Consider the following 55,485-nt stretch of genomic DNA (forward strand, 5'->3'; position numbering starts at 1 on the left):
ACGGCTCCGGCGCAGACCCCGCTCGTTCCCGCCGTCCCGGGCGCCGCGCCGGCCGCCCAGCCGGTGGCACCGTCGTGCACCGGCACCTCGCCGATCGTGGCGGGCGTTCCCATGCTGCAGGGCGGCGCCCCCGCGGCGCAGGCCCCGGCTCCGGCCGCCGCCGCACCCGCGGCTCCCGCGGCCCAGCCGGCACCGTCGGTCCAGATCCCGGGCGTGGGGCAGATGAGCCTGCCGCAGCTCCCGTCGATCCAGCTCCCGGGCCAGACCCAGCCGCTGGGGCTGAACACCCTGGTCGAGATGGGGCCCAAGGCCACCGAGTTCCTGTCCAGCTCGCAGGGGCAGCAGCTCGTGTCCACGCTTCTCTCCAGCCCGCAGGCCTTCAACTCCCTGAAGGACGCGCAGGGCCCCGCCGCCGCACAGGAGATCGTCAAGGCGATCCTCGGCGCCGGCGCGCTCCTGCCGAAGTGACGCGCTGATCCGCCTCACCTGCTTCCGTCGGGGACGTCACGCCCCGGCGGGAAGCGGTAGCGCGGCCGGTTCTGGCAAGCTGGCGATATGGCACTTCGCGATATCGCTCGGCTCGTCCACATGGCTCCGCCGATCGAGGACCTGCAGGGGAAGAAGGTCCTCGTCACCGGTGCGGCCAGCGGAATCGGCCGCGCTACCGCCCTACTTCTCGCGGCGCACGGTGCCGAGCTCGCACTGACCGACATCAATGCGGAGCAGCTCGACGCAGTAGCCGACCACGTCACCGCCCTGGGCGCGAAAGTCATCGCGGCCAGGGCTTTCGACGTTTCCGACTACGATGCCGTGACCGCCTTCGCGGAGGAGGTGCACGCCGCCGCGGGGTCGCTGGACATCGTGATGAACGTCGCCGGCATCGCGGTCTGGGGCACCGTGGAGAACCTCACCCACGAGCAGTGGCGCAAGACCGTCGACGTCAACCTGATGGGACCGATCAACGTCATCGAGGCGTTCGTTCCGCCGATGATCGCGGCGCGGCGCGGCGGGCAGCTGGTCAACGTGTCGTCCGCGGCGGGCCTGCTCGCCCTCCCGTGGCACGCCGCCTATTCGGCCGCGAAATTCGGTCTCGTCGGGGTCTCCGAGGTGCTCCGCTACGACCTCCGCCGGCACGGCATCGGGGTCTCGGTGGTGGTGCCGGGCGCGGTGGAGACGGGCCTCGTCAAGACCGTGGAGATCAACGGCGTCGATCGCGACAACCCCAAGGTCAACAAGGGGATCGACGCGTTCCCCAAGGTGACTCCGGACAAGGCGGCGCGCGCGATCGTCGACGGCGTGCTGAAGAACCGGTTCCTCGTGTACACGTCCTTCGACACCCGGTTCGGCTACTTCTGGAAGCGGAAGTTCGCGCTGCCCTACGAGATCGCCATGCGGATCGCCAACGACCGCTTCAGCTACCTGGCGAAGATCTCAGAGCGCGGTCAGTAGCCGCACGTGCTGGGCCCAGACGTCCTCGAGGGTGTCCTGTGACACTCCCGAGGAGAGCTGGTGCAGGACCCATGCGGGGCTGAGCGTGGCCATGAGGGCGCCCGCCCACACGTCGGCGTGCTCGATGCACCCCGCCTCGGAGAGGATCGAGCGGACCGTCATCGCCGACACCCGCCACGGCGGCTCGTCGTACGGATCACGGGCCGCCTGCTCGGCTCCCAGCAGAAGGTCGCCGTGGCGTTCGATCAGCCGCATGCGCGCCTTGCCGTACTCGATGAGGCGCTCGGTGGGGTCGCCGCCCGGACCGCACGGCGGCGGTCCGAACATGAACCGCTGCTGCAACTCGGTCTCGTCCCGGTCCAGCAGGGCCTGCAGCAGGCCCGCCCGGGACCCGAACCGGCGGAACACCGTTCCCTTGCCGACGCCGGCCGCCTGTGCCACGGCGTCCATGCTCACCGCCTCCACGCCGCGCTCGGCGAACAGGCGCTGGGCGGCCTCGATCAGCAGCTCGCGGTTGCGCGCGGCGTCGCGCCGCGGCTCCAGCTGGGGCTGCGCGAGGGGCAGGAGTGGACCGGTCATCGGACCGAGCCTACCCGGCGCGGATTCGGCTCACCATGATCCGGGGGAAGAAATACGGACCGAAGTCCGTTATCTTGTGCGGATGCGGCCCGGACGGGTCCGCGGGAAGGAATCAGAGCTCATGTCCGAGATCACCGTGCTCGCCGTCGTGGGGTCGCTGCGCTCCGCCTCGCTCAACCGGGAGCTGGCCGAGGTGGCCGTCGCGAATGCGCCCGACGGGGTGCGGGTCGAGATCGCCGAGGGGATCGCCGACGTGCCCTTCTACAACGAGGACATCGACGGCGACCAGGCGCCCGCGACGGCCGCGGCGCTGCGCGAGAAGATCGCCGGAGCCGATGCGCTGCTGCTCCTCGCGCCGCCCAACAACGGCACCGTGAGCGCCGTCCTCAAGAACGTCATCGACTGGGGGTCGCGCCCCTACGGCGCCAGCGCGCTCTCCGGTAAGCGGGTGGCCCTGGCATCCGTCGGGCACCGTCTGGACACCACCCTCGCGGACACCGAGCGCGCCGTCACGATCGCCGGCGGCGAGGTGCCCGAGGGGCTCGTGGAGGAGTTCCCCATCTCCGGCCTCGACGGGCGCTCGCCGCGTGAGCACGAGGCCGTCGCGACGCGCGCGGGCGACCTCCTCGAGAGGCTCGTGGCGCCCGTCCGCTGACCCGTCTCCGGGCGCCGTCCGGGGCGCTCCCGACACGCCGGTGGCGCCCACGGATTCCGTCCGACCGGCGTGTCGTGGACCCTCGGCGTGTCCTGGGGATTCACGATGAAAAACGCCCGAAAGTGCGTCTTGCGACCTGGTAATTTCACGAATGTTGTTCGCAAGTGGTTGTGTCGCTTCCCGGGAGGCACCACTAGGTGTAGTGTTCAGTCCACTGCGCGATCGGACGCCCTCAGGGGGAGTCCGGGAGGCTCACGGACGACCAGGTACGTCTCACGGGCTACCCGAGTTCACGCAGGCAAACGTGGCGAAGAACTTGTCAGTCGTCAGGTCCATACTGGGGTTCCGGGCAGTCGTACGGGCTGCCGCACCCCGAGTCGAGCGAAGGGGAAACGTCCATGAGCCAGGTCGAGATCACCGTCTACACCAAGCCGGCGTGCGTGCAGTGCAACGCCACCTACAAGGCGCTCGACAAGGCCGGGCTGGAGTACCGCGTCGTGGACATCACGGAGGACGCCGACGCGCGTGACTACGTGATGGCCCTCGGCTACTTGCAGGCGCCGGTCGTCGTCGCCGGCGATGCGCACTGGTCCGGCTTCCGCCCGGACCGCGTGAAGGCCCTCGTGGACGTCGCAGCCACGGCGTAGTCATGGCATCTCCGCTCGTCGTCTACTTCTCGTCGGTGTCCGAGAACACGCACCGATTCGTGAAGAAGCTGGGCCTGCGCGCCGTGCGCATCCCGGTGACGCGGGCCGAGGAGCCGATCACGGTGGACGAGCCGTTCGTCCTCATCACCCCCACCTACGGTGGCGGGAAGCAGGCGACGGCCGTCTCCGGTGGGGGCTACGTCCCCAAGCAGGTGATCCGTTTCCTCAACGACCAGCACAACCGCTCGCTGATCCGCGCCGTGATCGCCGGCGGCAACACCAACTTCGGCGAGGAGTTCTGCTTCGCGGGGGACGTGATCGCCCGGAAGTGCCGGATTCCCTACCTGTACCGATTCGAGTTGATGGGCACCGCGGACGACGTAGCCCGCGTCCGCAGCGGCCTCACCGACTTCTTCGCCCGCAACGACAAGGAAAGTGCGCGCTCATGACCGCAACCCAAGAGGACCTCGCACCGTCGGCCAGCCAGTCGGGGGTGCACGCGGGGCCCGGCCACACCGACCTGGACTTCCACGCGCTCAACGCGATGCTGAACCTGTACGACCGGGACGGCAACATCCAGTTCGACAGGGACCGTGAGGCGGCGCGGCAGTACTTCCTGCAGCACGTCAACCAGAACACGGTCTTCTTCCACAACCTGGACGAGAAGCTCGATTACCTGCTCGAGGAGAACTACTACGAGCCGGAGGTGCTGGAGAAGTACAGCCGCGCCTTCGTCAAGGACCTGTTCGACTCCGCCTACGCCAAGAAGTTCCGGTTCCCCACCTTCCTCGGCGCGTTCAAGTACTACACCTCGTACACCCTCAAGACGTTCGACGGTAAGCGGTACCTCGAGCGGTTCGAGGATCGCGTGTGCATGGTGGCGCTGACGCTCGCCGACGGCGACGAGACGCTGGCGGTCCGCCTCATGGAGGAGATCATCGCGGGCCGGTTCCAGCCGGCCACCCCCACGTTCCTCAACTCGGGTAAGAAGCAGCGCGGCGAACCGGTGTCCTGCTTCCTGCTGCGCATCGAGGACAACATGGAGTCCATCGGCCGGTCGATCAACTCGGCGCTGCAGCTCTCCAAGCGCGGCGGCGGAGTGGCGCTGCTGCTCAGCAACATTCGCGAGCACGGCGCCCCGATCAAGAAGATCGAGAACCAGAGCTCGGGCGTCATCCCGATCATGAAGCTGCTCGAGGACTCCTTCAGCTACGCCAATCAGCTGGGCGCGCGGCAGGGCGCGGGCGCGGTCTACCTGCACGCGCACCACCCGGACATCTACCGCTTCCTCGACACCAAGCGCGAGAACGCGGACGAGAAGATCCGCATCAAGACGCTCTCGCTGGGCGTGGTCATCCCGGACATCACGTTCGAGCTGGCCAAGAACAACGACGACATGTACCTGTTCTCCCCGTACGACGTGGAGCGCGTGTACGGGGTGCCGTTCGCCGACGTGAACGTGTCGGAGAAGTACCACGAGATGGTGGACGATTCGCGGATCCGCAAGACCAAGATCAACGCGCGCGAGTTCTTCCAGACCCTCGCCGAGCTGCAGTTCGAGTCCGGTTACCCGTACATCATGTACGAGGACACGGTGAACCGCGCGAACCCGATCGCCGGCAAGATCACGCACTCCAACCTGTGCAGCGAGATCCTCCAGGTGTCCACCCCGTCGACCTACAACGACGACCTCTCCTACGCCGAGATCGGCAAGGACATCTCCTGCAACCTGGGCTCGCTGAACATCGCGAAGACCATGGACAGCCCGGACTTCGGCGCCACCATCGAGGCCGCGATCCGCGGCCTGACCGCGGTGTCCGACCAGACCGACATCTCCTCGGTCCCGTCGATCGAGAAGGGCAACAACCTCTCCCACGCCATCGGCCTCGGCCAGATGAACCTGCACGGGTACCTCGCGCGGGAGCGGGTGTTCTACGGCTCCGACGAGGGCGTCGACTTCACGAACATCTACTTCTACACGGTGCTGTTCCACGCGATCCGCGCCTCGAACGCCATCGCCCGCGAGCGCGGACAGTCGTTCGGCGGTTTCGAGAACAGCAAGTACGCGTCGGGCGAATTCTTCGACAAGTACACCGATCAGGAGTGGAAGCCGGTAACGGAGAAGGTCGCGACGCTGTTCGCCGACTCGGGGATCCACATTCCCACGCAGGACGACTGGCGCGCCCTCAAGGCGGACGTGCAGCAGTACGGGCTGTACAACCAGAACCTGCAGGCGGTGCCGCCCACCGGCTCGATCAGCTACATCAACCACTCCACGAGCTCGATCCACCCCGTCGCGGCGAAGATCGAGATCCGCAAGGAGGGCAAGATCGGCCGCGTGTACTACCCGGCGCCGTACATGGACAACGACAACCTGGAGTACTACCAGGACGCGTACGAGATCGGCTACGAGAAGATCATCGACACGTACGCCGCCGCCACCCAGCACGTGGACCAGGGCCTGTCGCTGACGCTGTTCTTCAAGGACACCGCCACCACCCGCGACGTGAACCGCGCGCAGATCTACGCGTGGCGCAAGGGCATCAAGACCCTCTACTACATCCGCCTGCGCCAGATGGCGCTCGAGGGCACCGAGGTCGAGGGCTGCGTCAGCTGCATGCTGTAGCTCCCTCACGCGCACGGGGCGCTGCGACGGCGAGGCGCCGCGTACCGGTGCCGATCATCGCGGATCGCATTCGGTCGGCCGGTGCATCGGGAGTGACGGTGCGGTCCTCGAGTGCGGCCAGGGGGCGCGCAGGGGCGGCGTCATCGGCCCCGGACGCCGCCACTGCTGGTGTCACGTCGAGACCGGCTCGATGCGCGCGGGGACGTACTTGTGCCAGGGGGTTCCGGCGAACCGGTCGCGGTGTTTCGCGCTGGTCAGCTCGTTCGGTGCGACGCCGGGGCGGATGAGGCCGTCCTCGCCGGGGTAGTCGATCCCGAGTCCGTTGGGGAGGGAGACGTGGCCGGAGCGCATCATGTCGCTGATCTCGATCGTGGACTCCAGGGACCCTGCCTCCGTGGTGATCAGGACTCGGGAATCGGGATCCAGGCCGAGGCTCTCCGCGTCCTCGGCGCTGATGCGCAGCGCGCCGCCCGCGTCCCGGCGCCGCCACGCGGGATCCCGGATGATGGTGTTGGCGGTGAACGACCGCCGCTCGCCCGCCATCAGGACGAACGGGAAATCCGGCGTGGTCCACGACGACGGAGCGTCGCGGAGGGCGTCGATCTCGGGGAGCAGCTCCGGGATCGCCACCGTGAAGCGGTTGTCCTTGCGTAGCACGTAGTCCCAGGCGTTCTCCCACTCGTCGACGGAGAAGGTGACGCCGGACCGCTCGCGGAGGATCGCGTCGAAGAGCTTCTGGCCCGGCTGCATGCCGGTGCCGGTGAATCCCGCACGCGCCACCGCACCGCGGTGCGAGAGTGCGCACAGATGTGCTGCGCCCCAGAGGATCGCGGCGCCGCGCGCGCCGTGCGGCAGTGTCGGACCGAGCGTCTCGTACAGCACGTAGCCGATGAGCCTCAGGAGCGACGGGTCCGCCGCCGCGGCGGAGAACAACGCGAGCGCGAAGGCGTCGTCGCCGGCGGTGAGGGCGGTCCGCAAACGCGCGAGCAGCGCCTCGTCGACCGCGCCCAGTTCGCGCAGGAGGCGGGCGTAGATCTCGGGCTCCGGAAGCGTCCCCGGGCGCGGTTCGAGGAGCGGCGCGCGGAGCTGGAAGGCGTTGTGCGGGAATTCCATCGTGAAGAACGTGCACTCCCACTTCTCGTACTGGCTGGACGCGGGGAGCACGTAGTCCGCCTCGCGGGCCGTCTCCGTCATCGCGACGTCGACCACGACGGTCAGCTCACACGCGCGCATCGCCTCGATGAAGCGGCGGGACTCGGGTAGCGAGTGGGCAGGGTTCGAGCTGTCGATCCACAGGGCGCGCAGGCGTTCCGGATGATCGGTGAGGATCTCGTCGGCGATCGAATTGCATGGGATCAGGCCCGCGATGACCCGGGCGCCGGTGACCGGCGTCCGGCGATCGGACTTGGGCTGCTGCTCCGCAGCGAGGCCCGAACTGAGCATCGGCGCCATCCGGGCCAGGAGCGCGTGCGCGGACGCGTCGACGACGCCGTTCGGCACCGGCGTGGCGACTGCGGCGGGGACCGCCCGGGAGATTCCACCGGCGCCGAGCGCCACCGTGCGTGCGATCGCCGCGCGCGCTGTCTTCTTCAGGTGGCTCGACGGTGCGCGGCCCGCGCGCCGGGGATCACCACCCGGCGCGGCGACGGGGGAGGAGAACCACGAGTGCAGGTACATCGTGCCCGGGCGGCCGAAGTTGCCGGTCAGGATCCACAGCAGCTTGTTGAGGTACGAGACGAGCGTGCTGTTCGGTGCTTGCTGAACTCCCAGGTCTTCGTACGTGGTCGCGGTGGACGCCGTCGCGAACCGGCGGGTCGCCGCACGGATGAGCTGCTCGTCGACGCCGCACGTCGCGGCGTACGCGGTGATCGGCACCCGCCGGAGGGCGTCGAGGACCTCGTCGGCGCCGTCGGTGTGCTCGGCGACGAAGTCGTGATCGAGGAGGTCCTCCTCGATGAGGACACCGAGCATCGCGGCGAGGCACCACGCATCCGTGCCGGGGAGCACCTGCAGGTGGAAGTCGGCCATCGCCGCAGTCTCGCTCCGGCGCGGGTCGAGCACGATCATCGACCGTTCGGGATCCTTGGCGATCTCCTTGAGCACCGGCCGGGCGCGGGGGAAGGAGTGCGTCTGCCACGGGTTCTTGCCGAGGAACATCACGACCTCGGCGTGCTCGAAATCGCCCTTGGTGTGGGTGCCGTACAGCTGGGCGTCCACCCAGGCCTCGCCGGTCTTCTCCTGAGCGAGCGCGTTGGAGTAGAACCGAGTGCCGAGTGCGGCGCGCAGCGACTGCCCGTAGGCGGCGGGCAGGTGATTGCCCTGGCCCGCCCCCGAGTAGTACAGGATCCGTTCACCACCGTGCGCCTGCTTGACCGCGGTGAGTCGCGCCGCGATCTCCCGGATCGCTGTGTCCCAATCGATCTCCTCGTAGGTCCCGTCGGGTCGTCGGCGCAGTGGTGAGGTCAGCCGGTCGCGACCGTTCTGGTACAGGTCGAGGCGGAGCGGCTTCTCGCATGTGTAGCCGTGCGAGGTCGCGTGCTCCTTGTCGCCGCGGATCTTGGCGAGCCGTCCGTCGGCCACCTGGATCTCCAGGCCGCAGTTGCACTCGCAGAGGATGCACGCGGATTTCTGCCAGTCGGTGCTGGGCGGTGTGCCGTTCATCGACCTATTATGGACTAGGCCATAATTCATAGCAAGGACGAGAGGGGGGCGAAACGTGGCACCACGCCGGGACACCCGGCGGCGCATGCTGCTCAGCGCCGTCGACCTGATGCGCGAGCGGGGGGCCGCCGGTGTGACGATCGATGCCGTTCTGGAACGGAGTGCGGCACCGCGCGGATCCGTCTACCACCATTTCCCCGGAGGCCGGGCCGAGCTCGTGGCCGACGCCCTCGACCTGGCGGGAGACTCCATCACCGCGCTCATCGAGGGGGCGTCGGGCGAGGGCGCGGTCGAGGCGCTGCGCCGGTTCTCCGCCTTCTGGGCTGGCGTCCTGCTCGAGTCGGACTTCGCTGCGGGATGCCCCGTCGTCTCCGTCGCCGTGGGGGGCTCGTTCGAAGAGGAGCATCTCCGGCCGGCGGTCGCCGACACGATGGGGCGCTGGCGCGACGTCTTCGCCGCCGCGATGGTCACGGACGGGCTCGATCCGCGTGCGGCGGCGAGCCTCGCGACGGTGGCGATCGCGTCGATCGAGGGGGCGATCATCCTGTGCCGGGTTCAGCGGTCCGTCGATCCGCTGAACGACGTGATCGCGCATCTGGTGACGCTGGTGTCCTCTGCCGGTCCGGCCTGATCGAGCCGCTGGTTTCGGCCACGATCACTGTGCCGCCAGTCCGGCGTCAACCGGACGGCCCCTCGGCGACAGGTGAGTTTCGGGTGCGAATCATCCTGCGCGCCAGTGGCAATCACGTACTTTGCGAACGCGAAGCTGACGGAAACCGGGTGTCCCGGACGATGGTCGGTGCTTGAATCCGGTGATCACTCGCCCACCGGTCCGGCCGCAGCCGCGACGGGTGCCCGCCCCTGGGAGGCGCCATGTCCGATGTCGACAAGATCCCCGAACCGGGTGCGGCCCGCCCGCTGCAGGCGTCGAACGCCTGGGGCGTCCTGGTACTCCTCTTCGCAGCCAACGCCTTCAACTTCTACGACCGGTCGATCCCGGCGATCCTCAACGAGTCGATCAAGGAGGAGTTCCAGGTCTCCGACACCGCGATCGGCCTGCTCAGCGCGTCCTTCACGGTGATCTACGCCCTGTGCGGGATCCCGCTGGGCATCGCCGCGGACCGCATGTCGCGCGGCAGGATCATGGGTGCCGGCCTCGCAGTGTGGAGCCTGCTCACCGCCGCCACGGGCGCCGCGTGGAGCTTCACCTCGCTGATCCTCATCAGGCTCGGAGTCGGCGTGGGCGAGGCCAGCTACGCGCCGGCGGCCAATTCGATGATCGCCGACCTGTTCCCGGCCAACAAGCGCGCCCGTGCGTTCGGGGTGTTCCAGATGGGCCTGCCCGTGGGCCTGATCACCGCGTACTTCTCGGTGGGCGCCATCGCCACCGCCTTCGACAGCTGGCGGGCGCCCTTCTTCCTTGCCGCGGTCCCCGGGATCGTGCTGGCGATAGCCTTCTTCCTGGTCAAAGAACCTCTCCGCGGCGCCTCCGAGGTGACACAGGTCAAAGCCGAGCGGGTGCGGAACCCGATGCGCAGGATCCTCTCCGTCCGCACGATGTGGTGGCTCATCGTCGCCGGCATCGGCGCGAACGTCGCCGCCTACTCGGTCAACACCTTCATGGTCCCGATGTTCATGCGCTACTTCGGGCTCAAGCTCACCGGGGCCTCCGTCCTCGTCGGCATCGTGGTCGGCGTCGGAGGCCTGATCGGCCTGCTCCTCGGGGGATGGCTGGCGGACCGCGCGGACGCCAAGTCGGCGAGCGCGCGGGTGACGGTCGGCGCGATCGCCGTCCTCATCGCCGCTCCGCTCACGCTCTGGGCGCTCACCCTGGGGACGTCGGACGTGGCGCTGTTCGTGGTCGTCTTCTCGGTGGCCTGGACCCTCCAGTACCTGTACTACACCTCCGCCTATCCCACGATCGCGGACGTCGTGGAGCCGCGGCTGCGGAGCACCGCGGTGGCGGTCTTCTTCGCCGCCTTCTACCTGCTGGGCGGTGGTCTCGGCCCCGTCATCGTGGGCATGATCTCCGATCACTTCGCCGCATCGGCGCAGGCGGACGGACTCTCGGAGAAGGCGGCCCTGGCGCTCGGCCTGCGTGACAGCCTGCTGTGGGTGGTGCCCACGTCGCTGGTGATCAGCGCGATCGGGCTGTTCGGGGCGTCCCGCACCGTCACGCGGGACAACGCCGCCATGCGCGCACAGCTGACCGCCGCCGCGGCCTGAGCGGGTGCGTCAACGCTCTCTGCCGAGGTCAGGGCGCGGGTTCCGCCGGCGGCCCGTCGAGTACGGTCGGTGCGAACTCGAGGAGTTGCAGCCGCCCGTCGAAGGTCCGGTGGTCGACGGTCTCGAGGGCGACGTCCGGCCAGCCGTCGTAGATCCGGTCCCTGCCGCTGGCGCCGTTCACCACCGGGAAGACAACGACCCGGTATCTGTCCACGAGGCCGGCCTCGAGCAGTGCGCGGCAGAGGCTGAGGCTGCCGATCGTACGCAGCGGAGTCTCGCTTCGCTGCTTGAGTTCTCGCACCGCCTCCACGGCGTCGCGATCGATCAGCGTCGAGTTCTCCCACGCGAGCGGTGCGCGCAGCGTCCGGGAGAACACGAACTTCGGCCGGGCGGTGAGGTCGTCGAGGAAGTCGGCGCCGGACTCCGCGAACCCGACGAACATCCTGTACGTGGTGGCGCCCATGAGAGTGGTGTAGGCGATCCGGCTCTCCTCGTCGAGCCACGCCAAATACTCCGGGCCTCCCATGCCCCACAGCCCGGGCCAGCCCTCGGCCGCACCGAATCCGTCGAGTGAGGTGATGAAGTCGACCATCAGTTCCGCCATGTCCGTCTCCTTGTGTCCGGCCGATACGACACGACCGATCCTGCTCCTGTCGAGCGGGGCGCGGAAGGGCGTTGCGCCGATGGGGCCGGAGGAGTGGGCGGCGTGTCCGCAGGGGTGGGATGCCGTCCCGGTCCGCGGGAGCGGCCCTGTGCCGCACCGATCCCGTGCTACACAGGGGACATGTCACGCTCCGGTGCTCGAGCCCTCCGATCGTTCCGGCGATCCTGTCTCGGGTGCGCGGTCGTGGTCGCCCTCGTGGCGTGTTCGACGGAGGACGGCGGCGCACCGCCGGGCTCCGCGGCACCGACGGTGCGCGGCGACGTGCGGGAGGTCGCCGTCGTCGCGTCCGGCCTCGACGCCCCGTGGTCGATCGCGTTCCACGGCGGCGCCCCGCTGGTCAGCGAGCGGGACGCCGGCCGGATCGTCGAAATCGGCCCCGGCGGGAGGGCGCGGGAGGTGGCCGTCGTGGACGGTGTCGCCCCTCGTGGCGAGGGCGGGCTGCTCGGCCTCGCGGCCCGCGACGGATTCCTCTACGCCTACTACACCGCCGCGAACGAGAACCGTGTCGACCGTTTCCCGATCACCGGGGTCCCGGGCTCGCTGGGGCTCGGCCCGGCGGAGCGGATCCTCGACGGGTTGCCCGCCGCGAACTACCACAACGGCGGCCGCATCGCGTTCGGGCCCGACGGGATGCTGTACATCGCGAGCGGGGACGCCGGGAACCGTGGCGACGCACAGGATCTCGGGTCGTCGGCGGGAAAGATCCTGCGGCTCACCGCGGCCGGGGACGTGCCGACGGACAACCCGTTTCCCGGATCGCCGGTGTACAGCCTCGGGCACCGCAACGTGCAGGGGCTCGCCTGGGACGCCGCAGGGCGGCTGTTCGCGAGCGAGTTCGGGCAGAACACCTGGGACGAGCTGAACATCGTGCGGGCGGGCGCCAACTACGGCTGGCCGGAGGTGGAGGGCATCGCGCGCCGCGACGGCTTCGTCGATCCCGTGCAGCAGTGGGGGACCGATGTCGCGAGCCCGAGCGGCATCGCGATCCGGGCGGGCGTGGTGCACATCGCGAACCTGCGCGGCGAGCGGCTGCGGGACGTCCCCGTCGCCGATCCCGGCGGTGCGGTCGAGCGGATGGTCGGGGAGCACGGCCGGCTCCGCGATGCGGTCGTCGCGCCCGGAGGCGACCTGTGGGTTCTCACCAACAACACCGACGGCCGCGGCGACCCCGCCGACGGCGACGACAGGATCCTGCGCGTCGCGCTGTAGCGGGCGCGCGCCCGGCGGGCTACCCGGCGCCGCCGGTCATCCGCTCCATCATGTCCGGCGGGAAACCGTACGGCAGATCGCGTTCCGCCGCGAGCGCATCGTGACGGGGGAGCCGACGCGCGTCGGCGTAGAGCCGCTTGAACCGCGCGTTCGAGCCGGCCGAGTTCGCGGCGATCTCCGCCACGAGGGCCGCCGTGCGGTCGTCGAGCTCGCCGGCGGGGACGGCATGATCGACGAGGCCGATGCGGGCGGCCTCGGCACCGTCGATCCTGCGGCTGGTGAACGAGAGCTCCTTGGCCCGCGCGTATCCCACCCGCTCGGGCAGCCGGACCGACATCCCCCAGACGGGAACCAGGCCCCACCTCCCGTGCGTGTCACCCAGGCTCGCATCGTCGGCGGCGATCAGCAGGTCGCACGCCAGGGCGAGTTCGAGGCCGCCGGTGAGGCAGTGACCCCGGATCTTCCCGACGACGGGGATCGGGAGTGCCTCCAGCGCGTCGACGGCGCCGCCCTCGATATAGCGCGCCTCCGCCGCATCGGCCTCGGCCAGGGCCTCGAGATCGTGGCCGGCGCAGAAGGACCGGCCCGCGCCGCTGACGACCACCACGCGGACGTCGTCGCGTGCGGCGATCTCGTCGACCAACCCGTGCAGCCGGGCGAGCATGCGGATGTGCAGAGCGTTGAGCTTGTCCGGGCGGTTCAGCGTGAGGGTGGCGATCCCGTCGGTCACCGCCATCAATACGGTGTCGGCGTCGCGTTCGGCATCGGTGGTGGTCATGGGAATCCTTCTACTGCAGTCGGAATCGCAGGGTGGCGATCACGTCGTCGAGGGCGTCGGTGAGCATCCGCACGCGGTCCGCCGGCCCCGGGGCGGCGAGGGCGCGGTGCCGGTCGGCGTCCGCCAGGGGGAGGGCCCGCGCGAGGTGGTAACTCCGCTCGACCGGGTCCTCCGGGAGCGTCAGCCTCGGCCACGGCCGCGGCCGGACGCCCTCGCTCCGGGCGAGCTTCGCCGCGAGCCGCTCGATCTCGTCGCGTTTGCCGAGCAGCGGGATGAGGTCGACCGCGGGCTGCACCTCGTCGGGCCACGACTCGGCCTCGGCCAGCGGGTACGGGTCGTCGGGCAGCCACCGCAGCACCCGGACCCGGTCCGTGCCCCGGCACACCAGGGTGAACTCCCCGCCGGCCTTGCGGACGTACCGGTCGATCTGCGCGACGGTCCCCACGTCGGACCGCACGTCGCCGCCGCCCACCTCGCTGCCGCGCTCGATGAGCACCACGCCAAACCGCCCATCGGTGGCGAGGCACTGCTCGATCATCGTGCGGTATCGGGGCTCGAAGATGCGCAGCGGAAGGTCCTCGCCGGGCAGGAGCACGGCGCCGAGCGGGAACATCGGCAGTTCGGTCACGCCTACAGCATGCACCTCACGCGGAGCGCTCCGGGCGTCAGCGCACCTGCAGACCGCGGATCACCGCGTCGACCTTGCCGCGCGCCTCCTTGTTCGCCTTGTTGGAGCCGCCCAGGAAGTAGGACGTGGGCGTGGTGTCGAGCACGAAGATCGTGAACCAGTCCGTCTCGGCCGGTTCGCCCTGTCGCGCAGCGATGTTGATGTTCAGGTCCAGGCGCGTGCCCTTGACGCCGCCGACGCGTACCGGAGTCATCTGCCGATCGGTCGTGTCGCGTGCCTTGTCGCCCGTCATCGCGGCGTCGGGGAAGCGGCACAGCGAGAACGCCAGCGCCATGCCCAGCGTGTCGTGGCTGCCGGGCTCCACCCGGAGGCGGCCGACCTCCACCAGGTTCATCACGTTGCCGCCGGGGGAGTAGCGTGCCGACGCCGTCGTGGCCGCCCCGCGGGAGGATCCCGATCCCAGGTCCCAGCCTGCGACCAGCGGTGCCGGGAGCGTCAGGGGCGCGGTGCCGAACCTGCCGCCCGCGGTCGACGGTGCGCCGACGTTCGGCGAGGAGATGCAGGAGACGCTGTTCGGCTCTGCGCGCGCCGCGCCGGGAGCGACGGTGGTGAGTGCCGCGGTGGCGGCGGCCGCGCAGACCGCGGCGGTGACGGCGCGAGTACGCATGGTTTCCCCCAGGAGTTCGGATTTGCGAATCGAACATTCGGACACTAGCACTGAAGTCGCCGTTCGGTGTGACGAATTCGCGACAGGGTCGGCGGGGCCAGACGCGTCGCTCGTAGGGTCGAGCCATGAACCCTCAGCTCTGGCTCGACTCCCTTGCCGCGGACGGCGACCGCATCGCCGGCATCGACCCGTCGTCGCTCGACGCCCCGGTTCCCAGCTGCCCCGGGTGGACGGTGCGGGACGCTGTCGTCCACACCGCGGGCGCGCACCGGTGGGCGACGATGTTCCTGCAGGCCGGACCCGAATCGAAGGAACGGTTCAGCCCCGACGTCACGGACGCGCCCGAAGGCCCCGCGGTCCTGGGCTGGTACGCGGACGTCGTGAGGGCGCTGCTCGACGAACTGCGCCGACACGAACCCGACGCGCCCGCCCGCGCCTTCATCGGGCGCACCGTCGCGGCGTTCTGGATGCGGCGGATGGCGCAGGAGATCTCGATCCACCGGTGGGACATCCAGAACGCGCTACCCGGCGGCGCCGAGCCGATCGCACCCGCGATCGCGGCCGACGGCATCGGCGAACTCACCGAGATCCAGATCCCGCTCATCCTGGGTAGGAAGGGCGCGCCGGAAGAGCTCGCCGGGAAGACCCTCGCGGTCGTCGCGACCGACACCGGCGACGAGTGGGTGCTGCGGCTGCGCGTCGACGGCGTCGACGTCCTCACCGGCGAGGACGCGCTCGCGGCGGCCGACGTGACGGTCCGCGGGACCGCCTCCGCTCTCGATCTCGCGCTGTGGCGCCGGACGCCGGTGGACACCGTCGAACTGCGCGGAGACGGGGCCGTGCTCGACGGTCTGCTCGACGTCGTGGTGATCTGAGGGCGACACGCCGAACAGGCCCGATCGACTAAATCTTGCGGTTCCCCGACTTGTCAGCCCCAAGGGGTAGTGTCGGGGGCGTCGAAAATCCAGGCCTGCGAAAACCGAGGTGTCATGTCTGAAATCGCTGCTCACAGCCCCGCCGACGGCGCGCCCGTCAAGCTCGTCAGCCGGGTGTCGGCGATCAACTGGAACCGGGTGCCGGACGAGAAGGACGCCGAGGTCTGGGACCGCCTGACCGGCAACTTCTGGCTGCCCGAGAAGGTCCCGGTCAGCAACGACATCCCGTCGTGGGGCACGCTCACGGACTACGAGAAGCAGCTCACCATGCGGGTCTTCACCGGCCTCACGCTGCTCGACACGATCCAGGGCACCGTCGGCGCCGTCAGCCTGATCCCGGACGCCACGACCCCGCACGAGGAGGCGGTGCTCACCAACATCGCGTTCATGGAGTCCGTGCACGCGAAGAGCTACAGCTCCATCTTCTCCACGCTGTGCAGCACCCGCGAGATCGACGACGCCTTCCGCTGGTCGGAGGAGAACGAGCAGCTGCAGCGCAAGGCGCAGATCGTCATGGACTTCTACCGCGGCGACGATCCGCTCAAGCGCAAGGTGGCCTCCACGCTGCTCGAGTCGTTCCTGTTCTACAGCGGCTTCTACCTGCCGATGTACTGGTCCTCGCGCGCCAAGCTCACCAACACGGCCGACATGATCCGCCTGATCATCCGCGACGAGGCCGTGCACGGTTACTACATCGGCTACAAGTACCAGCGCGGGCTCGAGACGGAGAGCCCCGCGCGGCGCGAGGAGCTCAAGGACTACACGTTCGAGCTGCTGATGGAGCTGTACGCGAACGAGGAGGACTACACCGAGTCGCTGTACGACGAGGTGGGCCTCTCCGAGGACGTGAAGAAGTTCCTGCGGTACAACGCCAACAAGGCGCTGATGAACCTCGGGTACGAGGCGCTGTTCCCCAAGGACGCCACCGAGGTGAACCCCGCGATCCTGTCGGCGCTCTCGCCCAACGCGGACGAGAACCACGACTTCTTCTCCGGTTCCGGCTCGTCGTACGTGATCGGCAAGGCCGTCAACACCGAGGACGAGGACTGGGACTTCTGACCGAGTTCGTCGCGCGCCAGCGGCTCACCGTCACAACGGCTCTGTTGATGATCGTGGGTCCGCTGGTGTTCGTCGCTCTGGGGGTGGGCATGCTGCTCATGCCCACCGAGGGCGGTGGCGGACCCGTCATCGCCGTTCTGTGCATCGCGTTCTTCGGCGCCTGCGCGGTCCTCGGGCCGTGGATGCTGTTCGGCAAGCCGGAGATCCTGCGCGTCGATCCTTCCGGGATCACCTCGCAGCGGGGCGGTTTCGCGTTCGACTGGCCCGCGGTCGCAGCGGTGTACGTCGTCACGCAGCGCGCCGGCCACCGCAAGCACGTCCACCTCGCCGTCGACGGTGCGCCGCATGTCTCGCGCGCGTTCATGCGCCGGCTCGGCCGGATCAACTCGATGCTGGTTCCGGTACCCCCGTCGGCGTCCGCGGGCACGGTCACCTGGGGTCCGGGTACGGCACCGTCGGTCGACGAGGCGCTGGCGGCGATCCACGCGTTCGCCCCGCACATCCCGATCCACGACCGGCGCTGGTGATCCGCGCCCGCCGTTGCCGATCGGCCGGTCAGTCGGTGAGGGGGAGGTCGTCGCGGTCGGCCCACTCGACGAGGGTGTCCAAGGAGAACGCCTCGTCGTCGATGGTCGCGTGCAGGTCGCCGAGGTCGGCGAACCGGGCGGGCAGGGTGCGGATCGTGAAGTCGTCGGGGTGGACGTCGGGCACCTCGTCCCACGTGACCGGCGCGGAGGCGGTGGCGATCGGCGTGCCGCGCAGCGAGTACGCGCACGCGATCGTGTGATCGCGGGCGTTCTGGTTGTAGTCCAGGAACACCGCCGACGGGTCGCGGTCCTTGCGCCACCACACCGTCGTCACGTCCGACGGTGCCCTGCGCTCCACCTCCCGGGCGAAGGCCAGGGCGCACCGCCGCACCTCCGCGAACGTCCACCGGGGCTCGATCCGCACGTACACGTGCAGGCCGGTACCGCCGGAGGTCTTGGGGAACCCGCGGATCCCCAACTCGCCCAGGACCTCCCGGACCACCGCAGCCACCCGCTGCACGCGGGGCCAGGGACACTCGGGCATCGGATCCAGGTCGATCCGCCACTCGTCGGGGCGGTCAAGATCGTCGCGGCGACAGTTCCACGGGTGGAACTCCACCGTGGACATCTGCGCCGCCCAGATCACCGAGCCGAGCTCCGTGACCACCACTTCGTCGGCCGTGCGGCCGAACCGGGGGAAGAAGATCTCCACGGTCTCCAGCCAGTCCGGCGCGCCTGCGGGGATCCGCTTCTGGTGGACCTTCGGCCCGGCGACGCCCTTGGGATAGCGGTGCAGCATCGTCGGGCGGTCGCGCAGGGCACGGACGACGCCCGGACCCACCGCTTCGTAGTACCGCACCACGTCGAGCTTCGTCGCCCCGATCTCGGGGAAGTACACCCGGTCGGGGCTCGAGACCCGCACGGTGCGATCACCGACGGTCAGCTCGACCGGTTCACCGTGCTCGGAGCGGGAGGCCACGAGGGCAGATTACGCGCCGAGGATCCTGCTGAAGGGGCGCTTGCGCTTTCCGGACGGTCGGTTGCCGATGACGCCCGAGACCACGTCCTCGGCGAACCGCTCCACCGTCTCCTGCGAGTCGGTCTTGTTGGTGCCGATGAAGCCGTTGGGGCCGCGCTTGATCCAGCCCGTGACGTACACACCGGGCAGTGGCGCACCGTCGTCGCCGAGCACCCGGCCGGCCTCGTTCGGCAGCACCGCGCGGCGCTCGTCGAACGGCAGTCCCTCCACCGGGACGCCCCGGTAGCCGACGGACGTGAGCACCATGCCGACGGGCAGGTCCACGGCCTCGCCGGTCACGCTGTGCTTGGCGTGCAGAACGAGGCCGTCGCCGGTGTCCTCGATCGACTCCGGGGTGGTGAGGAAACGCAGGCGGATGCGGTGCGCCGCATCGGACTGGGTCTCCAGCGACTCCAGCAGCTCCAGCTTGTGCGCCGTCAGCTCGGATTCGCTGCCCGCGACCAGCGTCTCGGCGACGTCCGGATCCGGATGCACGACGACGGTGCGCTCGTCCACCAGGCCGAGCGCCTCGGGCAGCGTGAACGCGGCGTGCTCCGGGCCGCGGCGCGCCACGATGACGACCTCCTCGACCCGCGAATCCTTCAGCGCCGCCAGGGCGGCGGGGGAGATGGTGGTCTCCTCCAACTCCTCAGGCTCCGCCGTGAGGATGCGCGCGGCGTCCAGCGCCACGTTGCCGTTGCCGATGATGACGATCTTCTCGTGCGCGAGGTCCATGTCGTCGCCGCGGTGCTCGGGGTGACCGTTGTACCAGGCGACGAAGTCCGTCGCGCTGCGCACGTTGGGGAGGTCCTCACCCGTGATGCCCAGCTTCTTGTCGGTGCTCGCGCCCACGGCCACGACGATGGCGTCGTGCCGGCGACGCAGCTCCTCGAGCGACACGTCCCGGCCGACCTCGGTGTTGAGATGGATCGTGAAGTTCGGGTCCGCGGCCACCTTGTCGAACAGGCCGGACACCTTCCGGGTGCGGGTGTGGTCGGGAGCCACGCCGAAGCGGGCCAGGCCGTACGGGGTGGAGAGCTTCTCGTACACGTCCACGGTGACGCCGTGGTAGCGCAGCAACTCGTCGGCGGCGTACATCGCCGCCGGGCCGCTGCCGATCACGCCCACGCTGACGACGTTCCCGGCGGGGATCGGCAGCTGCTTCGGCGGCACGGTGTGCGCCATCGGAGGGCGGCTGCGCTCCTGCGGATTGGGGCCGCCCAGCTTGCTGTTGGCGGGGTCGGCGGCGGCCAGCGAGCGGTTGAGCTCGATGTAGACCTTGTGCTCCTCCGGCAGCCGGTGCGCCGGGCCGATGGCGTCCACCGGGCAGGCGGTCACGCAGGCGCCGCAGTCCACGCACGTCGTGGGGTCCACGTACAGCATCTCGGCCGTCGCGAAGCCCGGCTCGTCGGGCGTCGGGTGGATGCAGTTGACGGGGCACGCGAAGGTGCACGACGCGTCGCTGCAACAGGACTGGGTGATGACGTGGGGCACTGGTCGCCTCTCGACGGGGTTCCGGATACGGGTCCGGCTCGGCGGGTGGACCGCCGAGCCGGATATCGGGGCTGTGTTCGGCTACTGCGCAGCGTACGACGGCTCGCTGCGGAAGCGCGAGACGCGGCCGTTGATGCCGAGGACGCGCCACAGGACGCGCGAGACGGGGTTCATCAGCTTCGTGCGCTCCGCGAGCAGACGCACGTCGCCGAACACCTCCTGGCGCATGGCCTTCGACTCGGGCGAACGCCAGAAGATGTCCTTCTTGACCGACCGCGGGATGTCGAAGGTGTCCCAGAACTGGCGCGGCGGCACCATGATGGCGCCCAGCAGGATGCGCATCACCAGCGGCAGCGCCAGCGACAGCAGGAAACGGGGCACGGGGCCGCGCATGGGGATCTTGTGCTCGAGCAGCTGGTGCGCGAACGAGATGTGGCGGGCCTCCTCGGCCACGTGGATCTGCATCACCGCGGTCATGGCCGGGTGCTGCGTGTCCGCCGAGCGCAGGAACTGCTTCTGCAGGTGGTCGATCGGCTCCTCCCCGCCGAGCACGCCCATGTAGAAGATGTTCGGGAAGCTGGTGGCCGCGAGCGGGATGATCGGCGACAGGCGGCGGAACCACCATGCGCCACCGGGCACGTCCATGCCCACCCGGTTGACGAACTCCTGGAACATCAGCGTGTGCTGACACTCCTCCTTCGCCTCGTGGGTGGCGTACCGGAACTCCGGCGAGTTGTTCGGCTGCACCGCGGTGTACTGCATGATGCCGCGGATCAGGATCGACTCGAACTGCAGGCCGACCTTGGCCACGTTGGCCTGGCGCCACATGCCGATCTCGATCTGCTTCGCCAGCGGCTGCTCCTGGTACCAGGGGTGCCGGCCGATGGGGTCGAAGCGGGGGTTGCAGACCCAGCGCGTGTCGTCCGGGGTGATCGCCAACTCGGGCGAATCCCAGTCGATGTCGACGTACGGATCGAAGTTGCGGCGTACCGACGCCTCGGAGAGGTCGGTGAGGGTCTGCTCGTACTCGGTCTGTCCCGGGAACGAGCGCCCACGCATACGGGCCATGTGCGTCACGCGCGGCACGTTCAACAAAGCCATGATCGGTCCTTTCGTGACACGTTCCGGCTGTTTCCCTGCTTCGGATCCCTCGGGTTCCTGTGGGAAATCCCACAAGAGTTTCTGCAGGTAGAAGCCGTACGTGAGATTCAATCGCCTCCAGGCTATCACTTGCGACAAGCGTGAATGAAGGGTCTTCCGGCCCGAATCCGTGAACAGGTGTACACCGAGCTTCCGGCCTGCGGTTTTACCGTCCGGTTGTGAGGGGCGTCACGCCCCGGGTGTGAGGTGTTCGGTGTGTCAGGGAGCCGGCCGAGCGTCGCTCGGGACGGGTCAGGACGACGCCTTGATGGTGTTCGTCACGTCGTGCACCACGATGCCCGCGGCCACCGGGCCGCCCGCCGAGAACCACGCCTCGTCCTGGACCAGCAGTTGCCGCTTCGCGGAAACCGCGCGCAGGTCGTCCCACTGCTTCGACGTCATCACCGACATGCCGAAATCGCGGCCCTCATCGCCCTGGTAGCCGACGTACACGAGGTCGGCGTCCGCGGCGCTGTAATCGCCGCCGGACATCTCCACCGGATCGGCCCTGCGCTGTCCCTCCGGCCGCTCCACCCCGAGGTCCGCCAGCACCTGCGCCGCCAGGGGGGCGGTTCCCATCGCGAGAGCCCTGCCCTGATCGGTGAAGCGAACCAGGGACACGACGTTGTGGATCGCGTCGATCTTCACCGACTTCTCCGCCACGTCGCGCTGGTAGCGGTCCAGGACGGCGCGGGCCTCGGCGGGCATCCGCACCGCGTCGGCGAGCGCCAGGAAGCTGCGCCGCCAGTCGGCGGACGGGGCGGGGACCACCGTCGTGCGGCCGGCGCGACGGTTCGCGTCGGCCGAGCGCTCGGTGCCCACGCTCACGTCCGCCCGGGCGTCGTCGCCGAGCTGCGGGATCTTCGCGATCGTGCCGCCGAGGTACGACGGTGCCGCGCCCCCGACCGCGCGTACGCGGTTCTGCAGTCCGAGGGCGCACAGCCCGTCGAGCAGGGCGGGATCGGCCACGACGATGCCGGCCGGCGCGGGCCCGCCGACGACGGGGGCGGCGCACGCCTCGTCCGCCTTGCGGTCCAGGCCGATGATGTTGGCGGACGCGAGCCGGGTGGTGGTGGTCGCGATCGACGCGAACGGCTGCTGGATCGGCTCCGAGCCGCCGCACGCGGACAGCACGGACGCACCGATCGCCGCGACCGCGATCGCCGCGCTGGTCCTACTCGCCCTGTTCACTGCGCCGTCCTCACCTGTGTCCGATGAACGTGCGCCACGCTAGCAGGGGGCACCGCCCGCGCCCCGTGCGCAGCCGTTCCGGCGGACCCGCGCGACGCGAGTACGACGCAGAGTAGGACCGCGGGGACAAGCCCGGGGGCGAGGGGCTACTCTTACCCAAGAAGCGGGAGTCCGCCGTGAGCGAACACCCCGCTGCAGACCTGAATGAAGAGGCACAGCCGGTGCCGACAGCCGCGTCACCGGTGAGCCACAGGGCAGGAGGATTTGTGACCGCGCAAGCGCATCGTCCGGCAGTCGAGGTGACTGCCGAGCGTCCGTATCCGCAGCGGACCGGGCCCAAGGGGTCGTTCATCTACAAGCTGGTGACGACGACCGATCACAAGACGCTGGGCATCATGTACATCGTCACGTGCTTCGCGTTCTTCCTCATCGGTGGCCTGATGGCGCTGCTGATGCGCGCCGAGCTCGCCGAGCCGGGCCTGCAGTTCCTCTCCACCGAGCAGTTCAACCAGCTGTTCACCATGCACGGCACCGTGATGCTGCTGCTGTACGCGACGCCCATCGTGATCGGCTTCGCGAACTTCGTGCTGCCGCTGCAGATCGGCGCGCCCGACGTGGCGTTCCCGCGCCTCAACGCGTTCGGCTACTGGCTGTTCGTGTTCGGCGCGATCATGGTGATCTCGGGCTTCATCACCCCCGGTGGCGCGGCGGACTTCGGCTGGACCGCCTACACCCCGCTGACCGATGCGCTGCACTCGCCCGGCCCGGGCGCCGACCTCTGGATCATGGGCCTCGCCGTGGGTGGTCTCGGCACCATCCTCGGCGCCGTCAACATGGTCACCACCGTGGTCTGCATGCGCGCCCCCGGCATGACGATGTTCCGCATGCCGATCTTCACCTGGAACATCCTGGTGACGTCGCTCCTGATCCTGCTCGCCTTCCCGCTGCTGACCGCCGCGCTCATGGGCCTCGAGGTGGACCGCCAGTTCGGCGCACACATCTACGATCCCGCCAACGGCGGCGTCATCCTGTGGCAGCACCTGTTCTGGTTCTTCGGACACCCCGAGGTGTACATCATCGCGCTGCCGTTCTTCGGCATCGTGTCCGAGATCTTCCCGGTGTTCAGCCGCAAGCCGATCTTCGGTTACAGCGGCCTGGTCCTCGCGACGCTGGCCATCGCGGCCCTCTCCGTCGCGGTGTGGGCGCACCACATGTACGCCACCGGTGCCGTGCTGCTGCCGTTCTTCAGCTTCATGACGTTCCTCATCGCGGTCCCGACAGGCGTGAAATTCTTCAACTGGATTCTCACGATGTGGAAGGGTCACATAACATTCGAGTCGCCGATGCTGTTCTCGATCGGCTTCATCGTCACCTTCCTCTTCGGTGGCCTCACCGGCGTCCTGCTCGCCTCGCCGCCGCTGGACTTCGCGGTGTCCGACACCTACTTCGTGGTCGCGCACTTCCACTACGTGCTCTTCGGCACGATCGTGTTCGCCACCTACGCGGGCATCTACTTCTGGTTCCCGAAGATGACCGGCCGCATGCTGGACGAGGGCCTGGGCCGCTGGCACTTCTGGCTCACGTTCATCGGTTTCCACATGACCTTCCTGGTGCAGCACTGGCTGGGCGCCGAGGGCATGCCGCGTCGTTACGCGGACTACCTCGCGACCGACGGTTTCACGACGCTGAACCGGATCTCGACGGTGGGCGCGTTCATCCTGGGCGCCTCGACCCTGCCGTTCGTGTGGAACGTGTTCAAGAGCTACCGCTACGGCGAGGTCGTCACCGTCGACGATCCGTGGGGCTTCGGCAACAGCCTGGAGTGGGCCACCAGCTGCCCGCCCCCGCGGCACAACTTCACCGAGCTGCCCCGCATCCGCTCCGAGCGCCCCGCGTTCGAGCTGCACTACCCCCACATGATCGAACGGATACGGGAAGAGGCCCACGCGGGCCCGGGCAAGGGCCACTAGGTCCGGCCACCCGAACACGACGAACGGCGTCTCCCACACGGGAGGCGCCGTTCGGCGTTCCACCCGCCGCCGACTACGCTTCACGCGTGCGCGATGCGACCTCCGACCCCACGATCCTCATCACCGTCACCGGCGGCGACAAGCCCGGTGTCAGCTCCGTGCTGTTCGGGGTCCTGGCCCGCAGTGCCGTGAGCATCCTCGACGTGGAGCAGACCGTGATCCGCGGCAGGCTCACCCTCGGCGTCCTCGCCGCCGTCGACGGGGACCCCGAACACGTGCAGGAGACCGTCGAGCAGGCGATGGCCACAGTCGGGATGGACGTGGCCGTCGAGATCTCCGGGGAGCAGCCGGCGCGGCCGCCCGTGCCCACGCACGCCGTCGTCCTCATGGGCGCGCCCGTCTCCGCCCGCGCCCTGTCCGCCGTCGCCGCGACCCTCGCCGAATCGAACGTCAACATCGAGTCGATCGCGGGCATCGCCGACTACCCCGTGACGGCGCTGGAACTGCTCGTGACAGTCCCCGACGTTGCGGACGGCGACGCGCGCCTGCGCGCCGATCTGGCGACGGTCTCCACCGAACAGGGCGTCGACATCGCGACCTCGCGCGCCGGCATCGCGCGGCGGTCCAAGCGGCTCATCTGCTTCGACGTGGACTCCACCCTGGTGCAGGGCGAGGTGATCGAGATGCTCGCCGCCCGGGCGGGCAAGGAGGCGGAGGTCGCGGCCGTCACCGAGGCCGCGATGCGCGGCGAGCTCGACTTCGAGCAGTCCCTCCACGCGCGCGTCGAGAACCTCGCGGGGCTGCCCGCTTCGGTCATCGACGAGGTCGCGGGCGAACTGCAGCTGACGCCGGGCGCGCGGACCACCATCCGCACCCTCAAGCGTCTCGGGTTCCGCTGCGGCGTGGTCTCCGGTGGGTTCACCGCGGTGATCGAGCCGTTGGCGAAGGACCTGGACCTCGACTTCGTGCGCGCCAACACGCTGGAGATCGTCGACGAGAAGCTCACCGGCCGGGTGATCGGCGAGGTGATCGACCGCCCCGGTAAGGCCCGCGCGCTGCGCGAGTTCGCCGAGGCGGCAGGCGTGCCCGTCGAGCAGACCGTCGCCGTGGGCGACGGGGCCAACGACATCGACATGCTCTCCGCGGCCGGGCTCGGCGTCGCCTTCAACGCCAAGCCCGCCCTGCGGGAGGTCGCCGACACCGCGCTCTCGCACCCGTACCTCGACGCGGTGCTGTTCGTCCTCGGCGTGACCCGCGACGAGATCGAGGCCGCCGACGCCGTCGACGGCCAGGTCCGCCGCGTTCCCCTGGCCTGATCCCGGCGGCCCACCTGATCCGGCGCCCACAGGGCCGCGGCGCGCCGCCGCTCAGGGCTCCTGGAACACCAGCACCGCCGGCCCGATCACCGGCACCTCGGCGTGCGCGTCGAACAGCGACCGCCCCGACGGTTCCCCCGTCGGCTGCGACGTGTCGATGATCAACTCCCAGCCGTGCGAGCACGACGCGGGGGCGCCCAGGCGCACCGTCGTCTCGCCGCCCGAGTGCCAGACGATGAGCGCGTCCTTCTCGGGGACGGCGCGGTCGTGGCTGGGGGAGCGCACGTCGTCGCCGTCGACCCACGCCTGCAGCGTGCGCACTGCGGGATCCTGCCAGTGCTCCGGGGTCATCTCGGCACCGTCGGCGCCGAACCACGCGAGGTCGGGCTCCCCGTCGCGGGTGGCGCGGCCGTCGAAGAACTCCTGCTGCCGCAGCACCGGCGCCGCCCGGCGCGCGGCGGCGACCCGGGCGACGAACGCGATGAGCTCCTTGTCGGCATCGGCCCACTCGACCGCGTAGGCGTCGGCCGCCGGGGCGTCGACGGGCACGCAGTACGCGTTGTTGTTGCCGTACTGGGTGTGGCCGAGCTCGTCGCCGCCCAGCAGCATCGGCGTGCCGGTGGACAGCAGCAGCGTGGCGAGCAGCGCGCGCACGTGCCGGGCGCGGGCGGCCAGGATCGCGGGATCGGTGGTGCCGCCCTCGAATCCGTGATTCACCGAACGGTTGTTGTCGGTGCCGTCGCGGCCGTTCTCGCCGTTCGCCTCGTTGTGCTTGCGCTCGTAGCTCACCAGGTCCCGCGCGGTGAAGCCGTCATGGGCCGTGACGAAGTTGACGGACGAGAACGGGGTGCGCGAGAGCGTCCCGAACAGGTCCTGGCTGCCCGACACCCGCGACGCGAGGTCGCCCACGGTGCCGCCCCCGGCGAAGAAGGTGCGCACGGTGTCGCGGTAGCGGTCGTTCCACTCGGCCCAGGCGGGGCCGAAGCCGCCCACCTGATAGCCCTCGCCGGTGGCGTCCCACGGTTCGGCGATGAGCTTGCGGGTGGTGAGGACCGGGTCCGCGGTGATCGCGGAGAGCAGCGGGGCGAGCCGGTCGAACGGGATCACCGGGCCCTGGGGGCCGGTCGCGGTGCGGCCCCGGCCCAGGACGCTCGCGAGGTCGAACCGGAAGCCGTCGACGCCGAACGTCTCGCACCAGTAGCGGAGGCTGTCGAGTACCAGCCGCAGGGTGGCGGGGGAGGCGCAGTCGAGGGTGTTGCCGCAGCCCGTGTAGTCCAGGTCCTCGCCGTTCTCCAGCAGGTAGTAGCCGGGGGCGTCGAGGCCCCGCCACGACAGCGAGGGGCCCGCGACGGACTCCTCGGCGGTGTGGTTGTAGACCACGTCCATGAGCACCTCGAGGCCCGCGGAGTGCAGCGCCGAGACCATCGCGGCGAACTCCTCCACCTCGTCGCCCGGGCGACTGGCGAAGCGGGGGTCCGGCGCGAAGTAGGCGCCCGTGGAGTAGCCCCAGTGATTGCGCATCCCGCGGGCCCGCACGCCGGGCTCGGTGAGGCACGCCTGCACCGGCAGCAGTTCCACCGCGGTGACGCCGATCCGGCGCAGGTGCTCGAGAACGGCCGGCTGCGCCAGCCCGAGGTAGGTGCCGCGCAGCTCCTCCGGGACGTCGGGATGCCTGGCGGTGTAGGAGCCCACGTGGATCTCGCAGATCTGGGTCCGCTCCCAGGGCACGCCGGGGCCCGCCTCGGGGGGCGTCGGTGCGCCGGTGACCACGGAGAGCGGGATGTGCGGCAGGGAGTCCGTCTCCGACGGTGCGCCGTCCTCGCCGTAAGGCAGCAGGGACACGGAATCGCCCAGGGGACCGTCGATCCGGCGCGCGTACGGGTCGATGAGCGCCTTGTTCTCGTTGAACCGCAGGCCGTTCCCGGGATCCCAGGGTCCGCTCGCGCGCAGGCAGTACCGGGTGCCCTCGCCGATCCCGGCGACGAAGCCGTGGTGGACGCCGGCGGTCTGCGCGGGCAGCCGTAGTCGGCGTTCGGACCGGGTGCCGCCCTCGTCGGTGTCGACGAGGCACACCCACACGTCGGTGGCGTGCGGGGCGTGCACGGCGAAGTTCACTCCGCCGGGCTGCGGGACGGCGCCGAGGGGGTCGGGGGCGCCGGGGGACGGTCTGCTGTCGATGGACACGGTGACCATCCTGCCCGCATCCCGGGGGTGACGTGGGGCAGGATGGATGATGTGTCCGAACCCGTAGCGTCATCGTCCGCCGCCGCCCCCGATCAGGATCTCCTGATCGACTTCTCCGGCGTCCGTCTCGTCCGCGACGGTCGCACGCTGGTCGGTCCCGTCGACTGGCGGGTCGAGCTCGACGAGCGCTGGGTGGTGCTCGGCCCCAACGGCGCCGGGAAGACCTCCCTCATGCGGCTCGCCGCGGCGCAGGTGTTCCCCTCGGCGGGCGAGGCGCACATCCTGGGCGAGGTTCTCGGGAAGACGGTGGTGCAGGACCTCACGGCCCGGATCGGTGTCAGCACCGCCGCGCTCGCGGCCCGTATCCCCGAGGACGAGCTCGTCACCGACCTCGTGGTGTCCGCGGGCTACGCGGTGCTCGGGCGCTGGCGTGAGCGCTACGACGAGGTGGACATCAGCCGTGCGGTGGACGTGCTGGAGTCCATGGGCGCCGAGCACCTGGCGAACCGCCGCTTCGGCACCCTGTCCGAGGGGGAGCGCAAGCGCGTGCTCATCGCCCGCGCGCTCATGACCGACCCCGAGCTGATGCTGCTCGACGAGCCCGCGGCGGGTCTCGACCTGGGCGGCCGCGAGGAGCTCGTGGCCCGGCTCGACGTGTTGGCCCACGACCCGGACGCGCCGGCCACCGTGCTGGTGACCCACCACGTGGAGGAGATCCCGCCGGGCTTCACGCACGCGATGATGCTCAAGGAGGGGGCCGTGGTCACCCAGGGCCTCATCTCCGACGTGCTCACCGCCGAGGCGCTGTCGGAGACCTTCAGCCAGCGGATCCTGCTGGAGGAGGCCGACGGGCGGTACTTCGCGCGACGTGCCTCGCGGCCCGGGCGGCGGAGGCTGCAGGCGTGAGCGGCAACGGCGCGGAGCACGCGCGGGACCTGCCCGATGTACCCATCCGGCCCGCGGCCACCGTCGTGCTGCTGCGGACGGCACCGTCGGGCCTGGAGGTGTACCTGCTGCGCCGGGTGAGCGGCATGGAGTTCGCGCCGGACGTGACGGTGTTCCCGGGCGGCGGGATCGAGGACGTCGACGAGGGCGACCTCACGCGGACCGCGGCGCGCGAGACCCAGGAGGAGTGCGGCGTCCGCGTGCACCCCGACGATCTGGTTCCCCTGTCGCGGTGGATCACCCCTCCCGGCCGGCCCCGCAGGTACGACACGATGTTCTACCTCGCCGCGCTGCCCGAGGGGCAGGCCGCGGACCTGCGCACCACCGAGGCGGCGTCCGCGTACTGGTCGAGCCCGCGCGCGGCGATCGACGCGTGGCTCGCGCGCGAGCACAAGCTCATGGCGCCCACGTTCTCGAACCTCTTCCAGCTGCTGCCGTTCGACACCGTCGAGGACGCCCTCGGTTGGGCGGCTGAGGGGGCCGATCTGACGCCGCCCATGCCCGCGGCGGACGGATGGGACGGCGGGCAGCGGATCTTCCCCGGGTGGCGGGAGTACCTCGAAGGCCACATCACCGACTGAGGGCCGAAGCCACCGGGTAACGTCACGGGCATGACTGAATTCGTGACTCTGGAGACCACCGACGAGCACCCGGGCATCGGCACCATCCGCCTCAACCGGCCGCCGATGAACGCGATCAACTCGCAGGTCCAGGACGAATTGATCGCGGTCGCCGCGGAGGCCGACGGCCGCGACGACATCAAGGCCGTGGTGATCTACGGCGGCCCGAAGGTGTTCGCCGCCGGCGCGGACATCAAGGAGATGCAGGCCATGTCGTACACCGACATGAGCCAGGCGATCGCGCGCCTGCAGGGCGGCCTCTCGGCCATCGCCTCGATCAGCAAGCCGACCGTCGCCGCGGTCACCGGATACGCCCTCGGCGGCGGCCTCGAGGTGGCACTGGGCGCGGACCGCCGGGTCGTCGGCGACAACGCCAAGCTGGGCGTCCCGGAGATCCTGCTCGGCGTGATCCCGGGCGGCGGCGGCACCCAGCGCCTGGCCCGCCTGGTGGGCCCCGCGAAGGCCAAGGACATGGTGTTCACGGGCCGGTTCGTGGGCGCGGAGGAGGCGCTGCAGATCGGCCTGGTGGATCAGGTCGTGGCTCCCGATGACGTCTACGAGGCTGCGCTGACCTGGGCGAAGCAGTTCACCGGGGGTGCCTCGCAGGCGCTACGGGCGGCGAAGCTCGCCATCGACCAGGGCATCGAGGTGGACCTGGCCACCGGGCTCGCGATCGAGCGCCACCTGTTCGCCGGGCTGTTCGCCACCGAGGACCGGACGATCGGCATGGACTCGTTCGTGGAGAACGGTCCCGGTAAGGCGAAGTTCGTCGGGAAGTGACACCCTGGAGAACGTGTTCCACCACGAGGGTTTGCCGTGATCTGACCGGACGGTAACCTAGCGGGGACTTCAGGAAAGGCTTACATGACCGACCAGCAGCCGGCTCCCAACCCGCACGCCACGGCGGACGAGGTTGAGGCCGCATTCTCCGACACCAAGCTCGCGCAGGTCCTCTACCACGACTGGGAGGCCGAGACCTACGACGAGAAGTGGCACATCAGCTTCGACGAGCGGTGCATCGACTACGCCCGCGACCGGTTCGAGGCGGCGACGCACGGCGACAACGAGAAGCCGTACGGCCGGGCCCTGGAGCTGGGCTGCGGCACCGGCTTCTTCCTGCTGAACCTGATGTCGGCGGGCGTCGCCGAGACGGGTTCGGTGACGGACCTGTCGCCCGGCATGGTCAAGGTGGCGCTGCGCAACGGCGAGGCACTCGGCCACACCGTGGACGGCCGGGTCGCGGACGCCGAGACGATCCCCTACGAGGACGACACCTTCGACCTCGTCGTGGGACACGCGGTGCTGCACCACATCCCGGACGTCGAGCAGTCCATGCGCGAGGTGCTGCGCGTGCTCAAGCCGGGCGGTCGGTTCGTGTTCGCGGGCGAGCCCACCACGATCGGCGACTTCTACGCGCGCTGGCTGGGGCGCCTCACCTGGGCCGCCACCACCAACGTGACGAAGCTGCCGTTCCTGGCCGATTGGCGCCGCCCGCAGGCCGAGCTCGACGAGTCGTCGCGCGCCGCGGCCCTCGAGGCCGTCGTGGACATCCACACCTTCGATCCGGACGAGATGGAGGCCCTCGCCTCCCGCGCCGGCGCCGTGAACGTGGAGGCCTCCACCGACGAGTTCACCGCGGCATTCCTGGGGTGGCCCGTCCGCACCTTCGAGGCGGCCGTGCCGCCGGAGAAGCTGGGCTTCGGCTGGGCCGGGTTCGCGTTCGGCGGCTGGAAGAAGCTGTCGGCGCTCGACGAGAACGTGCTCAGCCGCATCGTGCCGCGCAAGTTCTTCTACAACCTCGCCATCACGGGCACCAAGCCCGAGTAGCGCCGGGAATCGCGGCGTGGACGGGGCCGATCTCGCCTACCTGCGCACGGCCGACGGCATCGCCGCCGTGGCCGCGGCGGATCGGCTGGCCCTGACCGAGTCGAGCCTGCTGTCGGACGTGTCGACGGTGCGCCGCGTCGCCGGCGCGCACGCCCCGGCCGTCATCGAGCAGGTGCGCGCACGGCGGCGCGCGGCGGGCAAGCTCGGCGACGTCTCCGGGTGGATGCTCACCGACGAGGCGGTCCAGCAGGCGACGCCGTCGGCGGTGGCGGAGCACCGCGCCCGCCGGCTCGCGTGGCTGTCGGTGCACGACGTCACGTGCTCCATCGGCTCGGAACTCAGTGCGCTGGTGCAGGTGTGCCCGCGTGTGGTGGGCAGCGACATCGATCCCGTGCGCGCGCAGATGGCGGCGCACAACGTGCCGCGGGCGCTGGTCTACGTGGCCGACGCCCTGACCCCCACGTCCAACGCGGATGTGGTGATCGCCGACCCGGCGCGCAGGTCGGGGGGACGGCGGATCGTGGATCCGGAGCAGATGTCGCCGCCGCTGTCCGCGCTGCGGGCCGCGTACGCGGGACGCTCGCTCGCGGTGAAGACCGCGCCCGGAATCGACTACGAGGGGCTGCGCCGGGCGGGGTTCTCGGGCGAGGTCGAGATCGTCTCCCTCGACGGCGGCGTGCGTGAGGCGTGCCTGTGGTCCGGTCCCGTCGCCGTTCCCGGCCTCACCCGCGCGACGGTGCTGCGCGGGCTGCGCAGCTTCGAGGTGGTCTCCACCGACCCGCACGACGTGGACCCGGATGCGCCCGGCAAGTTCCTCATCGAGCCCGACGGCGCCGTCATCCGAGCAGGGCTGGTGCGGCACTACGCGGGCCGGCACGGGCTGTGGCAGCTGGATCCGCACATCGCATACCTCACGGGCGACGCGGTGCCCGACGGGGAACGCGGCTTCGAGATCGTCGAGCAGATGAAGTTCTCCGAGAAGGCCCTGCGCGCGGAGCTGCGCGCCCGCGACGTGGGCAGCGTCGAGATCCTCACCCGCGGCGCGGGAGTGGACCCGGACGTGCTGCGCAAGCAGCTCAAACTGCAGGGATCGCAGCCGATGACGGTGGTGATCACCCGGATCGCCCGCGAGGTGGTCGCCTTCCTCACCCGCCCGACGCGGTGATCGCCTCCTGAAACCGCCCCTCCGCCGCATCAGGCGGCGCTATTCGCATCGTGACCGGGTTCGAGGCCGGTTTCGGACGGGCCCGGACGTGAAACGATGGACGGCATGCAGGAATCGCGCCGGTCGGATGTCGAGATGTTCCACGTCATGGACGTGCTGGCCGCGGCGGCACGGCGCCGCGAGACCCACGGCGACGTGATCTCCCTCGCCGCGGGCCAGCCGTCGGCGGGTGCCCCGACGCCGGTGCTCGAGGCGGCGCACGCCGCGCTCGACGCGGGCCCGCTGGGGTACACGGAGTCGCTGGGGATCACGCCGCTGCGGGAGGCGATCGCGGCGCACTACGGCCGGGCCTACGGCATCGACGTCCCCGTGGACGCGGTGGCGGTCACCACCGGGTCGTCGGGCGCGTTCACCCTGATCTTCCTGGCGGCCTTCGACATCGGCGACACCGTGGTCATGGCGCGGCCCGGGTATCCGGCGTACCGCAACACCCTCTCCGCTCTGGGATGCCGTGTCGTCGAGCTGGACTGCGGGCCGGAGACCCGGTACCAGCCGACCGTCGCGATGCTCGACGCGCTGCCGGAGCCGCCGAAGGGGCTCATCGTCGCCAGTCCGGCGAATCCGACCGGCACCATCCTCGCGCCGGAGGAGCTCGCGGGCCTGGCGCGGTGGTGCGAGGAGCACGGCACGCTGCTCATCTCCGACGAGATCTACCACGGCGTGAGCTACGGTCGCCCCACCGCGTGCGCCTGGGGCACCTCGCGGGAGCAGGTGGTGATGGGCTCGGTGTCGAAGTACTTCGCGATGACGGGCTGGCGGTTGGGGTGGATGCTGCTGCCGGAGTACCTGCGGCGGCCCGTCGAGCGGCTGACCGCCAACATGACGATCTGTGCGCCGGCCGTCTCCCAGTACGCGGCGGTCGCCGCGTTCACGGAGGAATCGCGGGCCGAGCTCGACGGGCACGTGGCCGGGTACGCGCGGAACCGGGAGATCGTGCTCGCGGGGCTGCGAGAGCTCGGCGTGGCCGAGGTCGCCCCGCCCGACGGTGCCTTCTACGCGTACGCCGACATCGGCCATCTCACCGGCGATTCGCTCGCCTGGTGCGCGCGGGTGCTCGACGAGACCGGCGTCGCGATCACCCCGGGCCTGGATTTCGATACGGCCCACGGCAATCGGTTCATCCGCCTCAGTTTCGCGGGGGCGACCGCGGAGATCGAGGAGGCGATCGACCGCCTACGCCCGGTGTTCGGCCGGTAGCCGCTACGCGGGCGCGGTGAGGATCAGCGGGCCGTCCTCGGTGATCGCGACGGTGTGCTCGCTGTGCGCGGCGCGCGAACCGTCGGCGGAGCGCAGGGTCCAGCCGTCGGGGTCGATCCTGATCTCGTCGGTGGTGGCGCAGAACCACGGCTCCAGCGCGAGCGTCATGCCGGTGCGCAGGAGCAGGCCCTTACGCGGCTTGCCGGTGTTCGGCACGTGCGGGTCCTCGTGCATGGTGCGGCCGATCCCGTGCCCGCCGAACTGCGTGTTCACCGGGTAGCCATAGCTTTTCGCGACGTCGCCGATCGCGGCGGAGACGGTGCCGAGTTTGTTGCCGGGCCGCATCTTGTCGATCGCGGCGTCGAGCGCGACGCGGGTGCATTCGATCAGGCGGGTGTCCTCCGGGCGCGGGTTGCCCACGCTGACGCTGCGCGCCGAATCGGCCGACCAGCCGTCGATCGTGACCGCGATGTCGGCCGTGAGCAGGTCGCCGTCGGCGAGCACGTAGTCGTGCGGAAGCCCGTGCAGGCAGGCGTCGTTCACGGCCAGGCAGGTGACGTTGCGGAAGGGGCCGCGGCCGAACGACGGTGCGTAGTCCCAATAGCAGGACACCGCGCCGCGGTCGGCGATCATCGTCCGCGCGCGATGCTCCAGGTCCATGAGGTTCACGCCGGGCTCGGCCATCGTGGTGACCGCGTCCAGCAGTTCGGCGACGAACGCGCCGGTGGTGCGCATCTTGTCGATCTCGCCGGGGGTCTTGAGCTCCATCATGGTATTAAAATACCACGGCGGTCAGCCGGTCCTCCCGAACGCCTGCGTCCCCGCGTACTCCGCGGCCAGCGCGTCGAGCGGCTCGTCCAGCGCCGCCGCCAGGGCGACGACGGTGCCGAACGCCGGCGTCGCCATGCGCCCGGTCTCGATCTTGCGCAGCGTCTCCGGGGAGATCCCCGCGGCCTGCGCCACGTCGTCCAACCGCCGGGCGCCGCGCACGGTCCGCAGACGCGCGCCGAGCCGTCGCCCGGCCGCGAGCTGTTCCGGGGTGAGCGGCTGGCGGACCATGCCGCGAGTCTAACCCGTCAGATCGCCACCATCCGGGTCGCCGCCGACGGGTCGCGCCGCCCGCGGATCGCGATCAGCTGCCGGGCGTGCAGGTCCAGCGCCACGTCGCCCTCGAGCCTCGGCGACCACGGGCGCACGGCGGTCGCGTCGCCCGCGCCGTCGATCGCCGCCAGCACGTGCAGCGAATGCGCCGCCGGCTGCGGCGTGCCCTCGTGCGGCCAGCAGGTGGCCAGGTGCACCGAGACGTGCATCGTCTGCCTGCCCGTGTGCAGCAGCCGCGCGGACACCTCGATCACCTGGCCGATCTGTACGGGCCGGTAGAACCGCACGCCGCCCACGTACACGGTCACGGCCTCGCCGCCGCTCCACGCGGCCGCGCAGAGGTAGGCGGCGTCGTCCATCCATCCCATGACCCGGCCGCCGTGGGCCTTGCCGCCCCAGTTGATGTCCGTGGGTGCCGCGAGGAACCGCGTGACCCGCCTCTCGGCCTCGGTGGGGGCCGCGTAATCGACGTCGGCCATCGCGGCCTCGATCCGGCGCCGGACCTCCGTGCGGGCCTCGGCCTCCTCGGCCGCGCGCACGTCGTCGGCGAGAACGGGCTGCCATTGCCGCACCGGGGTGGGCCGGCCGTGTTCGTCCACCGCGACGAACACCAGCAGGCAGGTGCTCGCGACGGTGAAGGTGCCGACGCGCGGGTCCGCGGAGGCGACCTCGCACCGGATGTGCATGCTGGTGCGCCCCGTGTAGACGAGGGTGGCGCGGACCTCCACGACGTCGCCCGAGGCGATGTCCCGGCCGAAGCCGATGTTCCCGACGTACGCGGTCACGGAGTAGCCGCCGGACCATGCCGCGGCGCACGCGTAGGCGGCCTTGTCGATCCACTCCAGGATGCGGCCGCCGCGGACGCCGCCGCCGAGGGTGGCGACGTCGGTCGGGGCGGCGAGGAAACGCAGTGTGATCCGGCGATCGGTGATGGGCATCGTGTTCGATCTCCTTGGTGAGGGCGAGATGATCGCACCATCCTGGAGGGGGCCGGGAACGCACACGAAGCCGGGGGAGCGGGGTGAGGTCTCGGATATCCGTGCGAAACACCGCAGGTCACATGGACGTAACGTCGCCGCGCTCAGCCGAGATCCGCGAGGCGCCGGGCGAGCAGGCGCCGTTCCGGTTCGGTCGCGGCGAGTCGGACGGCGAGGGTGTACGCGGCGCGCGCCTCGTCCGCGCGGCCCAGCCGCCGCAGCAGCTCCGCGCGGGTCGAGTGCCAGTACCGGTAGTCGTCGAGACCGAGCGAATCGACGAGTGCGAGCGCGTCGTCGACGCCGCCGCCCTCCGCGATGGCGACCGCGCGGTTGAGGGTGACGACCGGCGAGTCCGTGATCTCTTCGAGCGCGCCGTACAGGCGGGCGACCTGCACGTGATCGACGGTTTCCTCGGCCTGCAGCGACGCGATCGCCGCCTGCAACGTGTACGGGCCGGCGGGGCCGCGGAGGGCCACTGCGCGATCGAGTTCGGCCCGGCCACGGTCGATCTTCGCGTGATCGTGCAGCCGCCGGTCCTGCTCCTTGAGCGGGACCAGCTCACCACCCGCGATCCGGGCGTGACGGCGGGAATCGGTCAGCAGCAGCAGGGCCAGCAGCCCGCGCGCTTCGGCCTCGTCGGGCATCAACTCGACGAGGAGCGTCGCGAGGCGGATCGCCTCGTCGGCGAGCTCGTGCCGTTCGGTGTAACCCTCGGTGAAGATCAGGTAGAGCACGGCGAGCACCGCCGACAGGCGTTCCGGCAGCGCGGGGCCCGGCGGCACCGCGAACGGGATCGCCGCGACGCGGATCTTCTTCTTGGCCCGCGTGATCCGCCGCTTCATGGTCTCCTCCGAGACGAGGAAGCTCCGGGCGATCTCCGCGGTGGTGAGGCCACCGAGGCTGCGGAGCGTCAATGCGACCTGTGCTTCCGTGGCGAGGGCGGGGTGGCAACAGGTGAAGATCAGCTCGAGCCGCTCGTCCGGGATCGCGCCGTCGTCGAGGTCGATACCGTCCATCTGCGCGGCCTCCTGCGTGGCGCTCAGCACCCGGTACTTGTCCGCGCGCATCCGCTCGCGGCGAAGCCGGTCGATCGCCCGATGACGGGCGGTGGTCACCAGCCAGGCGACGGGCTCGCGAGGAATCCCGTCGCGGGGCCATTTCTCGGCGGCGAGCGCGAAGGCCTCCTGAGCGGCTTCCTCGGCGAGGTCGAAATCACCGAGGGAGCCGATCAGGGTCGCCAGCACGCGGCCCCAGTCGCGCCGGAAGACGTCCTCGATCAGAACGAGTCCTCGGCTTCGACGTCGACGAGCGGCCGGATCTCCACCGCTCCGCCCAGGCGGATGGCCGGGATCCGGTGGGTGAACTCGAGGGCGTCGTCCAGATCTTCGGCCTCGATCACGTAGTAGCCGCCGAGCACCTCCCGCGTATCGGCGAACGGCCCGTCGGTGACCAGCGAACCGCCCGGCGCATGCCGCACCGTCGTCGCCGTGTCGCCGTCCTGCAGATGCGCTCCGCCCAGGCAGCGCGGGTCGTCGCGCAACGCGAGGTACGCGGCGTTGACCGGCCCGTACTCCTCGGGGCTGAGCGCCTGGTGGCTTCCGGGCTTCGGGTGGATGAGCAGTGCGTACTTCATCGTTCCTCCTGGGTCGGATCTTCTCTCACTCGGAAGACGAACGGGAGGGGCTCAGCGGGACACGTCCCGCGCTAATTCTTGGCGACGCTGTCGCCGGTGCGGCGGCCGGAGGTGAACGCGAACACGTCACCGTCCTGGCCCACCGTCACCAGTTCGCCGTCCGGGCCGACGGAGACGCCCGAGGTGGACTTCACCGTGTCCGGCAGCGGGAAGGTGCGGAGGGTGGTCCCCGTGTCGGTGCGGAACTCGAGGAGCTGGGTCTCGACGCCCGCCCAGGAGCGCACCACGGCGTAGCCGACGCCGCCCTTGATCTGGGTGGCGGGGGAGACCATGGCCACGTCGGTGCGCTTGAACACCTCGCGGGCGCTGTCGCCCTGGTCCTGGAGCGCCAGGAAGGAGTTCCGCTGCAGGCCCGGCGCCGCCGGGATGATCACCCCGTCGGGCGACACCGACGGCGGCACGGTGGTGGCGTACCCGAGGTCGTGGGTCCACTTGGTGGCGCCGGTCTTCGCGTCCAGTGCGGCGAGCTTCTTCGAGCGCAGGTTGACGTAGACCGTGGAGCCGTCGGCCGAGAGCGCGGGCGAGCCGATCACCCCGTCGGCGATGTCCGTGCGCTCCCACGCGTACCGGAGGTCGTGCTTGCTGCCGCCGGTCTTGCTGTAGTCGACGGCCATCACCTTGGCGGGTCCGGCGCCCGGCCGGCCCGGCGCGCTCGCTCCGCCTCCGACGACGACGAACGCGCGCTGGTTCGTCACATCGACGGCGGGCGGGCCGGCGACGGGGCACCCGGGGCCGCCGAGGTCCGGCCCGCTGATCGCGGTCGCCGCGGCGGCGGTCCGGCAGTCGTCGAGGCCGGCGGCGTTGGCGTCCGCGGAGACCTTCGGGAGCAGGCCGATCGAGGCGCCGTTGGCGACCCCGTCGTGCGAGTCGACGATCACCATCTGCCCGAGGTGGGTGATACCGAGGACGCTGTTGTCGCCCACCAGCTTGAGCCAGAGCGGGGCGCCCGCTGTGGGGTAGCGCCAGCGCACCTGGTTGTCGGGGTTGAAGCTGTACATCCAGCCGGGGATGCCGAGGTAGGTGTAGTCGAACTGGTCGACCAGCGGCGCCTGCAGGTCGGCGCCCGGCGCGTCCCGGCGGCAGTAGGTCTTGCGGCCCACGGTGAGTTCGAGGTTGAACGTCGAACAGCCGGTCTCGGTGCGCGCCGTCACCGACACGATGCCGCGGTTGGAGATCGCGGGCTGCACCGTGTTGGCGCCGTGCAGGCCCCGGTTCCACGCCGGCACCAGCGTCTGCGCGGCGTCGGCGTCCGTGTACGAGGCATTGCGGGAATCGCCGTACATGCCGGGCCACGCCGCCGTGTCCTCGGCGTGCACCCAGGTGTTGTCGGCGGAGCAGGAGGCCACGGCGGCCGCGGTCAACACCGTCGCGCCCAGCATGAGGGCGCGCCTACCCAACCGCATGTCTCTCCTCATCCGTCCATGACGAACCCGCCCGAGTGGCCCGGGATCGCTCCACAGACTATCGCGGGGGGCGGTACGGGACCGCCGGGGCGCACCGCCCGGATAGGGTTACCTCTTATGACGAGCATGTGGAACGCCCCGTACCGGTCGCGGTGGCGTCACGCGCGGGCGGCCGATACCCAGGCGCGTTTCCTGACCCTCGCATCGCTGCGCTGGGTGCTGAAGAACAAGGCGTACACCCCCTGGTACCTGGTGCGGTACGCGCGTCTCGCCAAGTTCCGGATCGCGAACCCGCACGTCGTGCTCAAGGGCATGGTGTTCCTCGGTAAGAACGTCGAGATCCATGCGACACCGGGCCTCGGCCGGATGGAGATCGGCCGCTGGGTGCACATCGGCGATTCGAACAAGATCCGCTGCCACGAGGGCTCGCTGCGGATCGGCGACAAGTCGGTGTTCGGCCGGGACAACGTGGTGAACTGCTACCTGGACATCGAGTTCGGGCCCGCGTCGCTGGTGGCCGACTGGTGCTACATCTGCGACTTCGACCACAAGATGGACGACATCCACATCCCGATCAAGGACCAGGGGATCGTCAAGGGCCCGGTACGCATCGGCGGCGACACCTGGGTGGGGACCAAGGTCACCGTCACCCGCAATACCCTCATCGGCCACGGGAGCGTCCTCGGCGCCCACGCGGTGGTCCGCGGCGAGATCCCGCCCTACTCGATCGCCGTCGGCTCGCCCGCGAAGGTGGTCAAGAACCGCAAGGAGGCCTGGGAGGCGAACGTCGCCGAGCGGGCCGAGTTGGAGCGCGCCCTCGCTGACATCGAGCGGAAGAAGGCCGAGGCCCGCGGGCTTCCGGGGAACTCGTAGCGGGGCTACAGCTCGTAGAAGGGTGCGGGGTAACGGAATTCGCCCCGCAGCTCCGGCGTGTACGCGTCCAGCGGCCGGGCCATGAACGACGGGCCGGCCCACTCCGCCACATCGGGTGTGATGCCCAGCGAGGCGGCGGGGACGAACCCGAAGTGCGGGTAGTAGCCGACGTGCCCGAGCAGGACGACCACGCCCTCCCTGCGCGCCTCGGCGGCGCCGATCGCGGCGTGCATGAGCGCGGACCCGATGCGCAGGCCCTGCGCGTCCGCCCGCACGCCGAGCGGGCCCAGAGCCAGCGCGGGGAGGTTCCCGACGGTGCCGCGGGTCAGGCACACGTGCCCGACCACCTCGTCGTCGCGCTCGGCGACGAACGAGAGGTCCTCGATCCACGCCCCGCTGTCCCGCAGCGCCTGCACGAGCTCCACTTCGACGGGGTCGGTGCGGCCCGGCGGCGTCATCGGGGCGAAGGCGCTGCGGTGCACGTCCTCGACGGCCGCGGCGTCCTGCGGTGCCTCCTTGCGGATCAGCATGAAACCGACCGTGCCACAGCGTTCGCGATCGCGCACATGCCGCTGGTCAGGGCGGTCAGAGCGGGTTCGTCGGGTCCCGCTCGGGGAGCGGGCGCTCGTCGATCACGCGGCGGCCGAGCGGGTTGCGCGGCCGGCGCTTCGCGGCGAGGTACACCTGCACGGTCTCGTTCGCCACGGCCTCCCAGGTGAGCTCCTCGACCTCGGCGCGGGCGGCCCGCGCGCCGGAGTGCGCGGTCTCCGGGTCGTCGAGGACCCCGCGGATCGCGGCGGTGAGCGCGGGGACGTCGGCGGGCGGCACCGAGGCCCCGGTGTCGCCCGTTCGGATGAAGTCCGCGAGGCCGCCCGCCGTCGTCGCGACGACGGGGATGCCGGTCGCCCCGCCCTCCAGGGCCACGATGCCGAACGGCTCATAGCGGCTCGGGATCACCAGGGCGTCGGCCGAATGCAACTGCGCCACCAGCTCTTCGTGGTCGAGGGCGCCCGTGAATTCGACGGCCCGCAGCACGCGGTGCTCGCGCGCCACCTCCCGTAGCCACGAGGCCTGCGTCCCGTCGCCCGCCACCGTGAGCGTGGTCCCGGGATGGGTGCGCCGCACCCTGGCGAGCGCCGCGATGAGGTCCTGCACGCCCTTCTCGTACTCCAGCCTGCCCACGTAGAGCAGCCGGGGTGGGGCACCGTGCCGCGCGGCGAAACCGCCTGCGCCCGAGGAGGTCCGCGCGCGGTCGCGGTACGGCCACTGGGTGGCGTCGATGCCGTTGGCGATCACGTGCAACTGCGCGAGCCCGGGCCCGAACAGGCGGTTCACCTCGTCGGACATCGAGCGCGAGCACGTGATCACGGCATCGGCCTCGTTGGCCAGCCACCACTCGGTGGAATGCACCTGCCGGTTCACCGGGCCGGAGACCCACCCGCTGTGCCGCCCGGCCTCCGTCGCGTGGACGGTGGCGACGAGCGGCGCGTCGAAGGCCTCCGCGAGGCCCACCGCGGCGTGCGCGGCGAGCCAGTCGTGCGCGTGCACGACGTCGGGAACCCAGGGGCGGCCGACGTTCCCGGCGCCGTGCAGTGCGTCCTCGCCCGCGGTCGGGTTGAACCCCGCCAGGCGCAGTCCCGCGCGGAGCATCGCGTGCCCCATCGACAGCACCCACGGCATCATGTCGGTGCCGAAGTCGAGCGCGAGCGGATCCTCCGCCGCCATGATCACGCGGACGTCGTCGATCCGCTGGTCCGTCGTGGGGTTGCTGCGGGGGTCGGTCCCCGTCGGCTGACGGGACAACACGACCACGTCGTGGCCCAGGTCCCGCAGCTGCAGCGCGAGGTGGTGGACGTGGCGCCCGAGGCCGCCGACGACCACCGGCGGGTACTCCCAGGAGACGAGCAGGACGCGCATCTAGAAACCTCCCAGCGGGGCGGGCAGCCGGCGGGCGTCGAGGCCGGGGAACGGATCGTCCGCCTGCCGCCACGCGCAAGCCAGTGCGACGGCCCGGTTCTCGTCGCCGCGCTCGGCGGCCTCGGCGATCTCACGCAGGGCGTGAGCGTGCTTGTAGGCGCGGTCGCGGGCGTACTCGGCCGCGGTGTCCTTGGACACCATGAAGGGCCAGTCGGACTGCAGGCACAGCAGCGCTTCGGTGAGCACCTGATCGGCGACGACGTCGCGGGTGCGCACCTCCTGCTGCCGCTTGTCGAGCACGCGCAGCACGGTGGCGGTGATCTCCTCGTTGAGCTCGACGAACTCGCGGACCTGTGGGCCCTCCCAGACCCGCCAGTCCTTGCCGGAGCCCCAGGAGCTCGCGTCGATGGCCCGCGGTTCGCCCACGTAGCCGGCCGCCGTCGCCGAGCGCAGGGTGCCCACGTCGACGCCCGCCTCGGGCAGGGCGCGCAGCACCCTCTCGAGCCAGATCGGGCCCTCGTACCACCAGTGGCCGAACAGCTCGGTGTCGAAGGCCGCCACCACCAGTGCGTCCCGCCCGATCCGGTCGCTCTCGGAGCGGATGCGGCGCACCACGGTGTCCACGAAATCGGCGACGTGCTTGTCGATCGCGGCGTCGGCGCGCGCGGGGTCGTACGGGGCCTTGTCCTGTTCGGCGACGTTCTTCCCGGTCACTCGGCTGGGCTTGAGGCCGGTCGAGTGATCGTGGGCGTAGAAGTCGCGGTAGGCGGCGTGGCCCGGGTATCCGGACTTCGGGGACCACACGCGGTAGCTCACCGGGAGATCGCGGCCGTAGGCCAGCACCGTCGAATCCCCGACCGGCCGGGCGAGCGCGGTATCGCCGCCCAGGGTGGGCCCGTCGACCATGAAGTGCGTGACGCCCGCCGCCTGGTAGCCCTGTTCCATCCCCGGCCGGTACGCGCACTCGGGGGCCCAGATGCCGGTCCGCGCAGGCGATCCCAGCCGGGCGGTGCCGTAGGCCAGCCCTTCGCGCAGGGACAGCTCCCGGAGCCTGGGGTGCAGCAGCGGCTGGAACGGGTGCGCGAGCGGCCCGCCCAGGAGCTCGACGGTGCCGGCGTCCGCGAGCCGGCGCAGGATGGGCGTGCCGCCGTGCCGCCAGCGGGTCTCGAAGAGGTCGAGGGCGTGCGCCGCGTTCCGGTGCTCGCGGGCACCCAGCTCGGCGGACGCCGGTCGGCCGGACAGCGCCGCTTCGTGCGCGCGCAGCTGCCAGTTGCCGAGCCAGTGGTGCATGGCGTCGAGGCAGTAGGGATCGTCGAGCTGCGCCGCCAGAACCGGGGTGACGCCCAGCGTGAGCTGATCGGTGCGGCCCTCCGCTGCCAGGCGGTCCAGCATCTCGGCCACTCGCAGGTAGGACGCGGCCCAGGACTGGTACAGCCACTCCTCGCCCACGGGCCAGGCGCCGTGGTGGGCGAGCCAGGGGAGGTGCGAGTGCAGGACGAAGGCGATCATCCCGGGTTCGCGGTTCGACGGTGTGCTCACGCGTCCGGCTTCCGGGCGTAGAAGAAGAGGTCGAGGCTGTCCGGGGCGTCGGCGCGGAGATCGAAATCGGTTGCCGCGACGGCCGCCACGTCCCGGGAGAGGGCCTCGGGCCAGGGTTCGCCCGCGAGGGAGCGCTCGATCTGCGCGTCGATGAAGCTGCCGCCGTGCGTGCGGTCCAACTCCGCGAGCCGGGCGCCGTGGAAGACGCCCAGCTTCTCGGTGACCGCGAACCCGGCGTCCTCGAGCAGTTCGGTCAGCTCGTCCGAGTTCAGTTCTCGGGTGTGGAAGGGGTTGAGCGGGGTGTCCCGGCCGGGGGAGAACGTGATCCGGTTCGGGGTGGAGATCGCGAGCTCACCGCCGGGGCGCAGGACGCGCGCCACCTCCCGGAGGAACTGCGGCTGGTCCCAGAGGTGCTCGATGACCTGGAAGTTCACGACGGCGTCCATCGACGCGTCCTCGAGCGGGAGCTCGGCCAGATTGCCGTGCAGCATGGTCACGGCCGGGTAGGCGGCGCGCACGTGGGCGACCGCCGACTCGTCGTAGTCGAGGGCGGTGACGGCGGCGCCGCCCGCGGCGAGCATGGCGGCTCCGTAGCCCTCGCCGCTACCGGCCTCGAAGACGGCCCGGCCCGCGTACCGGTCGACGATCGCCAGGTACGCGATCTCGTGGCGGCGGAACCAGTAGTTCTCCTCGGGGATGCCGGGAACGGTCCGCTCGCCGGTCAGGGGCAGCGCGTCACACATTCTGTCGAGCGTAGCCTTCCTCGTCGGGTGGGCTAGGCCACATGGACAGTTACCGTCCAGTAACTTACTCTCATGTTAACAACGTCATGAGGCGGTGCTAAGTTCCTACGCATACCCTGCGCAGGGGCGCATCGGCACCGGCGTCACGGCAGTGTCAGAATGTGTTCCACCGACAACCCAGATCCAGGAGGTCGACGAAGACCAATGACGAACGTAGTCGTACTGATCAAGCAGGTCCCTGACACCTACTCCGAGCGCAAGCTCACGGACGGTGATTACACCCTCGATCGCGAGTCGGCCGACGCCGTCCTCGACGAGATCAACGAGCGTGCCGTCGAGCAGGCCCTCCAGATCAAGGAGGCCAACGGTGGTGAGGTGACCGTGCTGTCGCTCGGCCCCGCGAGCGCGACCGACGCGATCCGCAAGGCGCTCTCCATGGGTGCCGACAAGGCCGTTCACGTGCAGGATGACGCGGCCCACGGCTCCGATGCCATTCAGACCGCCTGGATCCTCGCTCGCGCGCTGGGCACCATCGAGGGCGTTGAGCTGGTCATCGCCGGCAACGAGGCCACCGACGGTCGTGTCGGCGCCGTGCCGGCCATCCTGGCCGAGTACCTGGGCCTGCCCCAGCTGACGCACCTGCGTTCGCTCACCGTCGAGGGCGAGAGCCTCAAGGGTGAGCGCGAGACCGACGAGGGCGTGTTCGAGGTCGAGGCCTCGCTGCCCGCGATCGTGTCCGTCAACGAGAAGATCAACGAGCCCCGCTTCCCCTCCTTCAAGGGCATCATGGCCGCGAAGAAGAAGGAAGTGAACGTGCTCAGCCTCGCCGAGATCGGCGTGGAGAACGACGAGGTGGGTGGCGCGAACGCCGGCAGCCAGGTCTCGGGTGTGACCCCGAAGCCGCCGAAGGCCGCGGGCGAGAAGGTCACCGACGAGGGCGACGGCGGCACCAAGGTGGCGCAGTTCCTCATCGGCCAGAAGATCGTCTAAGACCCCCTCGAGCAAAAGGAGAATTTCCGACCATGGCAGACGTACTCGTTCTCGTCGAGCAGGCTGAGGGCAAGATCAAGAAGGTCACGGCCGAGCTGCTGACCGCCGCCAAGGCGCTGGGTGAGCCCGCCGCCGTCGTCGTGGGCGCCCCGGGCACCACCGACGCGATCGCCGATCAGCTCAAGGACGCCGGCGCCGCGAAGATCTACCGCGCGGAGTCCGCCGACGCCGACAACTACCTCATCACCCCCAAGGTGGACGTGCTGGCCGCGCTGGCCGAGGCCAACGCCCCCGCCGCCGTGCTCACCGCCGCCACGTTCGAGGGCAAGGAGGTGTCGGGCCGCCTCGCCGCGCGCCTCGGCTCGGGCCTGCTCGCCGACGTGATCGAGGTCAAGCCCGCCGGCGCCGGCGTGCACTCGATCTTCGGTGGCGCCTTCACCGTCGACGCCCAGGCCGGCGGCGAGGTCCCGGTGTACTCGGTGCGCCCGGGTGCCGTCGAGGCCGACGGCCAGGCCGGCGCCGGCGAGGTCTCCGACGTCGAGGTCCCGGCCCAGGCCGAGAACGCCGTCAAGATCACCGCGAAGCACCCGATCACCGGCGGTAGCCGGCCGGAGCTCACCGAGGCGTCGATCGTCGTCTCCGGTGGCCGCGGCGTGGGCTCGGCCGAGAAGTTCTCGGTCGTTGAGGAGCTCGCCGACTCGCTCGGTGCCGCCGTCGGCGCCTCGCGTGCCGCGGTCGACTCGGGCTACTACCCGGGCCAGTTCCAGGTGGGCCAGACCGGCAAGACCGTGTCGCCGCAGCTGTACATCGCGCTCGGCATCTCCGGTGCGATCCAGCACCGCGCCGGCATGCAGACCTCGAAGACCATCGTGGCCGTCAACAAGGACGAAGAGGCCCCGATCTTCGAGATCGCCGACTACGGCATCGTGGGCGACCTGTTCGACGTCGCCCCGCAGCTCACCGAGGCCATCAAGGCGCACAAGGGCTGATCCCGCTTCACCTTTCGAGCCCCGTCCGGATCCGTTCCGGGCGGGGCTCGTTCTTGTTCGCTATGGTGGGAATCGGACCGCGTTTCCGCCCGTCGTTCAGCCCGTCGGGCGTGAACAGCCCTGGAAGACAGTCACATACGCGGAGGTGATCGGCCTTGTCCGAGAAAGCGAACTTCACCACATCCGATTCGGGCGCCCCGGCGGGCAGCGACGAGCATTCGCTGACGGTCGGCGACGCCGGGCCCATCGTGTTGCACGATCACTACCTGATCGAGCAGATGGCCCAGTTCAACCGCGAGCGCATCCCCGAGCGACAGCCGCACGCCAAGGGCAGCGGCGCGTTCGGGACCTTCGAGACCACCGCCGACGTCTCCGACGTCACCTGTGCGGCCGTGTTCGCCCCGGGGGCGAAAACCGAGATGATGGCGCGTTTCTCGACGGTGGCGGGGGAGCGCGGCAGCCCCGACACCTGGCGCGACCCCCGCGGATTCGCGCTGAAGTTCTACACCTCCGAGGGGGTGTACGACATGGTGGGCAACAACACCCCGGTGTTCTTCATCAAGGACCCGATGAAGTTCCAGCACTTCATCCGCTCGCAGAAACGCCGCGCGGACAACAACCTTCGCGATCACGATATGCAGTGGGATTTCTGGACGCTGTCGCCGGAGTCGGCGCACCAGGTCACCTGGCTCATGGGCGACCGCGGCATCCCGCGCACCTGGCGCCACATGAACGGGTACAGCTCGCACACGTACCTGTGGGTCAACGCCGATGGCGTCAAGCACTGGGTGAAGTACCATTTCATCTCCGACCAGGGCGTCGAGACCCTGACCCAGGACGAGGCCGACCGGCTCGCCGGCGCCGACGGCGACTTCCACACCCGCGACCTGTTCGATGCGATCGCACGGGGCGAGCACCCCAGCTGGACCCTCAAGGTGCAGCTGATGCCGTTCGCGGACGCGGAGGACTACCGGTTCAACCCGTTCGACCTCACCAAGGTGTGGCCGCACGCCGATTACCCGCTGCGCGAGGTGGGCCGGATGACGTTGCACACCAACCCCACCGACAATCACTCGCAGATCGAGCAGGCGGCGTTCGAGCCCAGCAACGTGGTTCCCGGCATCGGGTTCAGCCCGGACCGGATGCTCCTGGGGCGCGTGTTCGCCTACGCCGACGCGCACCGCGCCCGGCTCGGCGCCAACTACAAGCAGATCCCGGTGAACCGGCCGCGCAACGAGGTGCGCAGCTACTCCAAGGACGGGGCGATGCGGATCGACCCGGTGCGGGACCCGGTCTACGCGCCGAACTCGAAGGGCGGCCCGTCCGCGGACTACCCGGGGCAGCCGGAGCCGCAGTGGGCCGCCGACGGCGAGATCGTCCGAGCCGCCTACGTCGCGCACGTCGAGGACGACGACTGGACGCAGCCCGGCACCCTGGTGCGCGAGGTCATGGACGACGCGCAGCGGGACCGGCTGGTGTCCACCGTGTCCGGGCACCTCCTCGACGGCGTCACCGAGCCGGTTCTGGAGCGCGCATTCGACTACTGGCGCAACATCGACGCCGATATCGGCGACCGCATCGAGCGGGCGGTCCGCGAGGGGCGGGCGGGGTAGATCCGCCCGCCCGGCCTCAGCCGAACGGGCGGACCCCCGTGGTTCCACGGTGGTAGATCGCCATGGCGCCCAGAGCGGTGCCGCACCCGTCGCTGAGCACGAGGAGCCTTCCGGCGAATGTGCGGACGGTGCCGTCGGCGCAGGCGACGGGTAGGTCGGCTGCGAGGTCCTTGACCTGCGGGTGCGCCATCGCGCGGTGGAACCCGCGCCAGTGGGCGTCGCGCAGGTGCTCGGGCACCACGAGGTCCAGGCTGCTGCCGACCGCGTCGCGAGCGTGGTAGCCGAAGAGGTCCTCCGCCCCGGCGTTCCAGTGGGTGATAGTGCCCGTGGTGTCCGCGACGACGACGGCGTGCTCGGTCATGATGTCTCCTCCGCTGTTCCGGCGTGTCCGACGCTACCCAGCGCCGCGCCCCGTGGCTTGGAGGAATCGGAACGCCACGAGGCGGGCCGAGGCACGACCCGGGTATGTCATCGGATGGTCTCGTCCGGTGTGGTCAACGGGGCGGGCCCGACGGCTCGATGCGAGTGACCTGAACGGCGTCGAGGAGCCACCGACCGTCGTGTTCCGAGGCGACCATCGTGTTCGCGGACAGGCGATCCGGTGTGATCGCGGTGTCGCCGGACTCGAGGATCCCGCCCGTGCCGTACACGACCGCGACGGTCTCGTCGAGGAACCGGATGCTCGTCAGGTTCAGGTCGATCCGGCTCCCGCGGAGAAAGGTTCCGAACAGTTCGGCGTGGGTGCGGGTGATCTCCTCACGGCCGTTCAGCGCGGCCCCCTGGAAGGTCACGTGCACGGCGTCGGGCGCGTAGGTGTCGCCGAACGCCCTGCCGTCGCCGGCGTTCCACGCGGCGGTGAACCGGTCGACCAGGGCGCGCACCGCGCCGTCGGGCCGCTGCGGTGCGCTCGGCGCGGACTGCGGCGCCCGCGGTCCGTCCCCGGCGGTTCCGCACGCCGCGACCGCGAGCAGTCCGCAGCACACCGCCGCCGTGGCGATCCCGCGGACCGGCCGTGCGGCGGTCATCGGGCCGACCCACCGTCGGTGGCGGCGCCCCTGTCGCGGGCCGGGCCCAGCGCCCACGCGCGCACCGCGAGAACGGCACCCGCGACCGCAGCGAGGTGGCCGATCACGGCGAGCCAGGAGCCCGAGCCGCTGATCACGTCGGTGATCACGCCGACGACCGCGCCGGCCGCGAAGCCCGCCCACGCGCCGAACAGCGCGGGTAGGGCGGTCCGCGCGGGGTGGAGGTGACGGAGGGCGCCGGCCGCGAGCGCGACGACGACCCCGATGAGGGTGACTGAGAGTGCTGGCATCAACATGGGAACGATGGTGGTCCGCGGCGCGCCGGTCACACATCCGGAACCACCCGGGGATCAGCCCTGAGATCCGGTGAGTTCCCCGAGGATGCGGCGCAGCGCGTCGGCGTCCGCGCGGGAGAGGTGCGCGGCCAGAAGTGCGTCCTCCGCTTCGCGGATCCTCCGTTTGGCGGCGGCCTGGGTCTCGCGCCCGAGGGCCGTGAGCGCGACGGTCCGCTGTCGGGCGTCGGCGGAGGCGGCGCGCTCGACGAGGCCCCGGCCCGCCAGATCGCTCAGATGCCTTCCCAGCCGCGTGGTGTCGCGGCCAGTCCGGCGGGAGAGTTCCACCTGGGACATCGCTGCCTCCCGCGCCAGGGTCGCCATGATCGCGTACTCCCACATGCTCAATCCCGCGGCCGCGAGCAACGGCGCCTCGAGCTCGCCGAGGCGCGGCAGGAGGCGGCTGATCAGCTCGGCGAGATCCGGTTCGTCCGGGCCGGCGGTACCGGTCATGCCCCGGATCCTATCGGGTGGCGTAGGTGGCGCCGTCGGAGACGAATTCCGGATGGCCGTACGTGCGCAGGCGCATCCGGACCACCCGAGTCGTGTACCGGTCCAGCCACGGCCGCAGAGCGGGGAACCGTGACCCGCGCACGACGAGGGCGAAACGGCCGCTCACGAAGGGCATGGTGAGAAGCGTGATGATGCGGTCCGCGACCGAGTACTCGACCCCCATCGCCGCGGCGGCTCCGCGGTCCCCGTTGCAGAACAGGCGGACGAAGAACGTCGTGCTCCACGCCCGTTCGACGCGTTCCGCGATGCGCCCCCGCGCGGACCGGTCCCGGCGCAGGTACGCCTGCATCGAGGACCGCACCAGGGCGCCGCAGGTCGCCTGGTCGAAACCTGCGCGCAGCAGCGCTGCTCGCGCGTGGAACACGGTGATGATCTCGTCCACGGTGGTGGGCAGCAGTTCCTCGGGCAGGCCCAGGAGGAAGCACCGGTATCGGCAGAACTCGAGCATCGCGCGCTCGCCGTCGGTGAAGCCGCGCTTCTTCATTCGCGCGGTCCGGGCGATGACGTACATGTTGATCAGGCCGGCCGGCATCTGGTCGACCTGGGGGATGGGGATGCCGTAGACGTCCCGGTTCCACGCCCCGGGCCGGGTGAGGGCGTGGAACCGCACCATCGAGTGCATGAGGCGCACCATCGCGGCCGCCTCGAACCCCTCGCCGTGGCGGGCGAGGGCGTGCGGAAGCGTGGTCACGGCGAAGAAGTTCGCCGTCTCGTTGATGCGATGCGCGGCCCGGGTGCCGGTCAGCGCGCCCGTCAGCGCCATCGGCAGGGCGGCGTACGTGTTGAGGAACGTGGCGAGGAACGCGCCGCGGGTGATGAACGGTGAGACGAAGGCGGCGCCCACGCGGAGCCGGCGCGCGCCTTCCTCGACCAGGTCCGCGTCCAGCCAGTCCGGCGCGGCCTCCATCGATTCGAGGAACGCGCGCAGTTCGACGGGGGCGTCCGGCACCGCGTCGACGCCCTCGCGGCATGCGGTTCGCAGCATCGCCACGAGCGTCCGGGTGCCGTAGCGGGGTTCGAGCGCGGCGTACGGATCGGCCACCACATCGCCGAGCAGCGTTGCGGTGCTGATGAGTTCGACGGTGCGCTCGTCCGCCAGGATCGGCTCGCGCCGCGCCACCCAGCCCGGCAGGCTGGACTCCACTCCGGCATCGGCGGTGAGCCGGTAGGGGACGGCGTCGAAGTCCACGCCGCCGTACACGGCCGGCTGCAGCGCCGCCTGGCCGCGCACGCGCTCCGCGAGTTCCGGGTAATGCAGGACCATCGGGTCTCCCTCGGCTTGCACTGTGTAAGTTCGAGACTGACAGGTTGTAAGTTATTCTGTCAAGACCATGGGCAGGACGCGGATGACCGGCGACGAGCGGCGCGAGCAGATCCTCGACGTCGCGCACGCCATCGTGGACGCCGAGGGGTTCCACGCCGCCACGCCGAGGCGTGTCGCCGAGGCTGCCGGCGTCACCCGGACGGTGCTCTACCAGCAGTTCGGAGACATGGCCGGGCTCTTCGTCACGCTGATCGACAGGGAGTCGGCGCTGGCCGTGCATCAGTACCTCGACGCGTTCGCGGGCCTCAGCGACGGTGTGCGCGACGATCCGTTCCTCTCGGCGTTCGAAGCCGCGGTGAGGGCGGTCGACGGGCATCCCGCGACGTGGCGGCTGTTCCTCCTCCCCGCCGAGGGCGCGCCCCCGCTCCTGTACGAGCGCCTCGCGGAGCGGCAGGAGGCCGTGCAGAAGGTGATGGAGGCCAATCTCGTCGAGGAGTACCCGGGTCTCGCGGATCCCGAGTACATCGCCCGCGCCGTGCACGCCTCCGGCCGGGAACTGCTGCGCCTGCGGCTGACGGACCCGGAGGGGGCGACCGTCGAGCGACTGATCGACGCGGTGCGCACGCTCCGGACCTTCGTGCCCGTCAGTCGGGCGGGTGACGGCGGGGCGTGATCCATATTCATCTACCGCGGTAGATGAATATGATCTACAGTGGTAGACGGAATAGCCGTCCACCCCTCGGAGGAGACCCCATGGAACCGTCGGCCCTCGAGCGGGCGATCGCCCGGCTCGCCGCATCGTTCTCCGAGGTGACGGAGGGGGACCTCGCACTCCCGGCTCGCGCGGACGGCGCGACGGTGGGCGATCTGTACCGCCGCGCCGTCGAGCGCAGTGCCGCCGTCGCCGGACTCGATCCGGCGCTCGCGGGCCCGGCGGCACCGGCGGACGACCTCTACGGCGGCGGGTACGACGTCGCCTATCGCCGGGTGGCCCGAGCAGCGGCGCGGGCCACCCGCGCGGCCGATGCCGAAGCCCTCGAGCGCGACACCGCCGCGTGGGCCCGCGACGTGGACCGCGCGCTCGGCCTCGAAGACGTGTGATCGGGCCGGGGCCGTCGGCTACGGTGACGCAATGGCTTCGAACACCGAATCTCCCGCGGTCCCCGTCCAGCCCAAGGATGCGGCCACCGTCGTCCTGGTCCGGGACGGCGCCGACGGGGTCGAGGTGTTCCTCCAGCGCCGGGTCCAGCAGATGGCGTTCGCGGGAGGGATGACGGTGTTCCCGGGCGGCGGCGTGGACCCCCGCGACGGCGATGCCGACATCGCCTGGGCCGGACCGGAACCCGCGTGGTGGGCGAACAGGTTCGGCACCTCGGACCGCGACGCGCGTCAGCTGGTCTGCGCCGCCGTCCGCGAGACCTTCGAGGAGTGCGGCGTCCTCCTCGCGACCACCCCCGACGGTGCCGCACCGGATGTCGCGGCCCTGTCCCCCGCCCGGGCGCGGCTCGAGGCCCGCGAGTTCGGCCTCGCCGAATTCCTCGGTGCCGAGGGGCTGGTGCTCCGCGCCGACCTGCTGCGCCCGCTGGCCCACTGGATCACCCCCGTCAACGAGAGGCGTCGCTACGACACCCGCTTCTTCCTCGCGGCCCTCCCGGTGGGGCAGGACGCCGACGATCGGACCAGCGAGGTGGAGGAGGCCGGCTGGACCACCGCCCGCCGGGCCCTCGACGGGTGGACTTCGGGCGAGCACTTCCTCCTTCCGCCCACGTGGGCCCAGTTGCGCGCCATCGCCGAGGAGGGCACCGTCGCCGGTCTGCTCGCCGCCGAGCGTGTGATCGAGCCGATCCAGCCCGACGTGCCGCAGGGCGGGGGAGGCATCGAGTCGCTGCGGTTCCGCGACGCCGCGGAGTACGTGGCGTCGATGCCGCCGAACGTGCCGCGCCCCGAGTTGTAGGAAGCGCGGGACGGGCGACCACGTTCGTTCCCACGCTATTCACCCGCGTTCTCACAGGATTCACCGACGCGCTCAGGCGGGGTTCACCGGTCGGACGCCTGGTGGGCGGACCGTGAGCGCCATGAGTACACCGGGAACCCTGCTGACCGGCCGTCACCCCGCCTCCGAGACCTTGATCCCTGGTGCCGAGTACGAGGTGGTGCTCACCACCCGGCCCGAGGACATCGAGACCGTACAGCGCCTGCGGTACGCCGTGTTCGGCAGCGAGCCGGGGTTCGAATCGTCGATGGCGGGGGTCACCGACGGGCGGGACGCGGACCGGTTCGACGAGTTCTGCGACCACCTGGTGATCCGGCACAAGCCCTCCGAGGCCGTGGTCGGCTGCTACCGGATCCTCCCGCCGCCCGGCGCCATCGCGGCCGGCGGCCTGTACCTGGCCACCGAGTTCGAGCTCGGCGCGCTCGACCCGATCCGGCCGCAGACCCTCGAGATGGGCCGGGCGTGCGTCCACGCCGATCACCGGACGGGCGGCGTCCTCTGCCTGATGTGGGCGGGGCTGCTCGCCTACAGCGACCTGCGCGGGATCCGCTACGCGATCGGCGCCGTCAGCGTCCCCATGCAGTACGAGGGCCACGGCCGCGGGGCCACCGTCCGCGCGGTCCGCGAACTGGTCGACGCCAAGCACCGTGCGGAGTGGATCGTCCGTCCGCACAACCCCGTCGAGGCGATCGACGCCCCGGCGGCCTCGCGCCGCACGTTCCCGCCCCTGGTGACCGGGTACCTGCGGATGAACGCCGAGATCATGGGTGCGCCGAGTTTCGATCCCGACTTCGACGTCGCCGATTTCCCGATGATCATCGACCGCACCCGGTTCAACGAGCGGTACCTCGACAGGCTGCAGCAGGCGGCCGCGGGGCAGAGCTGACCATGATCCCCGTCGGCACGCTGCGGCGTCACCCCTGGCAGCAGCAATCACACTGCGGCGCCGCGTGTTCCGCGCAGGAGCCGCTGCACGCAGGCGCGTGGCTGCGGGCGACCCGGTGGGCGGCGTTCCTCACCGTGCTGCTGCTCGGCCTCCTCGCCCTGGTGCTGACGTACGTCCTGGGCGCCCGCGCCCGGCGGATGGCGATCCGCTGCGGCGCCCGCGGCATGCTGTGGTCGCTGGGCATGCGGGTGGAGCCCGTCGGCAACGTGCCGCTCCGGGCCCTGGTGGTCGCGAATCACCAGTCGCTGCTGGACATCGTGGCCATCGCGTCGATCGCGCCCGCGGCGTTCGTCGCGAAGGCCGACATCTTCGACGCCCGCGGCGTGGCCGTCCTCATGCGCGCCTTCGGCGCCATCCCGCTGCGCCGCGAGCGGCTCCGTGAGCTCCCCGCGACCGTCGAGCACGTGGGCCGGCTGCTGGGCCGGGGAAGCACCGTCGCGGTCTTCCCGGAGGGCACCACCTACTGCGGCTTCCACCGCGGCGACTTCCGGCCCGCGTTCTTCCAGGCCGCCATCGACGCCGGCGTCGACGTGGTGCCGGTCTCGCTGCGCTACACGATGCGGCTGCCGCGCCCGGTGCGCGGAGCGCGGCAGAGCGCCGTCGCCGCCTACGTGGGGGAGGACAGCGAGATCGACACCCTGGCCAGGGTGATCGGGGCCCGCGGCGTCGCGGTCCGCGTACACGCCACCGAGGTCATCGACGCCGCCGCCTGGGCGCCCGCGGGCCGGCGCGCGCTGGCCGCGCGGGCGGAGGCCGCGGTGTTCGCGGACTCCTCGCTCCCCGATGTCGTGGTCGACCGCGGACCGGTACGGCGGCGCGCGCCGGCGCGGGCCGCCTGAGCCGCGTACGGGCCGGAAGGCCCGACGGTTCGGACCGCCGGGAGGGCCCGGCGTATTCTGGGGAACGCGATGACTTCCGACCGCGATGACCCCGTGTACCTCGACCACGCCGCGGACACCCCCATGGTGCCCGCGGCGCTGGCCGCGATGGCGCAGGCCGCCGCCCGTCCGGGCAACGCCGCCTCGCTGCACGGTTCGGGCCGCCGCGCTCGCCGCGTGCTCGAGGAGTCCCGCGAATCCATCGGCCGGGACCTCGGCGCCCGCCCGTCCGAGGTGGTCTTCACCGGCGGCGGCACCGAATCGGTGAACCTCGCGATCAAGGGCGTGTTCTGGGCCCGCCGGGCCGAGAACCCCGCGGCGACCACCGTGATCGCCTCCGCGGTCGAGCACCACGCCGTGCTGGACGCCGCCGAATGGCTCGGCGAGCACGAGGGGGCCACCGTCGTTCTGCTCCCCGTCGACGGCGTCGGCCGGGTGGACCCGGCCGATCTGCGGTCCGCGCTGGAGGAGGCCGCGGGCACCGTCGCCCTGGTGTCGGTGATGTGGGCCAACAACGAGGTCGGCACGATGCAGCCGATCGCCGAGCTCGCGGCCGAATGCGCCCGCGCCGGTGTCCCGATGCACTCCGACGCCACCCAGGCCGCGGGACACGTGCCGGTCGACTTCGACGGCAGCGGCCTGGCCGCGCTGACGATCGCCGCCCACAAGTTCGGCGGCCCGCAGGGCGTCGGCGCGCTGCTCATCGGCAGGAACGTGGCGTGCGTGCCGTTGGCCCACGGCGGCGGCCACGAGCGGGACCTCCGTTCCGGGACGCCCAACGTCGCGGGCGCCGCGGGCATGGCCGCCGCTCTCGAGGTGGCCGTCGGCCGGCTCGACGAGGAGGCGGCCCGGCACGCCGCACTGCGCGACCGCCTGATCGAGGGCGTGCGCGGAATCGAGGGCTCCGTGATCAACGGCGGAGCGGGTCACGACGTGCCCGCGCTGCCCGCCATCGCCCACGTCTCCTTCACGGACTGCGAGGGTGACTCCCTCCTGATGCTCCTCGACGCCCGCGGCATCGAATGCGCGACCGGCTCGGCCTGCAGCGCGGGCGTCGCGCGCGCGAGCCACGTGCTCGAGGCCATGCGGGCCGCGCCCGACGCCGCCCGCGGCTCGCTGCGGTTCTCCTTCGGCCCGGAATCGACCGACGCCGACGTGGATCGCGTGCTCGCGGCGCTCGGGCAGGTGGTCGAGCGCGCCCGGGCCGCCGGCCTGGCCTCGACGGGGGCCCGCTGATGCGCGTCCTGGCGGCGATGAGC

Annotated in this window: 56 protein-coding genes and 1 pseudogene (1 of these 57 running past the window's edge); 31 read left to right on the top strand and 26 right to left on the bottom strand. The window is 70.8% G+C overall.

Annotated elements, in window-relative coordinates; all coding sequences use genetic code 11:
• Both BN39_RS23575 and BN39_RS18220 read left to right on the top strand, forming a co-directional pair.
• Positions 1–468, top strand: a pseudogene (locus tag BN39_RS23575) (hypothetical protein); the annotation flags it as partial.
• An 87-nt stretch (positions 469–555) separates the two neighbouring features.
• On the top strand, positions 556–1,449 hold the full coding sequence (locus tag BN39_RS18220) for an SDR family oxidoreductase (protein ID WP_040768684.1): 894 nt from the start codon (positions 556–558) through the stop codon (positions 1,447–1,449).
• Here the strand turns inward: BN39_RS18220 and BN39_RS18225 are convergent.
• Positions 1,432–2,028 (bottom strand): TetR/AcrR family transcriptional regulator, encoded by a 597-nt coding sequence (locus BN39_RS18225; protein WP_019203883.1) that lies wholly within the window; start codon positions 2,026–2,028, stop codon positions 1,432–1,434. The genes BN39_RS18220 and BN39_RS18225 overlap by 18 nt on opposite strands.
• Before the next feature lie 121 nt (positions 2,029–2,149).
• Here BN39_RS18225 and BN39_RS18230 point away from each other — a divergent pair, with 121 nt between their 5' ends.
• The 4 genes from BN39_RS18230 to nrdE all read left to right on the top strand — a co-directional run bounded on the left by BN39_RS18230 (position 2,150) and on the right by nrdE (position 5,956).
• Complete coding sequence (locus BN39_RS18230; protein WP_019203884.1) at positions 2,150–2,683, top strand: NADPH-dependent FMN reductase; 534 nt, start codon at positions 2,150–2,152, stop codon at positions 2,681–2,683.
• Between the two features lie 398 nt (positions 2,684–3,081).
• Positions 3,082–3,330, top strand: coding sequence for a glutaredoxin-like protein NrdH (gene nrdH / locus BN39_RS18235; protein WP_019203885.1), 249 nt, complete (start codon positions 3,082–3,084; stop codon positions 3,328–3,330).
• Positions 3,331–3,332: 2 nt separating this feature from the next.
• The gene (nrdI, locus tag BN39_RS18240; RefSeq protein ID WP_019203886.1) at positions 3,333–3,779 is read left to right on the top strand and encodes a class Ib ribonucleoside-diphosphate reductase assembly flavoprotein NrdI; all 447 of its coding nucleotides are present in this window, start codon (positions 3,333–3,335) and stop codon (positions 3,777–3,779) included.
• Positions 3,776–5,956, top strand: a complete 2,181-nt coding sequence (gene nrdE / locus BN39_RS18245; RefSeq protein ID WP_019203887.1) for a class 1b ribonucleoside-diphosphate reductase subunit alpha — start codon at positions 3,776–3,778, stop codon at positions 5,954–5,956. Before nrdI ends, nrdE begins: the two co-directional genes overlap by 4 nt.
• A 171-nt stretch (positions 5,957–6,127) precedes the next feature.
• Here nrdE and BN39_RS18250 read toward each other — a convergent pair whose 3' ends face one another.
• Positions 6,128–8,617, bottom strand: coding sequence for a molybdopterin-dependent oxidoreductase (locus BN39_RS18250; RefSeq protein WP_019203888.1), 2,490 nt, complete (start codon positions 8,615–8,617; stop codon positions 6,128–6,130).
• A 55-nt stretch (positions 8,618–8,672) separates the two neighbouring features.
• On the opposite strand from BN39_RS18250, the gene BN39_RS18255 reads away from it, so the two are divergent.
• Together BN39_RS18255 and BN39_RS18260 are read left to right on the top strand one after the other, a co-directional pair.
• A complete protein-coding gene (locus tag BN39_RS18255) occupies positions 8,673–9,248 on the top strand; it encodes a TetR/AcrR family transcriptional regulator (RefSeq protein WP_237741731.1) in 576 nt (191 codons plus the stop codon).
• 242 nt (positions 9,249–9,490) lie between these two features.
• Positions 9,491–10,843 (top strand): MFS transporter, encoded by a 1,353-nt coding sequence (locus tag BN39_RS18260; protein WP_019203890.1) that lies wholly within the window; start codon positions 9,491–9,493, stop codon positions 10,841–10,843.
• A 28-nt stretch (positions 10,844–10,871) separates the two neighbouring features.
• Here the strand turns inward: BN39_RS18260 and BN39_RS18265 are convergent, their stop codons facing one another.
• Positions 10,872–11,447 (bottom strand): dihydrofolate reductase family protein, encoded by a 576-nt coding sequence (locus tag BN39_RS18265; RefSeq protein ID WP_019203891.1) that lies wholly within the window; start codon positions 11,445–11,447, stop codon positions 10,872–10,874.
• A gap of 180 nt (positions 11,448–11,627) precedes the next feature.
• Here BN39_RS18265 and BN39_RS18270 point away from each other — a divergent pair, with 180 nt between their 5' ends.
• A complete protein-coding gene (locus BN39_RS18270) occupies positions 11,628–12,716 on the top strand; it encodes a PQQ-dependent sugar dehydrogenase (protein ID WP_040768686.1) in 1,089 nt (362 codons plus the stop codon).
• Between the two features lie 19 nt (positions 12,717–12,735).
• Here the strand turns inward: BN39_RS18270 and BN39_RS18275 are convergent, their stop codons facing one another.
• From BN39_RS18275 to BN39_RS18285, 3 genes are read right to left on the bottom strand one after another with little or no spacing between them, the layout of a single operon-like run.
• Positions 12,736–13,494 carry an enoyl-CoA hydratase/isomerase family protein gene (locus tag BN39_RS18275; protein ID WP_019203893.1) on the bottom strand — a complete coding sequence of 253 codons (759 nt, stop codon included), beginning with the start codon at positions 13,492–13,494 and terminating at the stop codon, positions 12,736–12,738.
• A 10-nt stretch (positions 13,495–13,504) separates the two neighbouring features.
• Positions 13,505–14,122: an LON peptidase substrate-binding domain-containing protein gene (locus BN39_RS18280; protein WP_019203894.1), complete on the bottom strand. Its 618-nt coding sequence runs from the start codon at positions 14,120–14,122 to the stop codon at positions 13,505–13,507.
• Positions 14,123–14,159: 37 nt separating this feature from the next.
• Complete coding sequence (locus BN39_RS18285) at positions 14,160–14,789, bottom strand: hypothetical protein (protein ID WP_019203895.1); 630 nt, start codon at positions 14,787–14,789, stop codon at positions 14,160–14,162.
• Positions 14,790–14,914: 125 nt separating this feature from the next.
• On the opposite strand from BN39_RS18285, the gene BN39_RS18290 reads away from it, so the two are divergent.
• The 3 genes from BN39_RS18290 to BN39_RS18300 all read left to right on the top strand — a co-directional run bounded on the left by BN39_RS18290 (position 14,915) and on the right by BN39_RS18300 (position 17,310).
• On the top strand, positions 14,915–15,664 hold the full coding sequence (locus BN39_RS18290; protein WP_019203896.1) for a maleylpyruvate isomerase N-terminal domain-containing protein: 750 nt from the start codon (positions 14,915–14,917) through the stop codon (positions 15,662–15,664).
• A 114-nt stretch (positions 15,665–15,778) separates the two neighbouring features.
• Positions 15,779–16,783, top strand: a complete 1,005-nt coding sequence (gene nrdF, locus BN39_RS18295; RefSeq protein ID WP_019203897.1) for a class 1b ribonucleoside-diphosphate reductase subunit beta — start codon at positions 15,779–15,781, stop codon at positions 16,781–16,783.
• Positions 16,784–16,830: 47 nt separating this feature from the next.
• Entirely contained in the window at positions 16,831–17,310 is a 480-nt protein-coding gene (locus tag BN39_RS18300; RefSeq protein WP_019203898.1) for a hypothetical protein, read from the top strand.
• A 28-nt stretch (positions 17,311–17,338) separates the two neighbouring features.
• Here the strand turns inward: BN39_RS18300 and ligD are convergent, their stop codons facing one another.
• From ligD to BN39_RS18320, 4 genes are all read right to left on the bottom strand, one after another.
• Positions 17,339–18,289: a non-homologous end-joining DNA ligase gene (gene ligD / locus BN39_RS18305; protein WP_019203899.1), complete on the bottom strand. Its 951-nt coding sequence runs from the start codon at positions 18,287–18,289 to the stop codon at positions 17,339–17,341.
• Positions 18,290–18,298: 9 nt separating this feature from the next.
• Entirely contained in the window at positions 18,299–19,822 is a 1,524-nt protein-coding gene (locus BN39_RS18310) for an FAD-dependent oxidoreductase (protein ID WP_019203900.1), read from the bottom strand.
• 81 nt (positions 19,823–19,903) lie between these two features.
• Positions 19,904–20,890, bottom strand: coding sequence for a diiron oxygenase (locus BN39_RS18315; RefSeq protein ID WP_051159088.1), 987 nt, complete (start codon positions 20,888–20,890; stop codon positions 19,904–19,906).
• Positions 20,891–21,214: 324 nt separating this feature from the next.
• Entirely contained in the window at positions 21,215–22,153 is a 939-nt protein-coding gene (locus tag BN39_RS18320; RefSeq protein ID WP_019203902.1) for a hypothetical protein, read from the bottom strand.
• A 299-nt stretch (positions 22,154–22,452) separates the two neighbouring features.
• Between BN39_RS18320 and ctaD the strand changes: the two genes are divergently transcribed.
• Positions 22,453–24,123, top strand: a complete 1,671-nt coding sequence (ctaD, locus tag BN39_RS18325) for a cytochrome c oxidase subunit I (RefSeq protein WP_019203903.1) — start codon at positions 22,453–22,455, stop codon at positions 24,121–24,123.
• A gap of 86 nt (positions 24,124–24,209) precedes the next feature.
• Positions 24,210–25,439 (top strand): phosphoserine phosphatase SerB, encoded by a 1,230-nt coding sequence (gene serB / locus BN39_RS18330; RefSeq protein ID WP_019203904.1) that lies wholly within the window; start codon positions 24,210–24,212, stop codon positions 25,437–25,439.
• A gap of 51 nt (positions 25,440–25,490) precedes the next feature.
• Here serB and glgX read toward each other — a convergent pair whose 3' ends face one another.
• The gene (glgX, locus tag BN39_RS18335; RefSeq protein ID WP_019203905.1) at positions 25,491–27,632 is read right to left on the bottom strand and encodes a glycogen debranching protein GlgX; all 2,142 of its coding nucleotides are present in this window, start codon (positions 27,630–27,632) and stop codon (positions 25,491–25,493) included.
• A gap of 33 nt (positions 27,633–27,665) precedes the next feature.
• Between glgX and BN39_RS18340 the strand changes: the two genes are divergently transcribed.
• The 6 genes from BN39_RS18340 (at position 27,666) to BN39_RS18365 (ending at position 33,437) form a co-directional block, all read left to right on the top strand.
• Positions 27,666–28,529, top strand: coding sequence for an ABC transporter ATP-binding protein (locus tag BN39_RS18340; protein WP_051159089.1), 864 nt, complete (start codon positions 27,666–27,668; stop codon positions 28,527–28,529).
• On the top strand, positions 28,526–29,149 hold the full coding sequence (locus tag BN39_RS18345; RefSeq protein ID WP_019203907.1) for an NUDIX domain-containing protein: 624 nt from the start codon (positions 28,526–28,528) through the stop codon (positions 29,147–29,149). The genes BN39_RS18340 and BN39_RS18345 overlap by 4 nt, the downstream gene beginning before the upstream one ends.
• A 30-nt stretch (positions 29,150–29,179) precedes the next feature.
• Positions 29,180–29,968, top strand: coding sequence for an enoyl-CoA hydratase/isomerase family protein (locus BN39_RS18350; RefSeq protein WP_019203908.1), 789 nt, complete (start codon positions 29,180–29,182; stop codon positions 29,966–29,968).
• Between the two features lie 84 nt (positions 29,969–30,052).
• Positions 30,053–31,015, top strand: coding sequence for a class I SAM-dependent methyltransferase (locus tag BN39_RS18355; RefSeq protein WP_019203909.1), 963 nt, complete (start codon positions 30,053–30,055; stop codon positions 31,013–31,015).
• Positions 31,016–31,031: 16 nt separating this feature from the next.
• Complete coding sequence (locus BN39_RS18360; RefSeq protein ID WP_019203910.1) at positions 31,032–32,180, top strand: hypothetical protein; 1,149 nt, start codon at positions 31,032–31,034, stop codon at positions 32,178–32,180.
• A gap of 96 nt (positions 32,181–32,276) precedes the next feature.
• Positions 32,277–33,437 carry a pyridoxal phosphate-dependent aminotransferase gene (locus BN39_RS18365; RefSeq protein ID WP_051159079.1) on the top strand — a complete coding sequence of 387 codons (1,161 nt, stop codon included), beginning with the start codon at positions 32,277–32,279 and terminating at the stop codon, positions 33,435–33,437.
• Positions 33,438–33,440: 3 nt separating this feature from the next.
• Here the strand turns inward: BN39_RS18365 and map are convergent, their stop codons facing one another.
• The 6 genes from map to BN39_RS18395 form a co-directional block, all read right to left on the bottom strand.
• Entirely contained in the window at positions 33,441–34,208 is a 768-nt protein-coding gene (gene map / locus BN39_RS18370) for a type I methionyl aminopeptidase (RefSeq protein WP_019203912.1), read from the bottom strand.
• Between the two features lie 21 nt (positions 34,209–34,229).
• On the bottom strand, positions 34,230–34,496 hold the full coding sequence (locus BN39_RS18375; RefSeq protein ID WP_019203913.1) for a helix-turn-helix domain-containing protein: 267 nt from the start codon (positions 34,494–34,496) through the stop codon (positions 34,230–34,232).
• Between the two features lie 17 nt (positions 34,497–34,513).
• Positions 34,514–35,476, bottom strand: coding sequence for an acyl-CoA thioesterase (locus BN39_RS18380; protein ID WP_019203914.1), 963 nt, complete (start codon positions 35,474–35,476; stop codon positions 34,514–34,516).
• 143 nt (positions 35,477–35,619) lie between these two features.
• A complete protein-coding gene (locus BN39_RS18385; protein ID WP_019203915.1) occupies positions 35,620–36,759 on the bottom strand; it encodes an RNA polymerase sigma factor in 1,140 nt (379 codons plus the stop codon).
• Positions 36,760–36,791: 32 nt separating this feature from the next.
• On the bottom strand, positions 36,792–37,148 hold the full coding sequence (locus tag BN39_RS18390; RefSeq protein WP_019203916.1) for a YciI family protein: 357 nt from the start codon (positions 37,146–37,148) through the stop codon (positions 36,792–36,794).
• A 71-nt stretch (positions 37,149–37,219) separates the two neighbouring features.
• On the bottom strand, positions 37,220–38,611 hold the full coding sequence (locus tag BN39_RS18395) for a PQQ-binding-like beta-propeller repeat protein (RefSeq protein WP_148281530.1): 1,392 nt from the start codon (positions 38,609–38,611) through the stop codon (positions 37,220–37,222).
• 117 nt (positions 38,612–38,728) lie between these two features.
• Here BN39_RS18395 and BN39_RS18400 point away from each other — a divergent pair, with 117 nt between their 5' ends.
• A complete protein-coding gene (locus BN39_RS18400) occupies positions 38,729–39,484 on the top strand; it encodes an acyltransferase (RefSeq protein WP_019203918.1) in 756 nt (251 codons plus the stop codon).
• Positions 39,485–39,489: 5 nt separating this feature from the next.
• On the opposite strand, the gene BN39_RS18405 is transcribed toward BN39_RS18400, so the two are convergent.
• Genes BN39_RS18405 through BN39_RS18420 form a run of 4 tightly spaced genes read right to left on the bottom strand, consistent with a single transcriptional unit; the run spans position 39,490 to position 43,683 of the window.
• Positions 39,490–40,014, bottom strand: coding sequence for a GNAT family N-acetyltransferase (locus BN39_RS18405; protein WP_040768838.1), 525 nt, complete (start codon positions 40,012–40,014; stop codon positions 39,490–39,492).
• 55 nt (positions 40,015–40,069) lie between these two features.
• Positions 40,070–41,401 carry a glycosyltransferase family 4 protein gene (locus tag BN39_RS18410; protein ID WP_019203920.1) on the bottom strand — a complete coding sequence of 444 codons (1,332 nt, stop codon included), beginning with the start codon at positions 41,399–41,401 and terminating at the stop codon, positions 40,070–40,072.
• On the bottom strand, positions 41,402–42,910 hold the full coding sequence (locus BN39_RS18415; protein WP_019203921.1) for a glycoside hydrolase family 57 protein: 1,509 nt from the start codon (positions 42,908–42,910) through the stop codon (positions 41,402–41,404). It lies immediately after the preceding gene.
• Between the two features lie 26 nt (positions 42,911–42,936).
• Positions 42,937–43,683: a bifunctional 2-polyprenyl-6-hydroxyphenol methylase/3-demethylubiquinol 3-O-methyltransferase UbiG gene (locus BN39_RS18420; RefSeq protein ID WP_019203922.1), complete on the bottom strand. Its 747-nt coding sequence runs from the start codon at positions 43,681–43,683 to the stop codon at positions 42,937–42,939.
• A 204-nt stretch (positions 43,684–43,887) separates the two neighbouring features.
• On the opposite strand from BN39_RS18420, the gene BN39_RS18425 reads away from it, so the two are divergent.
• The 3 genes from BN39_RS18425 (at position 43,888) to BN39_RS18435 (ending at position 47,275) form a co-directional block, all read left to right on the top strand.
• Positions 43,888–44,673 (top strand): electron transfer flavoprotein subunit beta/FixA family protein, encoded by a 786-nt coding sequence (locus tag BN39_RS18425; RefSeq protein ID WP_019203923.1) that lies wholly within the window; start codon positions 43,888–43,890, stop codon positions 44,671–44,673.
• A 32-nt stretch (positions 44,674–44,705) separates the two neighbouring features.
• Positions 44,706–45,662: an electron transfer flavoprotein subunit alpha/FixB family protein gene (locus BN39_RS18430; protein ID WP_019203924.1), complete on the top strand. Its 957-nt coding sequence runs from the start codon at positions 44,706–44,708 to the stop codon at positions 45,660–45,662.
• Positions 45,663–45,817: 155 nt separating this feature from the next.
• On the top strand, positions 45,818–47,275 hold the full coding sequence (locus BN39_RS18435) for a catalase (RefSeq protein WP_019203925.1): 1,458 nt from the start codon (positions 45,818–45,820) through the stop codon (positions 47,273–47,275).
• Positions 47,276–47,291: 16 nt separating this feature from the next.
• Here the strand turns inward: BN39_RS18435 and BN39_RS22420 are convergent, their stop codons facing one another.
• The 5 genes from BN39_RS22420 to BN39_RS18460 form a co-directional block, all read right to left on the bottom strand.
• Positions 47,292–47,636, bottom strand: a complete 345-nt coding sequence (locus tag BN39_RS22420; RefSeq protein ID WP_019203926.1) for a PAS domain-containing protein — start codon at positions 47,634–47,636, stop codon at positions 47,292–47,294.
• 133 nt (positions 47,637–47,769) lie between these two features.
• The gene (locus BN39_RS23580) at positions 47,770–48,300 is read right to left on the bottom strand and encodes an SgcJ/EcaC family oxidoreductase (protein WP_019203927.1); all 531 of its coding nucleotides are present in this window, start codon (positions 48,298–48,300) and stop codon (positions 47,770–47,772) included.
• On the bottom strand, positions 48,297–48,590 hold the full coding sequence (locus BN39_RS23585; RefSeq protein ID WP_159103263.1) for a hypothetical protein: 294 nt from the start codon (positions 48,588–48,590) through the stop codon (positions 48,297–48,299). The genes BN39_RS23580 and BN39_RS23585 overlap by 4 nt, the downstream gene beginning before the upstream one ends.
• A 60-nt stretch (positions 48,591–48,650) precedes the next feature.
• Entirely contained in the window at positions 48,651–49,085 is a 435-nt protein-coding gene (locus tag BN39_RS18455) for a MarR family winged helix-turn-helix transcriptional regulator (RefSeq protein WP_019203929.1), read from the bottom strand.
• A gap of 10 nt (positions 49,086–49,095) precedes the next feature.
• Entirely contained in the window at positions 49,096–50,409 is a 1,314-nt protein-coding gene (locus BN39_RS18460) for an oxygenase MpaB family protein (protein WP_019203930.1), read from the bottom strand.
• Between the two features lie 67 nt (positions 50,410–50,476).
• On the opposite strand from BN39_RS18460, the gene BN39_RS18465 reads away from it, so the two are divergent.
• The 7 genes from BN39_RS18465 to mnmA all read left to right on the top strand — a co-directional run.
• The gene (locus BN39_RS18465) at positions 50,477–51,082 is read left to right on the top strand and encodes a TetR/AcrR family transcriptional regulator (protein ID WP_237741732.1); all 606 of its coding nucleotides are present in this window, start codon (positions 50,477–50,479) and stop codon (positions 51,080–51,082) included.
• An 80-nt stretch (positions 51,083–51,162) separates the two neighbouring features.
• Entirely contained in the window at positions 51,163–51,510 is a 348-nt protein-coding gene (locus BN39_RS18470; protein ID WP_019203932.1) for a hypothetical protein, read from the top strand.
• A gap of 31 nt (positions 51,511–51,541) precedes the next feature.
• A complete protein-coding gene (locus BN39_RS18475; protein WP_019203933.1) occupies positions 51,542–52,363 on the top strand; it encodes an NUDIX domain-containing protein in 822 nt (273 codons plus the stop codon).
• A gap of 121 nt (positions 52,364–52,484) precedes the next feature.
• Entirely contained in the window at positions 52,485–53,288 is an 804-nt protein-coding gene (locus tag BN39_RS18480) for a GNAT family N-acetyltransferase (protein ID WP_019203934.1), read from the top strand.
• A gap of 2 nt (positions 53,289–53,290) precedes the next feature.
• On the top strand, positions 53,291–54,187 hold the full coding sequence (locus BN39_RS18485; RefSeq protein ID WP_019203935.1) for a 1-acyl-sn-glycerol-3-phosphate acyltransferase: 897 nt from the start codon (positions 53,291–53,293) through the stop codon (positions 54,185–54,187).
• Between the two features lie 69 nt (positions 54,188–54,256).
• Positions 54,257–55,462, top strand: a complete 1,206-nt coding sequence (locus BN39_RS18490) for a cysteine desulfurase family protein (RefSeq protein WP_019203936.1) — start codon at positions 54,257–54,259, stop codon at positions 55,460–55,462.
• A protein-coding gene (mnmA, locus tag BN39_RS18495) for a tRNA 2-thiouridine(34) synthase MnmA (RefSeq protein ID WP_019203937.1) crosses the window boundary here: on the top strand, positions 55,462–55,485 show its start. Its footprint extends 1,074 nt past the window's final position; the window shows 24 of its 1,098 coding nt (coding positions 1–24); its start codon is at positions 55,462–55,464; its stop codon lies off the right edge, out of view. Before BN39_RS18490 ends, mnmA begins: the two co-directional genes overlap by 1 nt.

This window comes from Tsukamurella sp. 1534, from assembly GCF_000312385.1.
Classification (GTDB): domain Bacteria; phylum Actinomycetota; class Actinomycetes; order Mycobacteriales; family Mycobacteriaceae; genus Tsukamurella.

Excerpts from the sequence above, each read along its gene's own strand:
- BN39_RS23585 (WP_159103263.1), bottom strand. The coding sequence starts at position 48,590 with ATGCCAGCACTCTCAGTCACCCTCATCGGGGTCGTCGTCGCGCTCGCG.
- BN39_RS18455 (WP_019203929.1), bottom strand. The coding sequence starts at position 49,085 with ATGACCGGTACCGCCGGCCCGGACGAACCGGATCTCGCCGAGCTGATC.
- BN39_RS18400 (WP_019203918.1), top strand. The coding sequence starts at position 38,729 with ATGACGAGCATGTGGAACGCCCCGTACCGGTCGCGGTGGCGTCACGCG.
- BN39_RS18300 (WP_019203898.1), top strand. The coding sequence starts at position 16,831 with ATGATCGTGGGTCCGCTGGTGTTCGTCGCTCTGGGGGTGGGCATGCTG.
- BN39_RS18475 (WP_019203933.1), top strand. The coding sequence starts at position 51,542 with ATGGCTTCGAACACCGAATCTCCCGCGGTCCCCGTCCAGCCCAAGGAT.
- BN39_RS18290 (WP_019203896.1), top strand. The coding sequence starts at position 14,915 with ATGAACCCTCAGCTCTGGCTCGACTCCCTTGCCGCGGACGGCGACCGC.
- BN39_RS18390 (WP_019203916.1), bottom strand. The coding sequence starts at position 37,148 with ATGAAGTACGCACTGCTCATCCACCCGAAGCCCGGAAGCCACCAGGCG.
- BN39_RS18355 (WP_019203909.1), top strand. The coding sequence starts at position 30,053 with ATGACCGACCAGCAGCCGGCTCCCAACCCGCACGCCACGGCGGACGAG.
- BN39_RS18490 (WP_019203936.1), top strand. The coding sequence starts at position 54,257 with ATGACTTCCGACCGCGATGACCCCGTGTACCTCGACCACGCCGCGGAC.
- BN39_RS18485 (WP_019203935.1), top strand. The coding sequence starts at position 53,291 with ATGATCCCCGTCGGCACGCTGCGGCGTCACCCCTGGCAGCAGCAATCA.
- BN39_RS18270 (WP_040768686.1), top strand. The coding sequence starts at position 11,628 with ATGTCACGCTCCGGTGCTCGAGCCCTCCGATCGTTCCGGCGATCCTGT.
- BN39_RS18425 (WP_019203923.1), top strand. The coding sequence starts at position 43,888 with ATGACGAACGTAGTCGTACTGATCAAGCAGGTCCCTGACACCTACTCC.
- BN39_RS18420 (WP_019203922.1), bottom strand. The coding sequence starts at position 43,683 with ATGTGTGACGCGCTGCCCCTGACCGGCGAGCGGACCGTTCCCGGCATC.
- BN39_RS18430 (WP_019203924.1), top strand. The coding sequence starts at position 44,706 with ATGGCAGACGTACTCGTTCTCGTCGAGCAGGCTGAGGGCAAGATCAAG.
- glgX (WP_019203905.1), bottom strand. The coding sequence starts at position 27,632 with ATGGTCACCGTGTCCATCGACAGCAGACCGTCCCCCGGCGCCCCCGAC.
- BN39_RS18395 (WP_148281530.1), bottom strand. The coding sequence starts at position 38,611 with ATGCGGTTGGGTAGGCGCGCCCTCATGCTGGGCGCGACGGTGTTGACC.
- BN39_RS18230 (WP_019203884.1), top strand. The coding sequence starts at position 2,150 with ATGTCCGAGATCACCGTGCTCGCCGTCGTGGGGTCGCTGCGCTCCGCC.
- BN39_RS18350 (WP_019203908.1), top strand. The coding sequence starts at position 29,180 with ATGACTGAATTCGTGACTCTGGAGACCACCGACGAGCACCCGGGCATC.
- BN39_RS18380 (WP_019203914.1), bottom strand. The coding sequence starts at position 35,476 with ATGCCCATCACCGATCGCCGGATCACACTGCGTTTCCTCGCCGCCCCG.
- map (WP_019203912.1), bottom strand. The coding sequence starts at position 34,208 with ATGATGGAGCTCAAGACCCCCGGCGAGATCGACAAGATGCGCACCACC.
- BN39_RS18225 (WP_019203883.1), bottom strand. The coding sequence starts at position 2,028 with ATGACCGGTCCACTCCTGCCCCTCGCGCAGCCCCAGCTGGAGCCGCGG.
- BN39_RS18470 (WP_019203932.1), top strand. The coding sequence starts at position 51,163 with ATGGAACCGTCGGCCCTCGAGCGGGCGATCGCCCGGCTCGCCGCATCG.
- BN39_RS22420 (WP_019203926.1), bottom strand. The coding sequence starts at position 47,636 with ATGACCGAGCACGCCGTCGTCGTCGCGGACACCACGGGCACTATCACC.
- BN39_RS18315 (WP_051159088.1), bottom strand. The coding sequence starts at position 20,890 with ATGGCCCGTATGCGTGGGCGCTCGTTCCCGGGACAGACCGAGTACGAG.
- BN39_RS18375 (WP_019203913.1), bottom strand. The coding sequence starts at position 34,496 with ATGGTCCGCCAGCCGCTCACCCCGGAACAGCTCGCGGCCGGGCGACGG.
- BN39_RS18340 (WP_051159089.1), top strand. The coding sequence starts at position 27,666 with ATGGATGATGTGTCCGAACCCGTAGCGTCATCGTCCGCCGCCGCCCCC.
- BN39_RS18405 (WP_040768838.1), bottom strand. The coding sequence starts at position 40,014 with ATGCTGATCCGCAAGGAGGCACCGCAGGACGCCGCGGCCGTCGAGGAC.
- BN39_RS18480 (WP_019203934.1), top strand. The coding sequence starts at position 52,485 with ATGAGTACACCGGGAACCCTGCTGACCGGCCGTCACCCCGCCTCCGAG.
- BN39_RS18285 (WP_019203895.1), bottom strand. The coding sequence starts at position 14,789 with ATGCGTACTCGCGCCGTCACCGCCGCGGTCTGCGCGGCCGCCGCCACC.
- BN39_RS23580 (WP_019203927.1), bottom strand. The coding sequence starts at position 48,300 with ATGACCGCCGCACGGCCGGTCCGCGGGATCGCCACGGCGGCGGTGTGC.
- BN39_RS18465 (WP_237741732.1), top strand. The coding sequence starts at position 50,477 with ATGGGCAGGACGCGGATGACCGGCGACGAGCGGCGCGAGCAGATCCTC.
- nrdI (WP_019203886.1), top strand. The coding sequence starts at position 3,333 with ATGGCATCTCCGCTCGTCGTCTACTTCTCGTCGGTGTCCGAGAACACG.
- nrdH (WP_019203885.1), top strand. The coding sequence starts at position 3,082 with ATGAGCCAGGTCGAGATCACCGTCTACACCAAGCCGGCGTGCGTGCAG.
- nrdE (WP_019203887.1), top strand. The coding sequence starts at position 3,776 with ATGACCGCAACCCAAGAGGACCTCGCACCGTCGGCCAGCCAGTCGGGG.
- BN39_RS18275 (WP_019203893.1), bottom strand. The coding sequence starts at position 13,494 with ATGACCACCACCGATGCCGAACGCGACGCCGACACCGTATTGATGGCG.
- BN39_RS18410 (WP_019203920.1), bottom strand. The coding sequence starts at position 41,401 with ATGCGCGTCCTGCTCGTCTCCTGGGAGTACCCGCCGGTGGTCGTCGGC.
- nrdF (WP_019203897.1), top strand. The coding sequence starts at position 15,779 with ATGTCTGAAATCGCTGCTCACAGCCCCGCCGACGGCGCGCCCGTCAAG.
- BN39_RS18260 (WP_019203890.1), top strand. The coding sequence starts at position 9,491 with ATGTCCGATGTCGACAAGATCCCCGAACCGGGTGCGGCCCGCCCGCTG.
- BN39_RS18415 (WP_019203921.1), bottom strand. The coding sequence starts at position 42,910 with ATGATCGCCTTCGTCCTGCACTCGCACCTCCCCTGGCTCGCCCACCAC.
- BN39_RS18460 (WP_019203930.1), bottom strand. The coding sequence starts at position 50,409 with ATGGTCCTGCATTACCCGGAACTCGCGGAGCGCGTGCGCGGCCAGGCG.
- BN39_RS18220 (WP_040768684.1), top strand. The coding sequence starts at position 556 with ATGGCACTTCGCGATATCGCTCGGCTCGTCCACATGGCTCCGCCGATC.
- BN39_RS18265 (WP_019203891.1), bottom strand. The coding sequence starts at position 11,447 with ATGGCGGAACTGATGGTCGACTTCATCACCTCACTCGACGGATTCGGT.
- BN39_RS18365 (WP_051159079.1), top strand. The coding sequence starts at position 32,277 with ATGGACGGCATGCAGGAATCGCGCCGGTCGGATGTCGAGATGTTCCAC.
- BN39_RS18250 (WP_019203888.1), bottom strand. The coding sequence starts at position 8,617 with ATGAACGGCACACCGCCCAGCACCGACTGGCAGAAATCCGCGTGCATC.